The 47,434-nt window shown below is 66.0% G+C and carries 51 protein-coding genes, 2 tRNA genes and 1 pseudogene; 26 read left to right on the top strand and 28 right to left on the bottom strand.

Features of this window, described 5'->3' with window-relative positions; translation table 11 throughout:
- Positions 1 to 832 (bottom strand): annotated as a pseudogene (locus tag U3A55_RS15180) (RNA-guided endonuclease InsQ/TnpB family protein); the annotation flags it as partial.
- Between the two features lie 201 nt (positions 833 to 1,033).
- On the opposite strand from U3A55_RS15180, the gene mre11 reads away from it, so the two are divergent.
- Together mre11 and rad50 are read left to right on the top strand one after the other, a co-directional pair.
- Positions 1,034 to 2,215 (top strand): DNA double-strand break repair protein Mre11, encoded by a 1,182-nt coding sequence (mre11, locus tag U3A55_RS00795; RefSeq protein ID WP_330989610.1) that lies wholly within the window; start codon positions 1,034 to 1,036, stop codon positions 2,213 to 2,215.
- Complete coding sequence (gene rad50 / locus U3A55_RS00790; RefSeq protein ID WP_330989609.1) at positions 2,212 to 4,887, top strand: DNA double-strand break repair ATPase Rad50; 2,676 nt, start codon at positions 2,212 to 2,214, stop codon at positions 4,885 to 4,887. The genes mre11 and rad50 overlap by 4 nt, the downstream gene beginning before the upstream one ends.
- Here rad50 and U3A55_RS00785 read toward each other — a convergent pair.
- From U3A55_RS00785 to U3A55_RS00775, 3 genes are read right to left on the bottom strand one after another with little or no spacing between them, the layout of a single operon-like run.
- On the bottom strand, positions 4,874 to 5,299 hold the full coding sequence (locus U3A55_RS00785) for a DUF7346 family protein (RefSeq protein ID WP_330989608.1): 426 nt from the start codon (positions 5,297 to 5,299) through the stop codon (positions 4,874 to 4,876). The genes rad50 and U3A55_RS00785 overlap by 14 nt on opposite strands.
- Positions 5,296 to 5,592, bottom strand: a complete 297-nt coding sequence (locus U3A55_RS00780) for a DUF7322 domain-containing protein (protein WP_330989607.1) — start codon at positions 5,590 to 5,592, stop codon at positions 5,296 to 5,298. The genes U3A55_RS00785 and U3A55_RS00780 overlap by 4 nt, the downstream gene beginning before the upstream one ends.
- Before the next feature lie 31 nt (positions 5,593 to 5,623).
- Positions 5,624 to 5,818, bottom strand: a complete 195-nt coding sequence (locus tag U3A55_RS00775; protein ID WP_330989606.1) for a DUF7331 family protein — start codon at positions 5,816 to 5,818, stop codon at positions 5,624 to 5,626.
- Positions 5,819 to 5,913: 95 nt separating this feature from the next.
- Between U3A55_RS00775 and U3A55_RS00770 the strand changes: the two genes are divergently transcribed.
- Positions 5,914 to 9,846, top strand: a complete 3,933-nt coding sequence (locus U3A55_RS00770) for a DNA polymerase domain-containing protein (RefSeq protein ID WP_330989605.1) — start codon at positions 5,914 to 5,916, stop codon at positions 9,844 to 9,846.
- Here the strand turns inward: U3A55_RS00770 and U3A55_RS00765 are convergent, their stop codons facing one another.
- Complete coding sequence (locus U3A55_RS00765; RefSeq protein ID WP_330989604.1) at positions 9,847 to 10,593, bottom strand: SDR family oxidoreductase; 747 nt, start codon at positions 10,591 to 10,593, stop codon at positions 9,847 to 9,849.
- Between the two features lie 158 nt (positions 10,594 to 10,751).
- Between U3A55_RS00765 and U3A55_RS00760 the strand changes: the two genes are divergently transcribed.
- The 11 genes from U3A55_RS00760 (at position 10,752) to U3A55_RS00710 (ending at position 18,722) form a co-directional block, all read left to right on the top strand.
- Positions 10,752 to 11,657 carry an ABC transporter ATP-binding protein gene (locus U3A55_RS00760; RefSeq protein ID WP_330989614.1) on the top strand — a complete coding sequence of 302 codons (906 nt, stop codon included), beginning with the start codon at positions 10,752 to 10,754 and terminating at the stop codon, positions 11,655 to 11,657.
- A 9-nt stretch (positions 11,658 to 11,666) separates the two neighbouring features.
- Positions 11,667 to 13,094 carry a Fe-S cluster assembly protein SufB gene (sufB, locus tag U3A55_RS00755; protein WP_330989603.1) on the top strand — a complete coding sequence of 476 codons (1,428 nt, stop codon included), beginning with the start codon at positions 11,667 to 11,669 and terminating at the stop codon, positions 13,092 to 13,094.
- Positions 13,091 to 14,353 carry a Fe-S cluster assembly protein SufD gene (sufD, locus tag U3A55_RS00750; RefSeq protein WP_330989601.1) on the top strand — a complete coding sequence of 421 codons (1,263 nt, stop codon included), beginning with the start codon at positions 13,091 to 13,093 and terminating at the stop codon, positions 14,351 to 14,353. The genes sufB and sufD overlap by 4 nt, the downstream gene beginning before the upstream one ends.
- Before the next feature lie 33 nt (positions 14,354 to 14,386).
- Complete coding sequence (locus tag U3A55_RS00745) at positions 14,387 to 14,884, top strand: GNAT family N-acetyltransferase (protein ID WP_330989600.1); 498 nt, start codon at positions 14,387 to 14,389, stop codon at positions 14,882 to 14,884.
- 51 nt (positions 14,885 to 14,935) lie between these two features.
- Positions 14,936 to 15,430 carry a ferritin-like domain-containing protein gene (locus tag U3A55_RS00740; protein ID WP_330989599.1) on the top strand — a complete coding sequence of 165 codons (495 nt, stop codon included), beginning with the start codon at positions 14,936 to 14,938 and terminating at the stop codon, positions 15,428 to 15,430.
- 193 nt (positions 15,431 to 15,623) lie between these two features.
- On the top strand, positions 15,624 to 16,064 hold the full coding sequence (locus tag U3A55_RS00735) for a metal-dependent transcriptional regulator (RefSeq protein ID WP_330989598.1): 441 nt from the start codon (positions 15,624 to 15,626) through the stop codon (positions 16,062 to 16,064).
- 37 nt (positions 16,065 to 16,101) lie between these two features.
- Positions 16,102 to 16,449, top strand: coding sequence for a hypothetical protein (locus U3A55_RS00730; protein ID WP_330989597.1), 348 nt, complete (start codon positions 16,102 to 16,104; stop codon positions 16,447 to 16,449).
- Between the two features lie 47 nt (positions 16,450 to 16,496).
- Positions 16,497 to 17,234: an HNH endonuclease gene (locus U3A55_RS00725; protein ID WP_330989596.1), complete on the top strand. Its 738-nt coding sequence runs from the start codon at positions 16,497 to 16,499 to the stop codon at positions 17,232 to 17,234.
- Between the two features lie 104 nt (positions 17,235 to 17,338).
- Positions 17,339 to 17,442 (top strand) — tRNA-Gln (locus tag U3A55_RS00720).
- Between the two features lie 162 nt (positions 17,443 to 17,604).
- Entirely contained in the window at positions 17,605 to 17,922 is a 318-nt protein-coding gene (locus U3A55_RS00715) for a hypothetical protein (RefSeq protein WP_330989595.1), read from the top strand.
- Positions 17,923 to 18,035: 113 nt separating this feature from the next.
- A complete protein-coding gene (locus U3A55_RS00710; RefSeq protein WP_330989594.1) occupies positions 18,036 to 18,722 on the top strand; it encodes an HD domain-containing protein in 687 nt (228 codons plus the stop codon).
- Here the strand turns inward: U3A55_RS00710 and U3A55_RS00705 are convergent.
- The 3 genes from U3A55_RS00705 to U3A55_RS00695 are packed head-to-tail and all read right to left on the bottom strand — an operon-like array spanning position 18,719 to position 21,362.
- Positions 18,719 to 19,453 carry a TMEM165/GDT1 family protein gene (locus U3A55_RS00705; protein ID WP_330989593.1) on the bottom strand — a complete coding sequence of 245 codons (735 nt, stop codon included), beginning with the start codon at positions 19,451 to 19,453 and terminating at the stop codon, positions 18,719 to 18,721. The genes U3A55_RS00710 and U3A55_RS00705 overlap by 4 nt on opposite strands.
- Positions 19,450 to 20,118 carry a metal-dependent transcriptional regulator gene (locus U3A55_RS00700; protein WP_330989613.1) on the bottom strand — a complete coding sequence of 223 codons (669 nt, stop codon included), beginning with the start codon at positions 20,116 to 20,118 and terminating at the stop codon, positions 19,450 to 19,452. The genes U3A55_RS00705 and U3A55_RS00700 overlap by 4 nt, the downstream gene beginning before the upstream one ends.
- 50 nt (positions 20,119 to 20,168) lie before the next feature.
- Positions 20,169 to 21,362: a threonine synthase gene (locus U3A55_RS00695; protein WP_330989592.1), complete on the bottom strand. Its 1,194-nt coding sequence runs from the start codon at positions 21,360 to 21,362 to the stop codon at positions 20,169 to 20,171.
- 120 nt (positions 21,363 to 21,482) lie between these two features.
- Between U3A55_RS00695 and U3A55_RS00690 the strand changes: the two genes are divergently transcribed.
- A complete protein-coding gene (locus tag U3A55_RS00690) occupies positions 21,483 to 22,262 on the top strand; it encodes a DUF7839 domain-containing protein (protein WP_330989591.1) in 780 nt (259 codons plus the stop codon).
- Positions 22,263 to 22,269: 7 nt separating this feature from the next.
- Here the strand turns inward: U3A55_RS00690 and U3A55_RS00685 are convergent, their stop codons facing one another.
- Genes U3A55_RS00685 through U3A55_RS00665 form a run of 5 tightly spaced genes read right to left on the bottom strand, consistent with a single transcriptional unit; the run spans position 22,270 to position 24,454 of the window.
- Positions 22,270 to 23,025, bottom strand: a complete 756-nt coding sequence (locus U3A55_RS00685; protein ID WP_330989590.1) for a proteasome assembly chaperone family protein — start codon at positions 23,023 to 23,025, stop codon at positions 22,270 to 22,272.
- Between the two features lie 4 nt (positions 23,026 to 23,029).
- A complete protein-coding gene (locus tag U3A55_RS00680) occupies positions 23,030 to 23,200 on the bottom strand; it encodes an RNA-protein complex protein Nop10 (protein WP_330989589.1) in 171 nt (56 codons plus the stop codon).
- Positions 23,197 to 24,000, bottom strand: a complete 804-nt coding sequence (locus tag U3A55_RS00675) for a translation initiation factor IF-2 subunit alpha (RefSeq protein WP_330989588.1) — start codon at positions 23,998 to 24,000, stop codon at positions 23,197 to 23,199. Before U3A55_RS00675 ends, U3A55_RS00680 begins: the two co-directional genes overlap by 4 nt.
- On the bottom strand, positions 23,997 to 24,170 hold the full coding sequence (locus U3A55_RS00670; protein ID WP_145848054.1) for a 30S ribosomal protein S27e: 174 nt from the start codon (positions 24,168 to 24,170) through the stop codon (positions 23,997 to 23,999). Before U3A55_RS00670 ends, U3A55_RS00675 begins: the two co-directional genes overlap by 4 nt.
- Positions 24,170 to 24,454, bottom strand: a complete 285-nt coding sequence (locus U3A55_RS00665) for a 50S ribosomal protein L44e (protein WP_145848056.1) — start codon at positions 24,452 to 24,454, stop codon at positions 24,170 to 24,172. Before U3A55_RS00665 ends, U3A55_RS00670 begins: the two co-directional genes overlap by 1 nt.
- A 117-nt stretch (positions 24,455 to 24,571) precedes the next feature.
- Between U3A55_RS00665 and U3A55_RS00660 the strand changes: the two genes are divergently transcribed.
- Both U3A55_RS00660 and U3A55_RS00655 read left to right on the top strand, forming a co-directional pair.
- Positions 24,572 to 25,564, top strand: coding sequence for a hypothetical protein (locus tag U3A55_RS00660; RefSeq protein ID WP_330989587.1), 993 nt, complete (start codon positions 24,572 to 24,574; stop codon positions 25,562 to 25,564).
- Between the two features lie 25 nt (positions 25,565 to 25,589).
- Positions 25,590 to 25,853, top strand: coding sequence for an HAH_0734 family protein (locus U3A55_RS00655; RefSeq protein WP_330989586.1), 264 nt, complete (start codon positions 25,590 to 25,592; stop codon positions 25,851 to 25,853).
- On the opposite strand, the gene U3A55_RS00650 is transcribed toward U3A55_RS00655, so the two are convergent.
- The 9 genes from U3A55_RS00650 to hpt all read right to left on the bottom strand — a co-directional run bounded on the left by U3A55_RS00650 (position 25,850) and on the right by hpt (position 36,629).
- Positions 25,850 to 28,084 carry a DUF2298 domain-containing protein gene (locus U3A55_RS00650; protein WP_330989585.1) on the bottom strand — a complete coding sequence of 745 codons (2,235 nt, stop codon included), beginning with the start codon at positions 28,082 to 28,084 and terminating at the stop codon, positions 25,850 to 25,852. The two genes, U3A55_RS00655 and U3A55_RS00650, sit on opposite strands and share 4 nt — an antisense overlap.
- 379 nt (positions 28,085 to 28,463) lie before the next feature.
- Positions 28,464 to 28,538: transfer RNA gene (locus tag U3A55_RS00645), tRNA-Met, on the bottom strand.
- Positions 28,539 to 28,603: 65 nt separating this feature from the next.
- Complete coding sequence (locus U3A55_RS00640; protein WP_330989584.1) at positions 28,604 to 29,338, bottom strand: type 1 glutamine amidotransferase domain-containing protein; 735 nt, start codon at positions 29,336 to 29,338, stop codon at positions 28,604 to 28,606.
- Positions 29,339 to 29,395: 57 nt separating this feature from the next.
- Positions 29,396 to 30,724 carry an ABC transporter ATP-binding protein gene (locus U3A55_RS00635; protein ID WP_330989583.1) on the bottom strand — a complete coding sequence of 443 codons (1,329 nt, stop codon included), beginning with the start codon at positions 30,722 to 30,724 and terminating at the stop codon, positions 29,396 to 29,398.
- A complete protein-coding gene (locus U3A55_RS00630) occupies positions 30,721 to 31,770 on the bottom strand; it encodes an ABC transporter ATP-binding protein (protein WP_330989582.1) in 1,050 nt (349 codons plus the stop codon). The genes U3A55_RS00635 and U3A55_RS00630 overlap by 4 nt, the downstream gene beginning before the upstream one ends.
- Positions 31,767 to 32,930 carry an ABC transporter permease gene (locus tag U3A55_RS00625; protein ID WP_330989581.1) on the bottom strand — a complete coding sequence of 388 codons (1,164 nt, stop codon included), beginning with the start codon at positions 32,928 to 32,930 and terminating at the stop codon, positions 31,767 to 31,769. The genes U3A55_RS00630 and U3A55_RS00625 overlap by 4 nt, the downstream gene beginning before the upstream one ends.
- 2 nt (positions 32,931 to 32,932) lie before the next feature.
- Positions 32,933 to 33,913, bottom strand: a complete 981-nt coding sequence (locus U3A55_RS00620; RefSeq protein WP_330989580.1) for an ABC transporter permease — start codon at positions 33,911 to 33,913, stop codon at positions 32,933 to 32,935.
- Between the two features lie 35 nt (positions 33,914 to 33,948).
- Positions 33,949 to 35,823: an ABC transporter substrate-binding protein gene (locus U3A55_RS00615; RefSeq protein WP_330989579.1), complete on the bottom strand. Its 1,875-nt coding sequence runs from the start codon at positions 35,821 to 35,823 to the stop codon at positions 33,949 to 33,951.
- A gap of 239 nt (positions 35,824 to 36,062) precedes the next feature.
- Positions 36,063 to 36,629 (bottom strand): hypoxanthine/guanine phosphoribosyltransferase, encoded by a 567-nt coding sequence (gene hpt / locus U3A55_RS00610; protein WP_330989578.1) that lies wholly within the window; start codon positions 36,627 to 36,629, stop codon positions 36,063 to 36,065.
- Between the two features lie 83 nt (positions 36,630 to 36,712).
- Here hpt and mbhE point away from each other — a divergent pair, with 83 nt between their 5' ends.
- Genes mbhE through mnhG form a run of 7 tightly spaced genes read left to right on the top strand, consistent with a single transcriptional unit; the run spans position 36,713 to position 42,630 of the window.
- Complete coding sequence (mbhE, locus tag U3A55_RS00605) at positions 36,713 to 39,103, top strand: hydrogen gas-evolving membrane-bound hydrogenase subunit E (protein ID WP_330989577.1); 2,391 nt, start codon at positions 36,713 to 36,715, stop codon at positions 39,101 to 39,103.
- Complete coding sequence (locus U3A55_RS00600) at positions 39,100 to 39,561, top strand: MnhB domain-containing protein (RefSeq protein WP_330989576.1); 462 nt, start codon at positions 39,100 to 39,102, stop codon at positions 39,559 to 39,561. Before mbhE ends, U3A55_RS00600 begins: the two co-directional genes overlap by 4 nt.
- Positions 39,558 to 39,887, top strand: a complete 330-nt coding sequence (locus U3A55_RS00595; protein ID WP_330989575.1) for a sodium:proton antiporter — start codon at positions 39,558 to 39,560, stop codon at positions 39,885 to 39,887. Before U3A55_RS00600 ends, U3A55_RS00595 begins: the two co-directional genes overlap by 4 nt.
- Positions 39,884 to 41,443 (top strand): complex I subunit 5 family protein, encoded by a 1,560-nt coding sequence (locus U3A55_RS00590; protein ID WP_330989574.1) that lies wholly within the window; start codon positions 39,884 to 39,886, stop codon positions 41,441 to 41,443. The genes U3A55_RS00595 and U3A55_RS00590 overlap by 4 nt, the downstream gene beginning before the upstream one ends.
- Before the next feature lie 2 nt (positions 41,444 to 41,445).
- Positions 41,446 to 42,021, top strand: coding sequence for a Na+/H+ antiporter subunit E (locus U3A55_RS00585; RefSeq protein WP_442978247.1), 576 nt, complete (start codon positions 41,446 to 41,448; stop codon positions 42,019 to 42,021).
- Entirely contained in the window at positions 42,011 to 42,307 is a 297-nt protein-coding gene (locus U3A55_RS00580; RefSeq protein WP_330989573.1) for a monovalent cation/H+ antiporter complex subunit F, read from the top strand. Before U3A55_RS00585 ends, U3A55_RS00580 begins: the two co-directional genes overlap by 11 nt.
- The gene (gene mnhG, locus U3A55_RS00575) at positions 42,304 to 42,630 is read left to right on the top strand and encodes a monovalent cation/H(+) antiporter subunit G (protein ID WP_330989572.1); all 327 of its coding nucleotides are present in this window, start codon (positions 42,304 to 42,306) and stop codon (positions 42,628 to 42,630) included. The genes U3A55_RS00580 and mnhG overlap by 4 nt, the downstream gene beginning before the upstream one ends.
- Before the next feature lie 11 nt (positions 42,631 to 42,641).
- Here the strand turns inward: mnhG and U3A55_RS00570 are convergent, their stop codons facing one another.
- Together U3A55_RS00570 and coaBC are read right to left on the bottom strand one after the other, a co-directional pair.
- Positions 42,642 to 42,887 (bottom strand): hypothetical protein, encoded by a 246-nt coding sequence (locus tag U3A55_RS00570; protein WP_330989571.1) that lies wholly within the window; start codon positions 42,885 to 42,887, stop codon positions 42,642 to 42,644.
- Positions 42,888 to 42,912: 25 nt separating this feature from the next.
- A complete protein-coding gene (gene coaBC / locus U3A55_RS00565; protein ID WP_330989570.1) occupies positions 42,913 to 44,079 on the bottom strand; it encodes a bifunctional phosphopantothenoylcysteine decarboxylase/phosphopantothenate--cysteine ligase CoaBC in 1,167 nt (388 codons plus the stop codon).
- A 90-nt stretch (positions 44,080 to 44,169) separates the two neighbouring features.
- On the opposite strand from coaBC, the gene U3A55_RS00560 reads away from it, so the two are divergent.
- On the top strand, positions 44,170 to 44,667 hold the full coding sequence (locus U3A55_RS00560; protein WP_330989569.1) for a hypothetical protein: 498 nt from the start codon (positions 44,170 to 44,172) through the stop codon (positions 44,665 to 44,667).
- A 222-nt stretch (positions 44,668 to 44,889) separates the two neighbouring features.
- Here the strand turns inward: U3A55_RS00560 and U3A55_RS00555 are convergent, their stop codons facing one another.
- Both U3A55_RS00555 and U3A55_RS00550 read right to left on the bottom strand, forming a co-directional pair.
- Complete coding sequence (locus tag U3A55_RS00555; protein ID WP_330989568.1) at positions 44,890 to 45,384, bottom strand: hypothetical protein; 495 nt, start codon at positions 45,382 to 45,384, stop codon at positions 44,890 to 44,892.
- The gene (locus U3A55_RS00550) at positions 45,365 to 45,496 is read right to left on the bottom strand and encodes a hypothetical protein (protein WP_330989567.1); all 132 of its coding nucleotides are present in this window, start codon (positions 45,494 to 45,496) and stop codon (positions 45,365 to 45,367) included. Before U3A55_RS00550 ends, U3A55_RS00555 begins: the two co-directional genes overlap by 20 nt.
- A gap of 81 nt (positions 45,497 to 45,577) precedes the next feature.
- On the opposite strand from U3A55_RS00550, the gene U3A55_RS00545 reads away from it, so the two are divergent.
- Positions 45,578 to 46,081: an SRPBCC family protein gene (locus U3A55_RS00545; protein WP_330989566.1), complete on the top strand. Its 504-nt coding sequence runs from the start codon at positions 45,578 to 45,580 to the stop codon at positions 46,079 to 46,081.
- Between the two features lie 13 nt (positions 46,082 to 46,094).
- Here U3A55_RS00545 and U3A55_RS00540 read toward each other — a convergent pair whose 3' ends face one another.
- Together U3A55_RS00540 and U3A55_RS00535 are read right to left on the bottom strand one after the other, a co-directional pair.
- Positions 46,095 to 46,832 (bottom strand): ATP-NAD kinase, encoded by a 738-nt coding sequence (locus U3A55_RS00540; protein ID WP_330989565.1) that lies wholly within the window; start codon positions 46,830 to 46,832, stop codon positions 46,095 to 46,097.
- A gap of 4 nt (positions 46,833 to 46,836) precedes the next feature.
- Positions 46,837 to 47,434 (bottom strand): M28 family peptidase (locus tag U3A55_RS00535; protein ID WP_330989564.1); only part of this gene is annotated, 598 nt, incomplete at its 5' end.

Below are 47,434 nucleotides of genomic sequence, written 5' to 3'. Positions count from 1 at the left end.
CAGTCGTGTTCGACGGATTCTGCAACAATTTCGTTGGCGACGGTGTGGATGTACTGTTTGCGCCACGCTTCTTCGCGCTTACCAAGGCGAAGAAGGGCGTTGTGCGCGGCTTGTGTGCCACACTGTTGCATCTCTCCACGTCGCTTCTCGAACTCGCGACACCAGTGGTCGTAGTCGTCTCCCTGCCAGAAGCGGCCGGTGGAGGCGACGGCCAACGAGTTGACGCCGAGGTCGATACCGAGGACCGTTTGGTCGGGGTGCCCGGTATCTGCCGGAACCTCTGCGCCGTCGCCGTCTATCCGCCGAGTCGAGATGTGGAGGTAGAACTCGTCGGTTGCCGCGTCGTACCGAAGCGTACTCTCACGGAACTCGTACGCTTCGGAGAGTACGTACTGCTCGTAGGGCGTCGGGCTATCCGCCGGGAGAACGAACGAGGGTTCGACTCGGTTCTCGATAGTTGCCAGCGACACTCGTTGCGGTAGAAGGTCGCGCTTCGCGTGTCGTAATCCATCGTCTCGGCGGTGAACGTCGGCCGGGAGACACGCTGTCCCTTTTTCCAGCGTTTGACAACGCTTTTGACGGCTTCGACGGCGCGCCGGATGGCGGCTTGGACGAGTTGGGCCTGTAGGTCTGTCTCTGCTCGGAGGTCGTCGTAGAGTGCGTCTCGAACTTGCCGTTTGTTGGTCTTGCACTCGGTGTATGAGGTGTTTGACCAACAGTAGTCGGCGGTTCGGTTCGCACAGTACAGGTATTGGTCGGCGGTTCGGTGGAGTGCGTCGCGGTGCTCGTCGGAAACGGTGAGTTTCACGACGGCGGTTCGACGCACGTCCATACTTCAGAGAAGAATAATCGGTACTTAATAATTCGGGGGTCGGCCGGTCGCAGTATACCGGTTGCGTCGTACCATGTCGGTTTCCTCTCCGGCCTACTCGCTCCCCTTCGTTACGCCTCGGTCGCTCCTTGAGGTCGGGGGCTCCACCTCGACGTCTGAGCGCCGAACCTTTATCCGCGAACGCCGGAGTAGGGAGTGACAATGACGCGCGTCATCCACACGGGGGACACACACCTCGGGTATCGTCAATATCACTCTCCCGTGCGCCGCCAGGACTTCGCGGACGCGTTCCGGAGCGTCGTCGCGGACGCCGTCGAGGACGGCGTGGACGCGGTCGTGCACGCGGGCGACCTCTACCACGACCGCCAGCCCGGACTTCCCGACCTCCTCGACACCATCGACATCCTCACCCCGCTTCGCGAACACGACATCCCCTTCCTCGCGGTGGTCGGAAACCACGAGAGCACGCGGCAGGGCCAGTGGCTCGACCTCTTCGAGACGCTCGGCCTCGCCACCCGACTCGACGCCGAGGGAACCGCAGTGGGGGACACGACGTTCTACGGCCTGGACTACGTCCCCGAGTCGAAGCGCGACCAGCTCGACTACGAGTTCGCGGTCCCAGACACTGAGCACGCCGCGCTGGTCTCCCACGGCCTGTTCACGCCGTTCCCGCACGCGAACTGGGAGACCGAGACCGTTCTCGGGGAGTCGAACGTGGACTTCGACGCGTTCCTCCTGGGGGACAACCACGCGCCGGACCGCGCCGAAGTGCTGGACACGTGGGTGACGTACTGCGGGTCGACCGAGCGCGCGAGCGCGAGCGAACGCGACCCCCGCGGCTACAACATCGTCACGTTCGACGGCGGCGCGAGCATCACCCGACGAGGCGTCGACACCCGAGATTTCGTGTTCCTCGACCTCGACCTGAAGGGCGACGAGGGGACGGCGTACGTCCGCGACCGCGTCCGCGAAGCCGATGTGGAGAACGCAGTCGTCGTCGTCACCATCGAGGGCGAGGGAGGGCAGGTGACGCCCGCCGACGTGGAGTCGTTTGGCGAGGAGCGCGGCGCGCTCGTCACGCGCGTGAACGACCGCCGCGAGGTTGAGGACGAAGCGGACATCGACGTGAGTTTCGCCGACCCCGACGAGGCCGTCCGGGAGCGCGTGCGCGACCTCGGACTGAGCGAGACCGCACGCGACATCGATGAGGCTGTCCGGGAGAGCAAGCTCGCGGACGCGAACGTCCGCGACGCCGTGAAGGACCGCGTTCAGGAGGCGATTGCGGACGCCCCCGACCCCGCGAGCGACGACGAGGACGGCGAACGGGAGAGAAAAGCGGCCGACGAGACAGACGGGCAGGCGGCGATGGGTGAGTTCCAGTGAAGTTCGAGCGGGTGCGGATTCGGAACTTCAAGTGTTACGACGCGGAGGACGTGCGGCTCGACCGCGGCGTCACCGTCGTCTACGGTCTGAACGGGAGCGGGAAGTCGAGCCTCCTCGAAGCCTGCTTCTTCGCGCTGTACGGGACGGACGCGGTCGCCGGGACGGCCGACGAGGTCGTGACGACCGGCGCGGACGAGATGGCAGTGACGCTGTGGTTCAGTCACGACGGCGCGGAGTACGAACTCTCACGCGAACTCAAACTCCGCGACGGCCGCGTCGGCCGCCACGACTGCGTCCTCACGACGCCCTCCGGGAGCATCGAGGGTGTGACGGACGTGGAATCGCACGTCGCCGACCTCCTGCGGATGGACGCGTCGGCGTTCGTGAACTGCGCGTACGTCAGGCAGGGCGAGGTGAACAAGCTCATCAACGCCAGCCCGAGCGAGCGCCAGGACATGATAGACGACCTCCTCCAGCTCGGGAAACTGGAGGAGTACCGCGAGCGCGCCGGAGACGCCCGGCTCGGCGTCGAGGACGTGCTCACGGAGTATCGGAGCCGGCTCGAACAGCGCGCGGAGGACGTAGCCGACCTCGAAGACGAGAATCTCCACGAGCGACTGAACGCCCTCCAGTCCGACCTCGCGGAGGTCGAGTCCGAGATAGAGCGCTTCGAGGAGAACGAGCGGAACGCCCGGGAGACGAAGGAGGAGGCGGAGCGCGTGCTCTCCGAGTACGAGGAGAAACGCGACGAACTCGACTCGGTGCGGGAGACAATCGCGGACCTCCGCGAGGACATCAGCGAGACCGAAAACGAGCGCGACAGCCTTCAGGAGACGCTACGCGAGCACCGCGAGCGCGCCGACGACCTGGACGACCGCGTGGACGCCCTCCTCACAGAGACGGCGTTGGACGCCGACGCGGCGGACATCGACGCGGACGCCGTGGAGGCGCGGCGCGAGGATCTCGACGCGGAACGCGAGAGCGTGCAGTCGGAGATTCAGGAGGTCGCGAACGAGATGACGAGCGACCGGAAGGACGCCGAGTCCGCTGAGGACCGCGCCGACGACCTCGAATCGCGGGCCGAGGACGCCCGCGAACGCGCGGAGCGCTTGGAGGAAGACGCCGAGTCGGCCGCCGAGGAGGTGGAGGAACTCGACGCGAAACTCGACGAACTCGACGACGAAATCGAGGACGCGCGCGAGGCGTTCGCGGACGCGCCCGTCGAGTTCGGGGACGCCACGGAGTTCCGCGAGGAACTCGACTCGGAGCGCGACGACCTGCGCGCGGAACGAACCGAGATTCGGGAGGCGTTGGCGTCCGCACGGTCGCGCGTCGAGGACGCGGAAGAGCTGCTCGCGGAGGGAAAGTGTCCCGAGTGCGGTCAGCCCGTCGACGGGTCGCCGCACGTCGAGTCCATCGAGGACCACCGCGAGCGCGTCAGTGAACTCGAAGCGGACCTCGAGTCGGTCGAGGACGACCTGGAATCGGTCTCGGCGCGCATCGAGACCGCGGAGGAGCTTGCGTCGGTCGAACGGACGGTGGCGGACCTCGAATCGAAGCGAGAGTCGACCGCCGAGTTGCGGGAGGCGAAGGCGGAGACGGTGGCGGAGAAGCGCGCGGACGCCGAGGACGCCCGCGAGCGGGCGGACGACCTGACGGAGCGGGCCGAAGAAGAGCGCGCGGACGCGGACGCGGCGCGGGAGCGCGTGGAGTCGCGGCGGGAGCGCCTGGGTGACCTCCAGACGGAGAAGCAGTCGCTGTCGGAGCGCGTCGAACACCTGAACGACCTCGCGGACGCGCTGCGAGAGCGTGAGAGCGCGCGGGAGGAAGCCGAGCGCGTCGCGGAGAAACGCGAGAGCCTCGCGGAGCGCAACGAGGAGCGCCGCGAGCGCGTCGCGGAACTCCGGGAGCGCAAGCAGTCGCTCGAAGCCGCGTACGACGAGGAGCGCATCGAGACCGCGGAGGCGAACAGGCAGGAGGCCGAGCAGTACCTCGAACAGGTCGCTGAGAAACTGGAGTCGCTCCGCGAGCAGCGGGACGAAATTCAGGGGAAAATCGGGGGCGTGAAGAAGGACCTCGACACGCTCGAACGGTTGCGCGAGGAGCGCGACGCGCTCGAAGAGACGGTCGAAGAACTCCAGGACGTGCACGGGGAGACGGAGTCCCTCGAATCGCTCTACGGCGACCTGCGCGCGGAGTTACGCCAGCGGAACGTCGACCGGCTGGAGCGCCTGCTGAACGAGACGTTCGACCTCGTCTACCAGAACGACTCGTACGCCCGCATCGAACTGGACGGGACGTACGAGCTGACGGTGTACCAGAAGGACGGCGAGCGCCTCGACCCCGAACAGCTTTCGGGCGGCGAGCGCGCGCTGTTCAACCTCAGTCTTCGGTGCGCCATCTATCGGTTGCTCTCCGAGGGCATCGAGGGGTCGGCGCCGATGCCGCCGCTGATTCTCGACGAACCCACGGTGTTCCTCGATTCGGGACACGTCTCGCAGCTCGTGGAATTGGTGGAGTCGATGCGGGACATCGGCGTGGAGCAGATTCTCGTGGTGAGTCACGACGAGAGCCTGCTCGGCGCCGCGGACGACCTCGTGCGGGTGCAGAAGGACGCGACGACGAACCGCTCGCACGTCGAGCACGATACCCCGGCGCTCAACGCGGATTGAGGAGTTTCGCGACGCCGCGGTCGCCCGTCGAGGTGAGCCCGTATCCGGGTTCGCCGGCGACGGTGGCTTCCTCGACGACGCCGGCGGCGCGGCACTCCGTGAGGAGGCCGAGGAGGTCGCTCTCGCAGAACGAGTAGTCGGTGAGCATGTCGCGGACGGGCCGCGGGCCGTTCTCGTGGAGGTCGAGGAGGAGGCCGAGCGAGCGGTCGTCGTGGGCGACACGCAGGACGGCGCGCACGCTCTCGGGGACGGCGGCGGCGCGGGTTTCGAGCGCGGGGCTGTCGAGCGCTTCGAGTTCGTCGTTCGGGACGTACGTCTCCTCGCCGGTGTCTGGATTGCGAACGAGACTGCTCTCCGCCGATTCCTTCACGAGCACGTACACGTCGCCGTCGTAGCGAACGCTCTGCGTCATTCGTCTCGCTGTGCGACGATTTCGCCGATGCGGGCCTTCGAGCGCTTGTAGTCCCACGCGCAGTACGCGAGGATGGCCGCGCCGGCGAGTGCGGTGCCGCCGCCGACGACGAGGAGGCCGCGGAACGCGAGGAACATGAGACCGAGCGCGAACAGGAGGATACCGACGTTGAGGAAGGCGACGAGCTTCCAGAATCGGAGTTTAATCTCCGTCGGGACCTCCGTGGACTCCCCGTCCTCGTCGTCGTCGTCGTTGTCGGGGACCGCGGTCTGTGGTTTCAGCGGATTGTACACGGACGTGTGAAGCCGTCCGAAGGAAGAAAAGCTATCGCTGCTCGGTGAGCGGCATCGCGTTCGTGGCCTTGAGCCACGCGAGCGGGTTGTCCGCGTCGTAGAGTACGACCCCGTCCTCGGTGTCGTAGGATTCCACGGTCGGACCCTCCTCCCCCTCCGGCAGCTGGGGTACGTGGTTCCGGCGCTCTTCGTCACCCGTCGTCGCGTGGTCGGACACGTGTGTCACCTCACCCCACGATAAGAAGTACCACGGTATAACCCTTTTCCCCGGCGGTCGGCGGACGCAGGGTCTTTTAGGCGAGCACATCCAAGGAATGAGCAATGCCTAACGCCAGCCTGACGGACTTCGACGGCGGCGGGGACGACGCGGCCGCCGAGGGGGACGGCGACCGGCCCGCCGCGGAGGCGCGGTACGTCGCCGGGGACGGCGACCCGGTCGTGAACGAAATCATCGACGCCGAGGAGGGCGCGCTCCCCGAAACCGAGGGAACGGTCGACATCGCGGTCACGCAAGTGGACTACACGGTCGAGGGACAAGGGAGCCGCGAACGTCCGGTCATCCACGTCTTCGGCCGCCGCCCGGACGACACGCCCGAGCACGTCCGCGTCCACGGCTTCCGCCCCTACTTCTACACGCCCACCGACAGCCTCTCCGAGGGCGACCTGCAGGACGACGTCATCACGGGCAGCGAGGACGGCTACGAGAGCATTCGGGGCGAGGAACTGACAAAGGTGTTCGGGCGGACGCCCCGAGACGTCGGGAACATCCGGGACCGCTTCGACCACTACGAGGCGGACATCCTCTTCCCGAACCGCTTCCTCATCGACAAGGACGTGAACAGCGGTCTTCGCGTCCCCGAGCGCCGCGCGGAGGAGGACGACGCGCTCGTCGCGCACCACGGCGAGGTCGACGCCGTCGAGGCCGAAGCGACCCTGCGAGTGAACACGTTCGACATCGAAGTGGACGACCGCTCCGGGTTCCCGGAGGACGGCGAGGAACCCATCGTCTGCCTCACCAGCCACGACAACTACCGCGACGAGTACGTCGCGTGGCTCTACGACGCCCCCGACGCCAACGTCCCCGCGCCCGACGACCTCGCCGACTACGACCTGCTCGACGAGAAGGCGGACGCGAGCGTCGAGGTGCGGTCGTTCGACGAGGAAGAAGAGATGCTGGACGCCTTCCTCGCGTACATCGAGGACACGGACCCCGACGTGCTCACGGGCTGGAACTTCGAGGACTTCGACGCGCCGTACTTCATCGACCGCCTCGACGTGCTCGGGATGTCCTACGACCGCCTCTCCCGCGTGAACGAGGTGTGGACGGGCGGCTGGGGCGGCCCGAACGTCAAGGGGCGAGTGGTGTTCGACCTCCTGTACGCCTACCAGCGCACGCAGTTCAGCGAACTCGACTCCTACCGACTGGACGCCGTCGCGGAGACCGAACTCGGCGTCGGGAAGGAACGCTACACGGGCGACATCGGCGACCTCTGGGAGCAAGACCCCGAACGCCTCCTCGAGTACAACGTCCGGGACGTGGAACTCTGCGTCGAAATCGACCGAAAACAGGACGTGATTCCGTTCTGGGAGGAGGTCGCGTCCTTCGTCGGCTGTAAACTCGAGGACGCGACGACGCCCGGCGACGCGGTCGACATGTACGTCCTGCACAAGGTCCACGGGAGTTTCGCGCTGCCGTCGAAGGGCCAGCAGGAGTCCGAGGACTACGAGGGCGGCGCGGTGTTCGACCCCATCACGGGCGTCCGCGAGAACGTCACTGTACTGGACCTTAAGAGCCTCTATCCGATGTGCATGGTGACCACGAACGCGTCACCGGAGACGAAAGTCGACCCCGACGCCTACGACGGCGAGACGTACGTCGCGCCGAACGGCACGCACTTCCAGAAGAACCCCGACGGCGTCATTCGGGAGATGGTGGACGAACTCCTCGAGGAGCGCGAGCAGAAGAAGTCGCGGCGGAACGACCACGACCCGGACAGCGAGGGCTACGAGCGCTACGACCGCCAGCAGTCAGCTGTCAAGGTTATTATGAACTGCTTCACGTCGGACACCGACGTTCTCACGCCGAACGGCGTGCGGAACATTCGCGATCTCCAGGTGGGTGACGAGGTGTACTCGCTCGACCCGGAGACGATGCGGATGGAGGTGAAGCCCGTCGTCGAGACGCACGCGTACCCGGACTATCGTGGCGACCTCGTGGACATCCAGACGAGCAAGACGGACTTCCGCGTCACCCCGAACCACCGGATGCTCGTTCGGCAGAACGACACGAACGGCGTCGAGTGGGACGACTACCGGTTCGTCGAAGCCGGCGACCTCAACTCCGCGTCGCAGTACGAACTCCCCCACGACTGGACGGTCCCGCATGGCGACCGACTGGAGGAAGTCGACCTCACGGAACTCCTCGACAGCGAGTACGAGGTCTGGGTTCGGCCGTCCGTTCACGGTCGAACGTTCACGACCGAGCTCGGCTGGACGCCGCGCCGGGTTCCGAAAGCCGACATCGGGAAGACTGGGTACGTCTTCTCGGCTGCGGAGTTCGAAGCGCATCGCGACTACATCGAGTCCGTGTGTGAGACGAGTTACATCCACCGTGAGTCCGGCCGGAAGTGGATTCCGCGCACGTACGACGGTGATGACTTTCTCGACTTGCTTGCGTGGTACGTCACGGAGGGGAACGTCTACACCTCGGAGGACAAGCAGTTCGGAGAACAGTTCCGCGGATCGGCGACGGCCATCAAAATCGCACAGAACGCTGTCACGGATGGTGGTACGGCGGACGACCACGCGCGTATCGGCGCGCTCCTCGACCGGATGGGCTTCGACTACTACGTCGACGACCGCTCCTACCAGTTCACGTCCCGACTCCTCGGCGAGCTGCTCGAACGACTCTGCGGTGAGAACAGCTTCGAGAAGCGGATTCCCGAACGGGTCTTCGAGACGAACGAGGAACAGAAACGTCGGTTCCTCGACACACTGGTCGCGGGTGACGGTGACCGGCAGGTGAACGCGTGGAGATATACGACATCGAGTGAGACGCTCCGGGATGATGTCCTCCGTCTCTGCACGCACCTCGGCGAGACGGCGAGCTACAATCACGACAGCGGGTCGTGGCGCGTCTACTGCACGGAGGGAGCGAAGAACTCGTTCCGAATGAACCGCTCGGGCGGTCGAAGCACCGCGGACGACGGCGTGTACTGTGTGACCGTCGAGGACAACCACACGCTGCTCGCGGGCCGGAACGGTAAATTCCAGTTCGTCGGGCAGTCGCTTTACGGCGTTCTTGGATGGGAGCGCTTCCGGCTCTACGACAAGGAGATGGGGGCGGCGGTCACCGCGACCGGCCGGGACGTCATCGAGTTCACTGAAGAAGCGGCGAACGAAATCGGCCACGAAGTCGCGTATGGTGATACTGACAGCGTGATGCTGGAACTCGGTCCCGAATTCTCGAAGGACGAGGCCATCGAGACCTCGTTCGACATTGAGGAGCACATCAATAGCCGGTACGACGACTTCGCGCGCGACGAACTCAACGCGCACCACCACCGGTTCCAGATCGAGTTCGAGAAGCTCTATCGGCGGTTCTTCCAGGCGGGGAAGAAGAAGCGGTACGCGGGCCACATCGTCTGGAAGGAGGGAAAGGACGTGGACGACATCGACATCACGGGGTTCGAGTACAAGCGCTCGGACATCGCGCCGATTACGAAGGAGGTGCAGAAGGAGGTTATCGACCGCATCGTCCACGGGGAAGATATTGACAGCGTGAAGGACTACGTGCACGGCATCATCGAGGACTTTCAGGCCGGTAACGTCGACCTCGACGATGTCGGGATTCCGGGCGGTATCGGGAAGCGCCTCGACAACTACGACACGGACACGGCGCAGGTGCGGGGGGCGAAGTACGCGAACCTCCTCCTCGGCACGAACTTCCAGCGCGGGTCGAAGCCGAAGCGGCTGTACTTGCGGAAGGTCCAGCCGGAGTTCTGGCGGCGCGTCGAATCCGAGCAGGGACTCGACCCACAGACCGACCCGCTCTACGGGGAGTTCAAGCGCGACCCCGATGTCATCTGTTACGAGTACGCCGATCAGATTCCCGAGGCGTTCGAGGTGGACTGGGACACGATGCTCGATAAGACCCTCAAGGGACCCATCGAGCGCATCTTGGAGGCGCTCGAAGTGTCGTGGGAGGAAGTGAAGAGCGGGCAGACCCAGACCGGCCTCGGGAGTTACATGTGACTACCAGTCGCTGAACTTGTCGCGGCGGTAGAGGTCGATTTCGCTGGCGGTGGACTGGTCTTGGCGTGCGGCGAACGCGATGGCGTCCGCGATTTCCGCGGGGGCCGTGACTTCGCCCTCCTCGAATCGGTCCTCGAAGCTTTCACCCATCTCGCTGCCGAATTCGGTGCGGACTTCGGTGGGGTTGACGACGGTGACGCCGACGCCCTGGTCGCCGTACTGGCCTTCGACGCTGTGCGCGAACCCGCGCGTCCACCACTTCGTCGCGGCGTACACCGGGCTTCCCGGTCGGGGATACTGTCCGGCGAAACTCCCGACGAACACGAGGTTCCCCTGGGCGTCGACCAGGTGGGGGAGCGCGGCGCGGGTGGCGTAGAACATCCCGTGACAGTTCACGGCCATCATCGTCTCGTACGCGTCGGTGTCCATGTCCGCCACGTCCCCGTCGCCGCGGGCGAGGCCGGCGTTGTTCACGAGCACGTCGAGGCCGCCGAAGTACTCCACCGTGTTCTCGACCAGCGCGTCGACGGCGTCCTCGTCGGTGACATCGGTGGGAGCGACGAGCGTGTCGGCGCCGTACTCGGTTTGGAGAGTGTCGGCGATGGTCTCCAGTCGGTCCGTCCGGCGGGCGGCGAGCGCGACGTTCGCGCCGTCCGCGGCGAGCGCGTGCGCGGTGGCGCGCCCGATGCCGGCGCTCGCACCAGTGAGGACCGCGGTGCGTCCGTCGAGGGGGGACTCCTGACCCATACGGGCCGTGCGTCGGGCAGTGGTTTCGGTCTTTTCCCGCCCCGCAAGACCAGGGGGTTTTCCGTTTTAAGAAATTAATTTCTGTTTGGGAAAACGTGATACCCGTGGATGCGTAAGCATTATGCGTCGCAAACCCCTCCTTCGAGATGACTGAAGGCATGGCTACGCTTACACTACAGAACGTACACGCGGAAGTCGCAGAGGAGGGCGAGAAGATTCTCAACGGTGTCGACCTCGAGGTCGACTCCGGCGAGATTCACGCCCTGATGGGTCCGAACGGCAGCGGGAAGTCCACGACCTCCAAGGTCATCGCGGGCCACCCCGCCTACGAAGTCACGGAGGGCTCCATCACACTCACGCTCGACGACGACGACTTCGGTGACGTCGACGAAATACCGGAGGACGCACGCGAGTGGGACCTCCTCTCCATGGAGCCGAACGAACGCGCCGCGCTCGGCGTGTTCCTCGCGTTCCAGTACCCCGCGGAAATCGAGGGTGTCACGATGACGAACTTCCTCCGTACCGCGCTCAACGCGAAACTCGAAGAGCGCGAGGAACTCCTGTTCGGCGAGGACGAGGAAGGAGAAGAGGAGGAAGCCGGCTACGACACCAGCCCGATGGAGGGCCCCGCGGACGAGGGCGACGTCGGCGTCGCCGAGTTCCAGCAGCTCCTCTCGGAGAAGATGGAGCTCCTCGACATGGACGAGAAGTTCGCGCAGCGCTACCTCAACGCCGGGTTCTCCGGCGGCGAGAAGAAACAGAACGAAGTCCTTCAGGCGGCCATTCTGGAGCCCGCAATCGCGGTGCTGGACGAGATCGACAGCGGTCTCGACATCGACCGCCTGCAGGACGTCGCGGACGGCATCAACGCCCTGCGCGACGAACAGAACACCGGCATCCTCCAGATCACGCACTACCAGCGCATCCTCGATTACGTCGAGCCTGACACGGTTCACATCATGCTCGACGGCGAGATTGCGATGGAGGGCGGCCCCGAGATCGCGGAGAAGCTCGAAGACAAGGGGTACGACTGGGTGCGTGACGAGGTCTACGGCGCGGCCTAAGATACAATCATGAGTTCAGACGAACACCTCAAAGACACCGACACGGAAGCGCGCTTCGAGTTCAAGAAAGAAGAGAGCTCGGCGTTCGAGTCGGGGAAAGGACTGACCGAGGAGACCATCCGTCTCATCTCGGAGGACAAGGACGAGCCCGAGTGGATGCTGCAGCGGCGTCTTCGCGCGCTCGAACACTACCAGGAAATGCCGCTGCCGACGGACTGGCCGGGCCAGCCCGACCTCACCGAGCTCGACATCGAGGAGATCGTTCCCTACATCCGTCCCGACATCGAGACGCGGGGCGGCGCGGAGAACTGGGAGGACCTCCCGGACGAGATTCAGGACACGTTCGAGAAGCTCGGCATCCCGGAAGCCGAGCGGGAGGCGCTCTCGGGCGTCGGCGCGCAGTACGAATCCGAGATCGTCTACCAGAACATGCAGGAGCAGTGGGAGGAAAAAGGGGTCGTCTTCATGGACATGGACAAGGCCGTCCAGGAGCACCCCGAGAAAGTGAAGGAGCACTTCATGACGAAAAACGTGCCCCCGAGCGACAACAAGTTCGCCGCGCTCCACGGCGCCGTCTGGTCCGGCGGCTCCTTCGTCTACGTCCCCGAGGACGTGACGGTTCAGATGCCGATTCAGGCGTACTTCCGCATGAACAGCGAGGGCATGGGCCAGTTCGAGCACACGCTCATCATCGCGGAGAAGGGAAGCGAAGTCCACTACATCGAGGGCTGTAGCGCGCCGAAGTACGGCACGCACAACCTCCACAGTGGTGGCGTCGAAGTCTTCGTCGGCGAGGACGCGCACGTGCAGTACTCGACCGTGCAGAACTGGTCGAAGAACACGTACAACCTCAACACGAAGCGCGCTATCGTCGAGGAGAACGGCACGATGGAGTGGGTGTCCGGCAGCATGGGGTCGAAGGCGACGATGCTCTACCCCTGCACCATTCTCAAGGGTCGCGGTGCGACGGACAACCACATCACCATCGCGTTCGCGGGCGAGGACCAGGACATCGACACCGGCGCGAAAGTCTACCATAACGCGCCCGAGACGAAGTCCACTATCGAGTCCAAGAGCATCTCGAAGGACGGCGGCCGCACGAACTACCGCGGCCTCGTCCACATCGCGGACGGCGCGGAGAACTCCAGCACCTCGGTGGAGTGTGACGCGCTGATGTTCGACAACGAATCCACGTCGGACACGATGCCGTACATGGAGATCAACGAGTCGAAGGTCGATGTCGCCCACGAGGCGACTGTGGGTAAAATCGGCGACGAGGACGTGTTCTACCTCCAGTCGCGCGGACTGGACGACGACGACGCGAAGCAGATGATCGTCGCCGGCTTCATCGAGCCCATTACGGAGGAACTGCCCATCGAGTACGCGGTCGAACTCAACCGCCTCATCGAACTGGAGATGGAGGGGAGTCTCGGATGAGCACGCAACTCCACGACGGCATCACCGAGGAGACGGTTCGAGAGCTCGCAGCAGAGCGTAACGAGCCGGAGTGGCTCCTCGAAACACGCCTCGACGCGCTCGACGAACTGGACAGTCTCGACTACCCGAGCGTCATTCAGACGCCGGGGCGGAAGTGGACGAACCTCGAGGACCTCGACTTCGAGGCGCTCGTGGAGCCGCACGAGCAGACCGAGGAGAAGGACCTCGAAGTCGACGAGGACGCGACCGTGGTGCCGTTCCACCGCGCGCTCGACGACGCGGACCTCGAAGCGCTCGTAAAGGAGCACTTCGGGAGCGTCGTTTCCACCACCGAGAACCGACTGACTGCGCTCTCCACGGCGCTGTTCACCACCGGCACCGTCATCTACGTCCCGAGCGGCGTGGACGCGGAGGACGTGAAGGTGCGGACGACGATGAACGGCCGGTCGCTGTTCAACTACACGCTCGTCGTCACCGAGAAGAACGCCTCCGTGACGATCCTGGAGCGACAGGACACCGGTGAGGAGCTGGAGTCGCGTAGCGACTCCGAGCGAGCGAGCAGTGACGAACCGCGAGCCGACGGCGAGCGGTACTACTCCGGTATCGTCGAGGTCGCGGCGGGCGAGAACTCGTACGTCCAGTACGGGAGCCTGCAGGACTTCGACCAGCAGACGTACAACTACACCGTGAAGCGCGGTGACGCCGACACCTACAGTACGATACACTGGATCGAGGGCAACCTCGGGAGTCGGCTGACGAAGACCGCGGTCAGCACGGAACTCAACGGGGACAGTTCGGAGACGCAGATCGTCGGCGCGTTCTTCGGGCACGACGACCAGCACTTCGACCTCGAAAGCGCTGTCTGGCATCGCGCCGAGCACACGACTGCGGACCTCGTCACCCGTGGCGTTATCGACGACCACGCGCGCTCCGTCTACGAGGGCACGCAGGACGTCGGCCGCGACGCCTGGGACACCTCGAGCTATCAGCGCGAGAACACGCTGATGTTGTCCGACGAGTCCGAGGCGGACGCGTCGCCGAAGCTCATCATCAACAACCACGACACGGAAGCCAGTCACTCCGCGACGGTCGGTCAGATCGACGAGGAGGACCTCTTCTACATGAAGAACCGCGCGGTCCCGCCGCAGACGGCGAAGAACATGCTCGTCGAGGGGTTCTACGTCCCCGTCCTCGAAGAGATCAAAGTGGACGAGCTCCGCGACGACCTCCAGCAGCGCATCCACGAACGCCTCAACTAGCGGTTTTTTCTTTCGCGGCCGCGATTAGCCGGTGTGAGCGACAGCCTCGTCCGCGACGCGGCTCGCGGGGATGCGGCGCGCGTTCGTGAGATAGCGGCCGTGGCGTGGCGTGACGCGCACGCGCCGCTCATCGGCGAGGAGCGTGTGGCGGAGTTCCTCGCGGAGCACTACACGGAGCGCGACCTCCGGAACGCCATCGCGAGCGAGAAGTCCGCGTTCCTCGTCGCGGAACGCGAGGCTGTGGTCGGGTTCGTGGAGGTCGGGCCGGTGGACGACCCCGACACGTGGAGCGTCTACCGCATCTACGTTCACCCCGAACACTACGGCGCTGGCGTCGGCACCGCACTGCTCGACGCGGCGGAGTCTCGACTCCCGGATTCCGTGTCACGGCTTCGGTTGGTCGTGCTCTCCGGGAACGACCGTGCACGCCGATTCTACGAGGCGCGCGGGTTCGAGTTCGTGCGGGAGACGCCGAACGAGTTCGACACTCGGGACGCGGTGTACGCGAAGCGACTGGACGGCACCGTTTAAGTTCGCGCGGAACGACCCATCGAGTATGACGGACGGACGCCGAGGTGAACCGTGAGTTCAGTCGCCGCCCGCGTGGATTCCGACGACCAGCTCGCGCGCCTCCTCCAGATCGGAATCGTGCTCGAAGAAGTCGTGGAAGCCCGCGCGTACCAACACTACCAGCGGCTCCCCGTGGACGAACGCGACGAACGCATCGAGGAACTCCTGGCGGACGCCCGCGAGGAGTCCCACAGTCACCGCGAACGCCTCGAAGCCCTCGTCGACGAATTGGACGCGGAAAGCATTCCGTTCGACGACATCCAAACACTCGTGAACGCCCAGTACGCACAGACGCGCCCCGACGACTTCGACGGCGTGCTCTACGACCAACTGAACGGCGAAGAAACGGCCTACAAGTTCTACGACGACCTCATCGACGCCATCGAGTCGAGCGACGCGGAGTTCAGCATCCCCCGCGACAGCCTGCTCGGCGTGCTTCGCGACATCCGGCAGGCCGAGGCCGAGGGCGTCGAAGAAGTCGCGAACCTCATGGAGGACCGCGTATGACGGAGGTGAGCGGGAAATGAGGCGAGCGATACCATCGGCCTCGCGTGCTCACGGCGCCCTACAGGGGTGGTCGCCGTGAACTCTGTCGCACGCGATGCGCGCGACGTGCTCACGCGAACCACGAGGTGGTTCGCGTGAACCGTACGAGACAGGAAGTCTCGCGTGCTCACGGCGCCCTACAGGGGTGGTCGCCGTGAACACAGCCGACCAGTACCTCAAAACTGTCTTCGTCGTCCAGCAGCTGGAGGACGGCCCGGCGTCGACGGGCGCGCTCGCGGACCGCCTGGACGTGAGTCCCGCGAGCGTGAACGAGATGATCGGAAAACTCGAAGACCGCGGTCTCGTCACGCACGAGAAGTACAAGGGCGCCGCGCTCACCGATGACGGCGAGGCGCGCGCGGTCGAGGCGCTCGGGACGTACTGCATCCTCGAACGCTTCCTCGCGAACGTCCTCGACGTCGAGGAATACAGGGAGGAAGCGCGACAGCTCGAACCCGTTATCGACGAGACGGTCGCGGACCGCCTCGACATGATTATCGACCGCGAACCCGACTGTCCCGCCTGCTTCGACCCCGAAGCCGACGCGTGCGGGAAGCTCGTCGAGGAACTCGAAGGCGTTCAGGCGGACGACTAGCCGCCACACATACACCACTCGCCCGCAAAGTGGGCGTATGGAAGACGACCTCGGCACGGCGAAAATCGTCTACGACGACCCCGACGAGGGAACCGTCGAACGCGAAATCGAGAACGAGAACATCGCGTACTTCCAGGACCACTGGATTCTCAAGGTCGACGAGGACGACGGGAAGGACGTTGTCCGCCGCATTCCGGTCGAACGCGTTCACTACGTCGAACGTTCCGTCGAAACGTTCGAGGACGAAGTCTCCACTCTCAAATCCCAAGTGGAGTCGTTCGCGGGCGACGTCCGCGACACCATCTTCGGCGGCCGCACCCAAACCAGCGAGTCGAGCGACGTCACCCGAATTGACGTGGAGAGCGGCGACGAAACCGACCGGTAACCCCGAATCGGCGAAAGTGACTATATCGCTGCGTTCGTGTTCGGCGTATGGAGTGCCCGGCGTGCGGGAAACAGCTTCCTACTGAACAGGGTGTCCGCCAGCACCACACGAAAGTCCACGGCGACCCACTCCCGAACCGAACCTGCGCAGACTGCAACCGCGATTTCTACGACCCGAAATCCCGCCGAACCTACTGCGACGACTGTTACAGCGAGGCCGGCGAGAAAAACGGCAACTACCAGAACGCAAAAGAGACTGCTGCGTGTGAGCGCTGCGGCGACACGTTCGACTACTATCCGTCCGAAAAGAAGGGAGTGTACTGCTCGGACTGCGTCGAGAACGCGGACGGCTTGCTTCCCGAGAACCCGGCGGAGCGAGAGCGCGTCGTGACGGAGTGTCCAGCCTGCGGTAGTGGGAACACTGTCGTTCCCTCCCGGGCAGCGAACTCGCGCGGTGTCTTCTGTGACAGTTCGTGTTACGGTGCGTGGCTGTCGGAGCACGTGGTCGGGGAGACGCATCACCAGTGGGCGGGCGGGCCGATTCAATACGGACGGACGTGGTGGAGGGTTCGACGACGAGCACTCAGGCGAGACCAGTATCGGTGTCAACGATGTCTGCGGAGCGAGGGGCAACTACCACGACGCCCCGACGTACACCACATCCGCCCCGTTCGAGAATTCGAGAACCCGAGTGACGCCCATCGACTCGACAACGTCGTCGCGCTCTGTCGGCCGTGCCATCGCCGCGTCGAAGAAGGACTCGTCGAACTTCCGCGCGATCAGTGAAGAGAAATTCTCTTGTACGGCCGCGCGTCTACATTCGAAACAGAGTCCCGTAGTGGTGAGCAGTTCCCACGGAACTGCGAGGTACGCGGGGCCGGGTGACGGGAAGTCCCGTGGTGTAGTGGCCAATCATATGGGCCTTTGGACCGGTGCGGTACGAGGCGTACCGGGAAGACAGCCCATGACGGCGGTTCGAATCCGCCCGGGACTATTCTGCGAGGAACGACGAGCGAATAGTTCAGCGGATTCGACACCCAGAGGACGAGCGGATTCGAGTTCTCGCGGTTCGAATCCGCCCGGGACTATTGTCAAATTTTTAACCTTTTTGCGTGGGGAGCGTAGTGGTTTTCCTCGTCGGGAGTGAGATACGGGTATGAGTGTCTTGGAGTCGTTGCCGGGGCGGGCGTTGAGTATGGAGGAGGTGGCGGCGTTGAACGAGTCGGAGGCGTTCGAGTTGGTGGTGCCGGTGGAGCAGGAGGAGGCGGTACGGGCGGAGTCGATGGAGGAGGTGTCGGTGAGCGAGGCGGTGGTGTTGGTGACGGCGTCGTGGGCGAAGGCGGTGGTGTTCGACGACGGGTGGTCTGTGGTGGAGTCGGTTGACCTCGACGGCGTGGAGGACCGAACGGAGGCGTTGCTGGAGTGCGAGCACGCGATTGAGGACGCGCGGTTGCCGGGCGAGCGCGCGAACTAGCGCGTCGGGGTTTCTTCTGGGGGATGTGGGCGGCCTGCAAAAGGCTAAAGAGCGAAACAAGCGTTTATCTACGTAATGAGTTGTACGTATCGGATTCGAACGGAGGTGGTGAGATGGGCGTCGAGATAAGGGATTCGCCGGTCTCGTCGGAGGAACTGGCGGAGATGAAGACGTTCGTCTCGGACTACCTCGCGGCGAGCGTGGAGAACGAGGACGGCGGGGGGCGGATGCGGTGGTATCCGTGGCATTCCGCGGAGTACCGGTTTAATCACATCCTGAACGTGACGGATCTCGCGGTCGAGATCGCACAAAAGGGGGGTGCCGACGTTGACGTGGTGCGGGTGGCGTCGCTCTTTCACGACGTGGCGAAGCTGGAGGCGGACCAGGACGTGCACGCGGAGGAGGGTGCGCGAGTGGCCCGGGAGTTCTTGGAGACGCACGGCGACTACCCGGCGTCGTTCGTCGACCGCGTGTGCGACGCTATCGCGAAGCACTCCTATCAGGGACCGCTCGCGGACCTCTCGCTGGAAGCGCGGTGTCTGGTGGAGGCCGACCTCCTCGATAAGGTCGGCGCGAACGGCGCCGTGTTGATGTTGCTGCGGATGGGGTACGAGGCGCGCACGCACATGGATTCGGCGGAGATGATCGAGCGCGTGTACGAGCGCGGCGAGGAAGCCGTGAGTCGCGTTGAGAGCGACGCCGCGGAGTCCATCGCGCACGAGCGACTCAAGCGTGTACGGTGGTTCCGGGAGTGGTTGGAGGGCGAGGTCGCGCGGATGGAGACCGAAGACCGGCGTTAAACCGTGTGGGAGCGTTCGACGGCGGCGCCCACGCAGAAGAAGAGCGCGGCGACGACCGCGATGATGAGCACGATGTCGCTGATGAGACCAAAGACGAACACGCCGAACGCGGCGAACACGACGGCGGACGCGGCCTCGATGTAGAGGGAGGGGAGGACGCGCTCCGCTTGTTCGCCGATGAGCGCGTCGACGCCGGTGCGGAGCGCGAGCGCGGCGACGACGCCGAGGAAGACGGAGACGAGTGAGTTCGGGAACGTCGCGGCGAGCGCGATGGTGAGGAGTTGGGTTTTATCCCCGAACTCGGCGAGGCCGATGAACGTGAAGCCGGTGAGTGTCGGGCCGTGGCCCTCGGTGAGTCCACGGAGCGACGCGGGGACGAGGCTCGCGGGGTCGTAGGGAGTGAGTGGGTCGGCGCGAACGGCGTTGAGGACGTTCAGGAGCGTCCACGCGGCGAACACGAGGAAGAGGCCGCCGGTGGCGACGGTCATCGTGGACGCGGGGACGACGCGCGTGATTGTGCTGCCGAAGACGACTTCGAGCGCGCTCCACGCCGCGAACGCGGCCATCGCGCCGACGAAGATGCGTTTCGCGTCGTACTTCGTAGCGAGTGTGACGACGGCGAGTTGGCCTTTGTCGCCGAACGTCGCGAGGAGGTTTGCGAGGAACGCGGCGAGGAACGGCCCGTAGTGCGCGTACTGCTCGATGATTCCCTGCAGGCCGCTCGCGGTCATGGCTGTGCCTCGGCTGCGGGGTGGACGCGGATGGTCGCGGCGACCGATTCGGGGAGCGTCACCGTCTCGCCATTGATGTCGAGGACGAGCGTGCCGATGGGCGTGGTGTCGGAGACGGTGAGTCGCGTGTTGGGTTCGACGCCGACCTCGGAAAGGTAGCGGAGTTCCTCGTCGTCGCGGTCGCTCACGCGTGCGACGACCACCTCGTCGCCGGGTTCAGCGCTCGCGAGCGAGACGGTGTCGTCCTCGGCGAGCGTGAGGTCTTCGCTCGGGATGGGGTCGCCGTGCGGGTCGACGCGGGGGTCGCCGAGCGCGTCGGCGACGCGTCGTTCGAACTCCTCGCTGATGTGGTGTTCGAGCGCGTCCGCCTCGTCGTGGACTTCGGACCACTCGTAGTCGAGGTGTTCGGCGAGGTAGGCTTCGAGGAGGCGGTGGTGGCGAAGCACTTCGAGCGCGACGGTCTCGCCGTCATCGGTGAGTTCGACGCCCTTGTACTTCTCTCGGACGACGAACCCGCGGTCCTCCAGTTTCTCCAGCATCGAGGTCACGGTCGGCGACGTCACGTCGAGCGCGTCCGCGAGTGCGGACGTGCGGACGGGCGGGCCGTGCTCGCGCTGGAGCATATAGACCGTCTTCAGGTAGTCTTCCATCACATCGGAGAGCATCACGATACGACAGGGTTAGCCCCGTCTAACTATGAAGTTTGTGCCCTCGACTAGATGCCCTTGCTCATCAGGTGGCTCCGCAGCACGTCATCGTCCTTGCTGCCGTGGCCCGTGTTCAGGAGCACGATAGTGTCGTCCTCGTCGAACTCGCCACGCTGGGCGAGTTCCCACGCGCCGGACGCCGCCGCGGCGCACGTCGCGCCCATCTCAACACCCTCGTTCTGCGCGACCGTGATAGCGGAGTCGAGGATGTCCTGGTCGCTCGTCGCCACCGCGCCGCCGCCGGACTCCCGGAGCGCGTCCAGAATCAACGGGCTCGCGCCAGGGTCGGGAATCTCGATACCGCCGCAGATGGTGTCCGGGTTCTGCCACGGCTCGTGCACGTCTCGGCCCTCCTCGAACGCCCGCACGACCGGCGCACAGCCCTCCGCCTGCGCCGCGTACATCGCCGGCAGGTCGTCTGTGAGCCCAAGGTCGCGGAGTTCCGTCGCGGCCTTGTGCATCCCCACCAATCCGACGCCGCCGCCCGTCGGGTAGACGACCGCGTCCGGGACCTCCCAGTCGAGCTGCTCGACCGTCTCGTACAGCATCGTCTTCTTCCCCTCGTGGCGGTACGGCGTGACGAACGTCTTCACCGAGTACCACTCGGGGTTCTCCGCCATCGCGCCCTCGTACGCCGCGCCGGCGTCCCCGATGCGGCCCTCGACGACGTTCATGTCGCCGCCGTGCACGTTCACCATCGCCTTCTGCGTGAACCCCGACCGGGACGGCAGGAACACGTGCGCGTCGAGGCCCGCGCGGGCCGCGTACGCCGCGGCCGCCTGCCCCGCGTTCCCCGCCGACGCCAGCGCCACATCGCTCGCACCGTGCTGGCGAGCGGCCGTCACCGCCACCGTCTGCCCGCGGTCCTTGAACGTCCCCGTCGGATTCCGACCCTCGTCCTTGATGAGGACGCGCCCGACGCCGAGTTCGCCCGCGAGCTTCGGCGCCTCCACGAGCGCCGTCGCCCCCTCGTCCATCGACACCGCCGACTCACGCGTGAACGGCAGGAGTTCCTCGTACCGCCACATCGAATCGAAGCGCCGCGACTCGAACGTCTCCCGCGACACCTCAAGCGCGTCGAAGTCGTACTCGGGGTCGAGAATCCCCTCACACTCCGAACACCGATGCGTCGCCTCCTCGGCGTCGAACAACTCCCCACAGTCCACACACCGCAGTCCGATGAACGCCTCAGTCGTCTCCATACACCACCTCCACGGCCCGCGTCGAAAGGAGTTACCCTTGCGGGACGACCCACCGCTTGCTGCGTCGCACTCGCTCGCGCGACCGATGCTATTTTCTTCTCACCACCCGCCCACTCGGGTATGGCCGACGTGCTCTCCGATAAGCGCTCCTCGACGCGCTTCCGGATTCTGGTGGAAATCGCGGACCGGCAACCCGCGGTGAGTCAGGGCGAGATAGCGGACGCCGTCGGCGTCACGACGCAGGCGGTCTCCGAGTACATCCGGGAACTCACGGAGGAGGGCCTGGTGGAGAAGGAGGGACGGTCGCGCTACCGAATCACGAAGGAGGGCGTGGACTGGCTCCTCCGGACCGCGGACGACGTGCGGCGGTACGCCGACCGCGTGACCGAGGACGTGCTCGGGAGCGTGCAGGAGGACGCCGCCATCGCCACCGGCGACATCAGCCAGGGCGACACCGTCACGCTCGACATGCGCGAAGGACTGCTGCACGCCACGCCCGGCGAACACGGGCCGGCGACCGGCGTCGCGACCACGGACGCCGCCGCAGGCGAGGACGTGGGCGTCACGGGCTTCGAGGGCATCATCGACCTCGCGCCCGGCACAGTCACCGTCTACCAGGTGCCGCCCGTCCGCTCCGGCGGCAGCAGCGAGGTCGCGCTCGACGAACTCGACGCGGAAGTCGCGGCCGCGGACCTCGTGCTCGCCGCCGGCGTCGAAGCCGTCGTCGCGCTCCGGAAGACCGACACCGAACCCGCGACCACGTTCGCCGCCGGCGACGTGGCCGCCGACGCCGCGAGCCGCGGCCTCGACGTCGTCGTCGTCGCCACCGCGGACGCCGTCGGCCGCGTCACCGACCCCCTCCGGGACGCCGGCGCGACCTACGAAGTCGTCGACCTCTAGAAGAACGTTATCCGATGTACCGAAGGTCGTCCTCGCTTCCCGGACTGGGGCCCTGTTCCATCTGCTGCATCTGCTCGACCACGTCCTCCATCTCGTCCGCGCGTTCGTCCAGCGCGTCGAAATCCACGTCGAACCCGAGAAGGGCTTCGAGGACTTCGAGCACGGCTTTCGCGCTCTTCGGGTCGACGAGGTATCCCGAGGTCTCACCCATCAGGCAGGCGGCGTCGAACCCGCGGCGGCCACCGAGACCGAGGAGGAGCCCGCTCGTGCCGACGATGCCGCCCGCGGGTTCCTCCGAGCGGAACTCGACACCAGCGTCCTCGAGGTCAGCCTTGAGCGATTCGTCGCTGACGGCGCCGACGACGCCGTACTCCTCGATGAGTTCGCCGGTGGGAACGCCGCCGAGCGCGAACAGTTCGGTGGCGTCGAACTCCTCCGCGATGTCGAGAAAGGCGTCCGTAACTCGGTAGTGTCCGGCGTTCTCCTGCGCCTGATGGTCGCCCGTGAGCACGAGGAGGTCGCGGCCGTCCGTCTCGACGGCGTGCACCTCGACGTGCGCGAGCTCCGCGACGCCCTCGTCCCCGACCGTCACCTGCGGCGGGAAGTGCTCCGAGTACACGCGTCGAACGAGCGTGCTCTCCCCCTCCTCCACGATGTGCTCGGCCACGAGCTTCCCGACGTGCCCGACGCCCGGCAGCCCCTCGACGAACACGGGGTCGGAGAGGTCAGCGTCCGCGACCGTCTCGACTTCGAGTTCTTCCATGTCCTTAGTCCCGGACGCGTCTCTTAAGAGCGCGTCGGTACTCCCCGTACGGGTCCTCGGGGTTGAACGGCGCTGGCGCGCTGTTCTCAGTCTCGCGCCCGCACTCGGGACAGGTAGAAGAGAGTGTGTACACCGGGCGGTCGTGGTCGCGGCACACCCGGATGTCGGACTTCACTGGTCTTCGTCGAGCTGCCGGTCGCGGTGGAACTCACCGGTCCCGCCGGCCGCGGCGATAGCGTCGGTTGCGCGGGCGGCGCTCGCTTCGAGTTCGTCCTCCGCGGTCTTGTAGTTCGGCGCCTGCACCTTGATGCGGTACTCCGGCGACCCGACGTACGTCACGTCCAGGTCGATTTCGTCCGGAATCTCGCCGTTTCCTTCCGCGGCCTGCAGCGCCTCCTTGATGTCGTCCACGCCGTCCCCGTCCGAGGATTCGAGGTGAACGTACCCGGTCACAGTGACGTAGGGAACGGAGACGTTGTCGCGGGCGGTGGAGACGATAGCGTCGATGTCGTCGTCGTCCAGGTCGGTGGGTTCGAGCGCCTCCGGTCCGTGGATGGCGGCCTGTTCGAAGCCCTGGTAGAGGCTGCCGAACTCGGCGATGAGTTCGTTCGCGATGTCGCGGAACTGGTCGTCCGCCATGTCCTCGCCGAACGCGATGCTCATCCACTTATCGGCCTTCTGCTCGTTCTTCCAGTCCTGGATGGCGTCCGAGCGCTGGTGGTCGTTGACGTCCTTGATGGAGAGGTCGATCTGCTGGGCGTCCCGGTCCACGTCGAGGACTTTCGCGACGACGGTCTGTCCCTCGCGGACGTGGTCGCGGACGTTCTTGATCCAGCCGGACGCGACCTCGCTGATGTGGACCAGCCCGCGCTTGTCCTTGTACTCCTCGAGGTCGACGAACACGCCGAAGTCCTCGATCTCGTCGACCTTTCCGACGACGAGTTCACCGGGCTCGGGCCAGCCTTCGTACTTCATCGAGTCTCGACGGTTTCGAGGACGTCGCCCTCGATGTCGGCCTCCCCGCCGGTCGGTCGTGCGAGCGTCGTCCCGCAGACGGCGCACGCGACCTCGCTGGAGGCTTTCCCGAAGACGATCTGTTCGTTCTCACAGTCCGGACATTCGACGCTGTAGAAGTTCCCGGGCATTATTCCTGAAGCTCCAGTCGGCCTGCGCGCCATCCCTCGCGGAGGTGGGCCTTCCCACACTCGTTGCAGCGGTACTTGAGGTCCGTCTTCTTGGTGGGCTTGTCGCCACCGGGGACCTTCGAGAACTTCCCGGAGTTCCCGATGCGGGAGGTTTTGCGGTCGCGCTGGCGGCCGTTGACCTTCGTCATGCCGGAGGTGCGGCCGGAGCGGACTTTCTCGACCTCGTGTTCATTGTGTTCGTTGCAGTGCGGGCAGTACGTGTTGAAGCGGCGTGGCATCTGCATAGTGAATCGACTCTTGTCGTCTGCTTCGACTGGGGGCCTTAAAATCCGCACGGTTCGACCCCGGTCCATCATCACCCCCACCGAAAACCCAATGCCGTGCGAGTCGTACGCACACGCGTGTCCCGACGCGCCCTCCTCGCGTGCGTCCTCCTGCTCGTCGTCGCCGGCGTCGCCGCGCCGGTCGCGGCCCGTCCGCCGCCCGAAGACGTGGACGGATTCCCGGCGTTCGCGGGCGACCGCGCCGACTACCCCGCATCGGACGTGACGAACGTCTCCGTCACCGTCTCCGTCGCCGCGAACGGCACGAGCGCGTGGACGGAGCGCGCGACCCACACCAACCCCGAGACCGCGGACGCGTTCCGCGAGAACGCCACGCTCAGACGGCTCGTCGTCGACCGAGCGTTCGACCACCGGTTCGGCCGCGCGACCACAGGGCTCCACTCTCACGTCGACGGAGACACGCTCGTCGTCACGTACCGCCTCGACAGCGTCGTCCACACCGGACCGGGCGGCGGCGTCCTGTTCGCGCCGTTCGCGGGCTACGGGAACGACTACCGGCCCGACGGCGCGGACGTGACGATACACGCGCCCGATGGGTATCGCGTCACCGCCGCGCCGACCGCGATGGCCGTCCGTGATAGCGCCGTCCGGTGGAACGACTCGACGGGCGCCGGTCCCGCCGGCGTCGCGTCCGGCCTCGTCACGTTCGCGCCCGAGGACGCTACACTCTCGGGCGTTCGCGGCGAACTCGCGGTAGCCGCGACGTACGGCGCGTCGACGCTCCAGACCGCCGCGGGCGGCACCCTGCTCTACGGCCCCGGGTTCGGCCTCTTGCTCGCCGGCCTCCTCAGCCTCTCCGCCGCACTCCTCGGTACGCCCCGCATCGCGTCCAGCCGAGAGCAACTCGAACGCACCGGGTTCGTCGGCGTCCTCGTCGCGCTCTTCGCGTGGCTGCTCGTCACGGCCTACCCAGACACGGGCGTCACACCCGGCGTCGTCGTCCCGTGGTGGCTGGTCGCGCTGACCGTCACGCTCCCGGCCGCGCTCGCCGGTCTCGGACTGCTCGCGCTCGCCCGCCGGTACGACCGCGGGGGAGTGCGAAGCGTTTAATCGGCCGCCCGCGGAACCTCCACGCATGAAGCGGCTCATCATCGACGGGGACCCGGGCGTCGGGAAGGACGCCGTCATCGAGCACGACGGCGAGGAACAGGTCCTCTTCGGCATCTCGCGGAACGGCGACTGGCACGGCCCGAAGCGCGTCCAGCTCTGGTGCACGATGGGGACCGAGGACGAGCGCGAGGACTTCGAGAAGCGGAACTTCGTCCCGCAGTGGCTGGACGTGGAGCGCGTGGACGCGGCGGACGTGACGGTCGTCGACCCGGCGAGCGCGCGCACCTAAGCCGCGAGCGCGGACTGGTTCACGGCGTACACGGTCACTTCCTCGTTCTCGTAGGCGACCCTGATTCCGGGTTCCGAATCGAAGGAGGCGGAGCCGTAGGCGTCGCGTTCGAGCGGCCCGTAGTAGATGTACTGTACGTCGTAGTAGTCGAGGAGGACCGCCCGGGATTCCGCGCTGTCGAGCGTGTAGAGGAACTCCACATCGCGAACGCGGCGGTCGTAGGTCTCGGCGTCGTGGTAGTTCCGCGCGTGCACCCATCCGGCGACAGTCGGGATGCCGGTGAGGCTCGACGCGGGGTTCGCCCACTGGTAGATGTCGGTACTCGGCCGGGAGACGATGGTCGGCTGGCCGTCGATGTTCTCGTCCATCCACTCGATAGCGGCGGCCTCATAGGGGTGGTAGTCCTCCGCGGTCTCGAACGCGTCGAGCGACGGGTCGCCCATGTCGGCGAAGTGTCCGGAGAGCGAGAGCGACGCGTACGGCACGCAGAGCGAGCAGACGAGCAGGGCGACGAGCGCGACGCGGAGCGCGCTCGCACGGTCGAGGTTCCGAACGTCCGTGAGTCGGTCGCGGGCGTGCGGGAGGAATCCGGCGAGCGCGACACCGCCGGCGATGGCCCAGAGCGCCCACACCTGCGCGTACGTCTTGAACACGGTGTTGAACCGGCCCGCGCCCGCGGCGTCGTTCAGGTACGCGAACTCCACGAGCACGACGAGACCCGCCCCCGCGACGACGAGCATCGTTTCGTACCCCGCGTCCCGCCGGCGGAGAACGTACCAGCCCGCGACGACGAGCGGGCCGACGAGTGCGAGGCCGACGAGGTCGAACAGCCAGCCGAACGCCGCGAGCGCGAGGCAGACCGCGACGGCCGCGACGGTGAGCACGCGAGCATCGGTGTCACGTGCGGTCTTCCGGGCGAGATATGCGGCGAAGACGGCGAGGAACGCGCCGTGCACGAGCACGAACGGGCCGAGCGGGCTGCGTTCCGGGAGGACGGCGAGCGTCTGTTTGCTCGCGCCCGTGAGGAGGACCGTGGAGACGAACGGCCACGTCCACGCGAGCGCGAGCGGAACCACCGGAAGCACGAGGAACAACGCGACGACCGGACGAGCGACTTCCGCGCGAACGCCGTCGAGCGCAGGGCGGATGCGCGCGGGGAGGAGCGTCCACGGTGCGCGCGGGGCGAGCGCGAGTGCGAGCCACGCGAGACCGACCCCAGTGGGGAAGCTCCACGTGTTCGTCGCGAGCAGAAGACCGAGAGCGGGCGGGAACGCACCGTACAGGAGGAGGCGCCGCCGCCACACGCCGTCGGTGTGCCAGTACGCATAGAGCACTGCGAGCGCCGCGACCAGCACGGTGACGCTCATCATGTGCGCGTGCAGGTCGCCGTTCAGGTACGCGAACAGCGGGAACTCGTTGACAGTGCCGGGGATGACGCGGCTCGCCGGCCAGTACGAGAACGCCCCCGGGTCGATAGCAGCCGTTTCGTAGGGAACGTCGACGAGGCCGGCGAGCCAGTGACCGAGACCGTCCGGGAGGAGCGTGACGACCACGCGAACGGGCGTTCGGAGGTTGCTCGCGAGACCGAACAAAAGCGCCGCGAGCACGCCACCGGCGAGCGGCCGATAGCCGCGGTGGCGAGCGAGTTCGCGGCCGAACCCGAAGACGGCGGTGACGGCCATCGCGTAGAACGACGCGAGCGCGGGGCCGTACGCGAACCGCGGGTCGGTGCCCGCGAGCGTCGTGAAAAGTGCGGCGACGAGGTGGCCGCCGTAGTAGTAGACGACGTGCTCGCCCGCGAACCAGAAGTCCTCGGGCGGCAGGCTGTCCCCGCGGAGGAGCGACCGCAGGAGGCCGTAGTCCAGGAACTTCTCACCGCCGCCCGCGTACACACCGGGGTCGGCGGCACGCACCGCTATCAGGAACAGGAACGCGACCGAGAACACGCCCACCGTCGCCGCGAGCGCGCGACCGTCCACGTCCAGCCCGTTCCGCGCAAGCCACAGCGACACGCCCACGAACACCGCGAGCACGCCGAGAATCACCGGTAGGCCGAACGAAACGCGGCCGAGCCAGAGAACGGGCACCGTCACGCAGACCACCACAACGGGGAGCGCGACGAACGCTCCGCCGTCGCGCGCGTCCGGCAGCAGCCGCGACGCCGCCGGCACCCCGAGTCCGAGGACCGCCACCAACAACACCCACCAGACCGCGACGACCCCGTACTCCATCACCACCAACACCCCGGGCCGACGGCATACGCTTTGGGATATCCGAGAAGGACGGACAGAAACTCGAACAGCTACGACTGCGCAAAGGAAGTCACGTCAGAAGTAGCGGGAGGTAGATTTGAACCTCGGTCGTTCCGCGTACGCTCCACTCCCTGATTCAAATCTACTCATCTCACTCATTCGCTCATGGGAGTCGCGGAGACGAACTCTGCGACGGAAAATATTCGCTCGAAGAATAGCGGGAGGTAGCTTTGAACCAACGTCAGACGATCGCTCGCCGCGCTCGCGCTGCGACTGACTGGGCGCACAAATCTACTCGCGTACGGCTTCATTCACGACCGAACGCACCCACGAGTGCGCTCGGTGTTTACGTCAGAAGTAGCGGGAGGTAGATTTGAACTACCGATCTCCGGGTTATGAGCCCGGCGGAATCTCCTGGCTATCCCATCCCGCTACCAGTTCGTAGTCGAGTGCGACGAATAAGGGTTGTGATTCGGTCGCCGTGTGGGAGTTCGCACCTCACTCGAGTTCGCCCAGAAGGGCGTCCGCGGCGGCCGCGGACGACTCGGGACCGCGGGCGGTGACGAGGTCGCCGTCCACGGTGACGGAGGTGTCCGCGTCGAGTTCCGCGTCCCAGTCGCCGCCGGCCGCAACCACTTCGTCCTCGACCCAGTACGGGAGTTTGCGGCCGTCCGGCATCCGGCCGTAGTCGTCCACGATACCCTCCTCCCACGCGTTCGGGAACCCGGTGACGTCGCGGCCCGCGACGAGGAACTCGCCGTCGGCGTTCTCGCGTCGCGCTCGCGGCCCACCACCGCTCGCGTCTTCCGAAGCGCGTGGCGCTTCGTAGGTGAACGCGAGGATGCCGACCGCGTGACAGACGACAAGGGCCTTTCCGTCGTCGCCCGCGACCGCGTTTCGGAGAAGGCGGCGGGCGTCTCTGTCCTGATTCACGTCCCACGCGGTGCCGTGTCCGCCCGGGAACACGACCGCGTCGTACCCCTCGGCCTCGACGGCGGCGAGCGGTTCAGGGTCGTTCAGTCGGTCGTCGTTCTCGTGCACGTCACGCACGAACTCCGCCGTCTCCTCACCGACCTCGTCCGGGTCGGCCGAGCGCTCGTCCAACACCGGCGGCGACCCGGACGGCGTCGCCACCGTACTCTCGAACCCCGCGCTGTCGAGCGTCGTCAGTGGTTCCGCGCACTCTTCGCCCCAGTAGCCTTCCTCGCTCACGACGAACAACGCACGCGACATACCCGAGAGAACGGCCGTCGCGAGGAAAAATGGTGCGCCGGCGGTGGCGCGTGCCGGTTAGTCGTCCGCGGGTTCGATGGTTTGTGCGACGCCGTCCGCGTGGAGGTGGCAGGCGGCCGGGTGGCCGGTGCCGGTGTCCATCAGGTCGGGTTCGGACTGCTCGCACACGGTCTCGAACTCGTCGGCGAGCAGCGACTGCGCGGCGTCGAGGTTGCGGCGGACGATGTCGTCGAGCGCCTCGTCGAGCACGGATTCCGCCGCGCTACTCGTGAGTTGCTGGGGAATATCGTGCTCGCGGCGCAGTTCGTCCTTCATGCGCTCGCGTTCCGCCGCGGTCGCGGACTCGTCGTCCTCAACCCCAACGAACTCGCGAAGACTGTCGACGTCCACGCCGTGTTCGTTCATCGCGACGCGGAGGTTCATCACGCCCCGCCAGTTCTCCTGTTCGAACTCGTAGCCCTCGGGCTGGATGACTTCCGGGCACCGAGAGTGGAAGTTACACCCGGACGGGGGGTTCGAGGGGTTCGGCACCTCACCGTGCAGGCCGGCGTCAATGCCGCGCGAATCGAGGTCGACGGTCGGGATGGAGCGGAGGAGAGCCCGCGTGTACGGATGCTGGGGGTTTTCGAAGAGCGACTCGGTATCACCGATCTCCACGATCTTCCCGAGGTACATCACGGCGACGCGGTCGCAGACCTCCCGCACGACGCTCATGTCGTGGCTGATGAAGAGGATGGAGAGGTCGAACTCGTCCTGGATGTCCTTCAGGAGGGAGAGGACTTCTGCCTGCACGGACACGTCGAGCGCGCTCACCGGTTCGTCGGCAACGATGAGACGTGGGTTGACGACGAGCGCGCGTGCGAGCGCGACCCGCTGCTTCTGGCCGCCGGAGAGTTCGTGCGGGTACCGATCGGCGTCGTCGGCGTTCAGGCCGACGCGCTCCAGAAGGTTCCGCGCGATTTCGAGGCGGCGCTCGCGCGGCCCGACGTTGTGAATCCGGAGCGGCTCCGAGATGGACTCCCCCATCGTCATCCGGGGGTCGAAGCTCGAATCCGGATTCTGGAAGATCATCTGCGCCTCGCGGCGGAACCGCTTCAGCTCGGTGTCGTCGTACGTCGTGATGTCCTCGCCGTCGAAGTTCACACTCCCCTCTGTCGGGTCCTCCAGGCGGAGGATGCTCTCCGCCGCCGTGGACTTCCCGCAGCCGGACTCGCCAACGAGCCCAACGGTTTCGCCGGGCGCGATGTCGAACGAGATGCCGTCGACCGCGCGCACGCGGCCGACCTCCTTGTTCAACAGGCCCTGCGTTATCGGGTAGTGCTTCTTGAGGTTCCGGACTTCGAGAAGCGGTTCGCGTGCCGTGGATGTGGATAGCTGCTGGCTCATCGTTCGCCTCCGTCGGTGGTTACGTCCTGCTGGTTCGCGTTCTGCGCGGTGTCGAACGAGAGGTCGGACGCGTCGTATTCCGGTCCGTAGTAGACACAGGACGCGTCGTGCGACCCCTCGATAGTGTGACGGGGCGGCTGCTCGCCCGTCCGACAGTCCTCGGTCGCGAACTCACATCGCGGGTGGAACCGACAGCCGTCCGGCGGGTTCGTGACGCTGGGAAGCGCGCCCGGAATGCGGTTCATCGACTGGCCACGACCCGGGAGGCACTCGATAAGCGCGTTCGTGTACGGATGCGAGGGGTTCTGGAACACCTCCTCGACCGTCCCGGTCTCCATGACCTTCCCGGAGTACATCACCACGACGCGGTCCGCTATCTCTGAGACGACGCCGAGGTCGTGCGTGACGAAGATGATGCTCATCCCCATGTCCTCCTGGATGTCCTCCAGGAGGCGGAGGATTTGCGCCTGAATCGTCACGTCGAGCGCAGTCGTCGGCTCGTCCGCGATGAGGAGGTCTGGATCGCAGGCGAGCGCCATTCCGATGAGCACGCGCTGTTTCATCCCGCCCGAGAACTCGTGCGGGTAGTCGTCGACGCGCGCGCTCGCCTCCGGAATCCCGGTCTCGTCGAGCAGTTCGATGACGCGCCGCCGCACCTCCTTCTTCGACATATCGTCGCGGTGGATGCGGAGCGTCTCCCCGATCTGACGGCCGACCTTGTACACGGGGTTCAGGCCGTTCTGCGGGTTCTGGAAGATGTGGCTGATGCGGTTCCCACGGATGTTCTGGAGTTCCTTGTCGGTCATCGACGTGAGGTCCATCCCGTCGAACGTGACGGACCCCTCGACGATTTCCCCGGGCGGCATGTCCAGGATTTTCGTGATGGACTCGCTCGTCACCGTCTTCCCGCTCCCGGACTCGCCGACGATGGCGACGGTTTCGCCCTGTTCGACGTCGAACGAGACGCCGTCCACGGCGTACGCGGTGCCGTCCTCCGTGTGGAAGTGCGTCTTCAGGTCTTCGACGGAGAGGAGGGGGCCGCTCACAGGCCACCACCCCCACCGACTTCCTGCCGGGGGTCCATCGCGTCACGCATCGCCTCGCCGACGTAGTAGAACGCGAGCACGGTGAGGAACAGGAAGACACCCGGAATCGTGGATATCCACCAGGCCTGCTCGATGTTCGCCTGACCGGCGGCGATGGTGCGACCCCACGAGAACGTGTTCGGGTCGCTGAACCCGAGGAACGCGAGCGACGCCTCCCCGAGGATGAATCCGGGGACGGAGACGGTCGCGCTGATGATGATGCTGTTCGCGGAGTTCGGAATCAGGTGCTGGCGGACGACGTACAGCATGTTCGCGCCGGACGCCTGCGCCGCCATGATGTACTCCTCTGCGGAGCGCTGGAGCGCCTCGCCGCGCACCGTCCGGGCGACGCCCTCCCAGCTGAAGAACCCGAACAGGAGGATGATCATCCAGAGTTTGCTACCGAAGAGGTACGTCAGCAGGAGCAGGAGCATGAACGTCGGGAAGACGGACTGGATGTCCGTGTACCGCATCAGGACTTCGTCCATCCAACCGATGTCCATCGCGGTCGCGAGCGCGGCGACCGCGCCGACGAGTGAGCCGATGAGCACCGTGAACACGGTCGCGATGAAGCCGACTTCCATGCTGACGCGCATCCCGTACACGACGAGCGCGAGGATGCCGCGTCCCTCGGCGGACGTCCCGAACGGGTACTGCATCGTCCCCGTCTTCTCGACGCCATTGATGGTCGCGGTGACGCCGGCGGGCGGGAGGATGCGGTTGTCGAACCGGATCTGTGGCGGGTCGACGAGGACCGGTCCGACGATGCCGACGATGAAGATGAAGGCGAGCCAGCCCAACGCGAGGACGGCCATCTTGTTCTTCTTGAACCGCTTCCAGTAGAACTGCCGCATCCGTTCGTTCTTGTAGAGCGGGTAGACGCCGTGGAAGAACATTGCGACGAGCGTCACGAGGAACAACCACTCGACGCTGAGCACGTCCCACCCGAGGATGAGCGGGTGTTCGTTCTCGATGACGTAGTGGTCGTACACGAACAGCACGCCGATAACGAGGTACGAGAGTAGCTCCAGGAGGCCGGCGCGGGTGAGAGCGAACGTCGAGACGTCCTGCGAGTCCCACTCGATGTCTTCGAACGAGATATCGTTATAATCTGATGACATAGTTATCTGTTACCGTAGTCAATTCGCGGGTCGAGAACGACGTACGCGATGTCCTCGAGTAGGTTCCCGATAATCGCGAGGAACACCGTGAGCAGGGTGGTTGCCAGGATGAGTGGCGTGTCCTGCTCGACAATCGCGGTGTACGTCATGTACCCGAGCCCGGGAATCGCGAATATCTGTTCGATGATCACGGACCCCGACCAGAAGATGGCGAGGAGACTCCCGACGAAACTCGTCGAGAGCGGGACCGCCGCCATCCGGAGGACGTGGTGAATCATGAGACGGTACTGGCTCGCGCCCTTCGCCTTCGCGACCTTGACGAACTCCTGATTCATCTGCTCGAGCGCCTGTGCGCGCGAGTACCGCATCTGCCACGCGAGCGACGCCGTGAGCAGCACCGTGATGGGGAGTACGAGTTGGAGGAAGTTCTTCACCGATAACCACCCGTACTCCAGTGGTATGCCGCTCTGATAGTACACCGGGAGCGCGTCTATGTTCACGGCAAATAACATTATCAGGACGATGGCGAACCAGAAGTTCGGGATGCTAATCCCGAAGAACGCCACGAACGACCCGGCGTAGTCAGTGACCGTGTACGGTTTGTACGCCGAGTACAGTCCGAGGCCGTACCCTATCAGTGTCGACAGTATCAGGACGGGTATCGCGTACTGCGCGGTGAACTTCCACGCTGACAGTATCGCTGGAATCACCATCTGCGACCGGGAGTCGGACCACCCCCAGTTCAGGGTCGCCATGTTCACCATGTAGTTCACGTACCGTTCCGTAACGGGCTGGTCGAGTCCTTCCCGTTCGCGGAACTGCTCCCGACATTCTGCGGGGTCGTCTCCCGTCGTCGCACAACTCATCATCGCCTGCATCTGTCCCTGGTTCGGGGACGCAGTGACGAGCGCGAACGTGAACGTGAGCGCGATCCACACCGCTACGAACGTCCACAGAATGCGCTTCACTATATACCATTTCATAAATATATGACGTGGTGAGGGCGTATAGGCGGCAGTTAGCGGCCGCTACTTCCGTCTGAGAAGTACATCCGCGTGGAAGACCGATCCTGGAGCATGTTCCAGTAGCTTTCCGGCGGACTCTCGCCGATGTTCTGCACCTGATTGCGGTACGCGTAGAAGTTGTACGGGTTGTACTCGAAGATGACCGGGCGCTCCTCGGAGAGGTAGAGCAGCATCTCCTGAATCGTGCTCTGGGCGGCTTCGCGGCTCTCCGCGGTCTGCGCCTCGTCACGCATCGCACCGAGGTCTCGGTCGGGCGTGTAACCGTACGCGTTGAAGTTGCCCTGCTCGCCGAACAGGCTCGCGATGGTGCCGCTGGGCGTGAGCGGACCGTACTCGAACCCGAGCGTCATCATGAGGTCCCACGAGCTTCCGGAGACAACTTCGTCCCACGGACCGGGGTTGTAGGGGCCGCCACTGGTGTTGTCCTCGCCGTACCCGATGGTGCCGTCGAAGCCCTCGGCCTTCTGTCCCGGCTGGAAGAAGTTGCTGAGGAGGCTCGTCCAGGAGGTCGTCTCCTGATTGAGCGCAATACCGACCTGATTCAGCCGCTGCTTGAGGTAGGCGGCGCGCAGGTCGTCGGTCTCACCCGACTGGTAGACGACCGTGAGTTCGACCTGGTTTCCGTCCGGGTCGACGAACGTGTCGCCGTCGTAGCCGTAGCCGCTGTCAGTCCCGGATTCGAGGAGTTCGCGCGCTTTCTCGAGCGATCCGTCGAACGTCACGGGGTCGTCGGGTGCGTACGGACCCCAGGACGGGTGGAGCGTGTTCTGGGTCGCGGCGCGGCCGTTGAGGATGTTCTCGACGATGAAGTTGTTGTTGTAGATGTGCGCCAGCGCGTGACGGACGTCCTTGTTCCGGAGCTGATCCCAGCCGTTCGCGCGGTGGTTGATGCCGAGGTAGCCCGACCAGGCGCGGTAGGGGTTCTCGTAAATCTGGAGGTTGTCGGACTCGTTGTTCTCGTACGAGCCGACCTGCGTCGACGGAATGAACGTTCCGTCGATTTCGCCGGCCTGTAGCGCCTGCCGCGCCGTCTGGGCCTTGTCGAAGTACTGGAAGTGGTACTCGTCGAAGTACGGCGCTTCGGTGAAGATTTCGGGGACGCGGTCGTCGTTCGCGGCCGCCTCGCGGAGGTAGTAGTCCTCTCCACGTTCGAACTCCATGATGGACTGCTGCGACCACCGCTTGAGGTCCCACGGTCCGAGGTTCCCGTTGAAGGTCGCGCGCATAATCGCATTGTCCTGCGCGAGGCCCTCCGCGTTTTGGTCTTCGACGTAGGGCTTCGCGATCTCCTTCGGAATCGGGAACATGTAGGAGAGCGGCTCGTTGTACGGGAAGAACGGCCGCGAGCTCGGGATGGTTTCCCGAATCGTGTACTTGTCTACCTTCTCGAACTGAATCGGTTCTTCGGCACTCCCGACAGTGAACTCGGAAGCGTACGTGAAGTTCGCCCAGTCAGCCGTCCAGATGTTGTCGATACACCAGAGGTAGTCGTCCGCGGTCAGTTCGCCGTACCCTTCGCCGAACTGGAGGTTCTCGCGGAGTTTGATGTCGACCTGGTTGACCGGCTGCTCGACGGTCATGTCCTCGAACCAGAGCGGGAGGAAGTCCGCGTACTCGGGGCTCTCGCGGACGTACCCCAAGTCCATGACCATCTCCGCTCGCGCGGAAGTCTCTCCGTCACCGACGCGGAAGACGTTCAGGCCGTTCGTGTTTCCGGTGGTTCCGTAGATGAACGTGCCGCCGGAGGGGATTTCGTCCTGAGAAATCGTGGTACCGGACGTTGTCGTGTCCGAGGTCGTCGTGTCGCCACCGCCGCTGTTACATCCTGCGAGGCTCGCAGCCACGCCGGTCGCGGCCATGTACTGCATGACACGTCGCCGGTCAAGACTGCTATCACTGTCATCTCCATCGTCTGCCAGTTGGTTCCGTCTCGTGTTGCCGGATGGCATGGTATGGAAAAACAAACATGTGCATAAATATCCTTCGATGACAGCGGGTATGTTCGCGAAACGGAGGCTCTCTAACGATTTCCAAACGCCTAGAAGTAGTTAGCTAAAATTCTAAACCATCACGAAAATACGTTACTGAGTGGCGATCGGCCGTCCTGTCAGTAATCACCGTCTTCGTCCGTAATAACGACTTCGCCGTCGATCACGTCCACGTTGATGAGTGTCTTTACGTCGATGTCGTGCTCGTCGAGTTCGTTCGGTCCCTCCTTCTTGATGACGGCAACTACGTCGCTGACGTCCGCGCCGATGTGGTCGAGCGCGTCCGTGATGGCGCGAAGCGTCCCGCCGGTCGAGAGCACGTCATCGAGCACGAGCACACGGTCGCCCGCGTGCACGTCATTGATGTACATCTCGGATTCCGAGTAGCCCGTCTGCTGCGTCAGCGAGACTTCGTCTTCGAGACCGTAGGAGCGCTTGCGGATGACGACCAGCGGAATGTCCGTCATCAGCGAAACCGCGGTGGAGATGTGGATACCCATCGCCGCCGGGGTGACGATCTTGTCGACACCCTCGATTTCGGCCTTCCGAATGATCTTGATGACTATCTCCCGGAGGAGTTCGGGTTCGAGAACGGGGACGCCGTCGCTGATTGGGTGAACGAAGTACTGGTAGTCGTCTTTCTCGATGATCGGCGCGTCGAGGAGGGACCGCTTGAGCCTATCCATGTTGACGCTACGTGCCCCGAGAGTAAAAACTGACGAATCGATAAGAGCGAACGATTAAGTTATGACTACCCCATCGTACTGGCGTGCAACCAACCCCCGACCTACCGGTAGTGTTCGCGCTCCTCGCACTGCCGTTCGTCGCCGCCGCGGTCACGCCGCTCGTCCATCGGGCACTGGGCGAACGCACGGCGTACTTCGCGGCGGTCGTGGCGCTCGCCTGTTTCGGGCTCGCCGCGTCCCAGTACGGAACGGAGGGTGTCGTCTCCGTGCAGTGGATTCCCGCGCTCGACGTCTCGCTCAGCCTCTACGTGGACGGCCTCTCCCTGCTCGTCGCGTTCCTCGCGTCCGGCGTGGGCGTGCTCGTGTTCACGTACTCCGCGGGCTACATGCACGGCGAACCCGGCCTCGCGAAGTACTACGCGACACTGCTCGCGTTCATGGGGTCGATGCTCGGCGTCGCGCTCGCCGCGGACCTCGTCGCGCTCTTCGTGTTCTGGGAGCTCACCAGCATCGCCTCGTTCGTCCTCATCGGCCACTACTCCAGTCAGGACTCGGCGCTGTACGCCGCCCGAAAATCCATGTTCGTCACCGTCGGCGGCGGATTGTTCATGCTCGTGGGATTCGTCCTGCTCGCGAACGCCACCGGGACGTTCAGCATCGCGACGATGCTCACTCAGCCCGAACTCGTGCGCGAAGCGCTGCGCTCGCAGGGCGTCCTCCTCCCCGTCGTCGTTCTGGTGGGTATCGGCGCGGCGGCGAAGTCCGCGCAGGTCCCGCTCCACATCTGGCTGCCGGACGCGATGGAAGCCCCCACTCCAGTATCGGCGTTCCTCCACTCCGCGACGATGGTGAAGGCCGGCGTCTACCTCGTCGGCCGCCTCCGCCCGGTCCTCGTCACCGACGAGTGGACGCTCCTCTTCGCGACGCTCGGCCTCATCACGATGACCGTCGCCGCCGTGTTGGCCATCGCAGCGACCGACATCAAGCAACTGCTCGCGTACTCCACCGCGAGCCACCTCGGATTGATCGTCGCCGGGTTCGGATTCGCGTCCGTCCTCGGCGCGGAGACGGGCGCGTTCCACATCCTGAACCACGCGATGTTCAAAGCGCCCCTCTTCCTCGTCGCCGGCATCGTCGCGCACGAGGCCGGCACCAGAACCATCAGCGAACTCGGCGGCCTCCGCCATGACCTCCCGATTACGGCCGCGGTCACGGTCGTCGCGGCGCTCGGGATGGCGGGCCTGCCGCCGTTCAACGGCTTCTACTCGAAGGAGTTCCTCTTCGAGACGACGTACGAGTTCGCCGCGCACGCGGGCGGCCTCGCGTGGGTCGTCCCCGCCGTCGCCGTGCTCGGGAGCGTGTTCACGTTCCTCTACTCGGTGCGCTTCCTCATGCTGTTCTTCGGCGAGAAACCGAGCGGCCTCGGGCACGTCCACCGTCCACCGCTCACGATGCTCGCGCCGCCCGTGCTGCTCGCGGCCGTCGCGGGCACTATCGGACTTAACGGCTTGCTCGCGTCCTTTCACGCCGGATTCGCGCCTATCACGGAGTTCGTCGCCGGCGTCGTGAACAGCACGACCGCCGCCGGACACGGCGGCCACGAGTTCTCCTACTACGTTCCGACCTACGTCAGCCCTGCGCTCGTCATGAGCGCGACGACCATCGCGCTTGGCCTCGTCGCGTACCCGGCGTACGGCCGCCTCCACGACGCGCTCCACGCGCTCTTCCGCGCCGTCCCGCAGATTCAGGCGGACTGGTGGTACGACACGGCCGTCGGCGGCCTCGGCGGCGTCTCCCGCGGCGTCGCTCGAACCGTCCAGAACGGCAACCTCCGGACGTACGCCGCGTGGACGCTCGCCGCGACAGCGGGCCTCACGCTCGCCGGGTACGCGGCCGTCGGCGCGTCCCTTCCCCCGGTCACGTACTCGCTCTCGATTCCGCTCCTGCTCGTCCTCCTCACCGCCGTTGTCGCCGCAGCCGCGGTGACCGTCGCGCCATCCCACACGACGGGCGTTCTCACGCTCTCCATCCTCGGATTCATGCTCGCCATCTTCTACATCCTCGCGAGCGCGCCCGACCTCGCGCTCACCCAGCTCGTCGTCGAGACGCTCGTGCTCGTCATCTTCCTGCTCGTGCTCGACCGACTGCCCTCGTACTACGGCGAGACCCGGCTCTCCCGGAAACTCCGGGACGCCGGTCTCTCCCTGCTCGTCGGGGCGACGGTCACCGTGACCGTGCTGCTCGCCACCGCGGGCAGCGACCCGACGTCGAGCATGACGCCCGTCTCCGGCATCGACACCGAACACATCGTCGAGCTCGCGGTCGAGAAGGGCGGCGGGACGAACATCGTGAACGTCATCCTCGTCGACCTCCGCGCGTTCGACACGCTCGGCGAAATCGGCGTCGTCGCCATCGCCGCGCTCTCAGTGGTGACCCTCATCGCGATGCGGGAACGCGGAGGTGAAGCGGAATGAGCACGATAATCCTCCGCACGGTCACCCGCCTCGCCGTCCCCATCGTGTTCATCACGTCGTTCGCGCTGTTCCTCCAGGGCCACAACCTCCCCGGCGGCGGGTTCATCGCGGGCGTCCTCACCGCCACCGGGCTCGCTCTCGTCTACATCGCGTACGGCCTCGACTTCCTCGAAGAAACCGTCTTCCGGCGCTCCATCGGCGGGAGCGTCGAACATCTCCAGCACGGACTGGTCTCCGATTACCGCCGGCTGTTCGCCGTCGGCCTCGCCATCGCCGCCGGCAGCGGCCTCGTCTTCATCGCGCTCGGGATGCCGTTCATGTCGTACGGCTACACGTACGGCTCGTTCCCGCTCTACGACCACATCGAACTCGCGTCGGCGGTGGTGTTCGACTTCGGCGTCTACTGCGTCGTCGTCGGCAGCCTCCTCACGGTTCTCTCGGTGGTGGGTGAAGAATGACGGAGACCACGCTCGCCGTCGTGCTCGGCGCGCTGTTCGCGTTCGGCACCTACCTCGTCCTCCGCCGGGACGTGGTACGGGTCGTCTGGGGCGTCACCATCATCAGTCAGGCCGCGAACGCCTACCTCATCACGATGGGTGACATCGCGGGCTCCGTCCCCGTGTTGGGCCATCACGGCCCGCCGTTCACCGGGACCACGGACCCGCTCGTGCAGGCGCTCGTGCTCACGGCCATCGTCATCGGGTTCGGGACGACGGCGTTCGCGCTCGTCTTGACGTACCGCGTCTACGAAGAACACGGCACTATCGACCTGGAGGAACTATGAATCAGTTCGTCATCGCGCCGTTGCTCGTCGCACTCTGCACAGCCATCCTCACGCTCCTCACCCGCCGGTTCGGCCGCACTCAGCGCGCGCTCAGCCTACTCGGCAGTCTCGGGTACGTCGCCGCCGTCGCGTGGCTCGTCACCTCAGTATATCCGGGTGGAACCGCGGTCTACCACCTCGGGGATTGGGTCGCGCCGTACGGCATCGTGCTCGTCGCCGACTCGCTGTCCGCGTTCATGCTCGCCATCTCGGCCGTCGTCACCCTCCCAGCGCTCGTGTACGCGACCCGCCACATCTCGGCGTTCGGCCAGAAAGTGTCATTCCACCCGCTCTTCCACCTGATGGTGGTCGGCGTCACCGGCTCCTTCCTCACGGGCGACATCTTCAACCTCTTCGTCTGGTTCGAAGTGATGTTGCTCTCCAGTTACGTCCTCGTCGTCTTCTACTCGGGGCCGGAGCAGACGACCGCGACGCTGCGGTACGTCGTCCTCAACCTCGCCGGGAGCGCCGTCATGCTGCTCGCCATCGGCGGCCTGTACGCCACGACGGGCACGCTCAACATGGCGGACATGGCGCACCGCCTCGCGAACGCCCAGCAGTACGGCGTGCACGTCGCACCCGTGCTCGGCCTCACCGCGCTCCTGTTCGCGGTGTTCATGGTGAAAGCCGGCGCCGTCCCCTTCCACTGGTGGGTGCCGGACGCGTACGCCGCCGCGCCCGCACCCGTCTCCGCCGTCCTCGCGGGCGTCGTGAAGAAGGTCGGCGTCTACGCCGTCATCCGTCTCTACTTCACCGTGTTCGCCGCCGCGCCACTCACCGAGCTCGCGCTACCGGGTGACACCGTACTCGGGTTCTTCGGCGTCGTCCTGCTCGCCATCGCCGTCCTGAGTATACTGTTCGGCGGCCTCTCCGCCGTCGGCCAGCGCGAACTCGACCGCCTGCTCGCCTACTCGAGCATCAGCCAGGTCGGCTTCATCCTCGTCGCGCTCGCCGCGGCCGCGCTCCGACCCGAATTCGCCGCCGTCGGCATCGCCGCCGCGCTCGTCTACTCGCTCACCCACGCGCTCGCGAAGAGCCTCCTCTTCCTCCTCTCGGGCCTCATCGAGGACGCCACCGGAACGGCGCGGCTCGACGAGCTCGGCGGCCTCGCCCGACAGTCGCCCGTCGTCGCGGGCGCGTTCCTCGTCGGCGGTCTCGGCCTCGTCGGCATCCCGCCGCTGGTCGGGTTCTTCGGGAAATTCCTCGTGTTCGACGCGCTCGTCCAAACCGACGTGGTCGTCGGGCTCGCCGCGGCGCTCGTCGGCGCGATACTCACCGTCGCCTACGTCTCCAGCGCGTGGAACCGCGGGTTCTGGGGCGAATCGTCAGCCGCCGTCGAAGGCTGGAACGCCGACCCCGTGCAGGTCGCGTGCGTCGTCGTCCTCGCGCTCTCCGTCGTCGCCGCCGGCGTCGGCTTCAATCCGATTCTGGAGTTCGCGCGCGCCGGCGCCGACGCCGCGCTCGACCGCGCCGCGTACGTTAGCGCCGTCCTCGAACACGGGGGTGGTGCGGCGTGAAACTGCCCGTGAAGCGCTGGCAGGCGACCGGCGTCGCGCTCGCCGTCCTCTGGCTGTTCGTCAGAGGCGTCCAGTTCACGGCCCGAAACCTCGCCCAAGAGTTCCTCATCGGGCTCGCGCTCGGCCTCCCTACGGCGTACGTGTTCCGCGAGTTCTTCGCCGGCCACGTCGACGTGGCACGGGTCGCGCGCACCGTCCCGTACAGCGCCCTCTACATCGCGGTGTTCCTCTGGGAGCTCCTCACCGCGAACCTCGACGTCGCGCGCCGCGTCGTCGACCCCCGGCTCCCCATCGAACCGCGCGTCGTGACGGTGCCGCTGCGGGTCGAACGCGACATCGCCATCACGACCATCGCGAACAGCATCACGCTCACACCCGGCACGCTCACCATGGACTACGACGACGACCAGAACGCGCTCTACGTGCACGCAATGGCCGCCACGACGGACGAAGACGTCATCGACCCCATCCGGACGTGGGAGGACTACGCGCTCGTCATCTTCGACGAGGAACTCAAGCCCGGCGACCCCGTCCCGAAACGGGACGCGGAGAACGGGGGTGAGTCGGATGGCGAGTGAAGCCGCCGTCCCCGCGTTCCTCGACTACGCGGTCCACGCCGCGCTCGTCGTCGCCGCGCTCCTCACGCTCGCCTGCAGCTATCGCGTGATTCAGGGGCCGACGGTTCCGGACCGCGTGGTCGCGCTGGACACCATCGGCACGAACGTCGTCGCCATCGGCGTCCTGTTCGCGCTCGCGACCGGGCGCGGCCTGTTCGTCCTCATCGGATTGGTCCTCGCCATCGTCGGGTTCGTCAGCACCGTCACCGTCGCGAAGTACGTCATCGAGGGGGACATCATCCAATGAACACGCTCACCGCCGCCGTCGTCACCGCGCTGCTCGTCGTCGGAAGCGCCTTCCTCACCATCGGCACGCTCGGCCTGCTCCGCCTGCCCGACGTGTACAACCGGATGCACGCGACCTCGAAGGCGACCACGCTCGGCGCGGCGTCCATCTTCCTCGCCGGCTTCGTCTACTTCGGCCCCTCGGGCGAGGGACTCACGTCACTCGTCGGCATCGCCTTCCTCTTCCTCACCACACCGACCGGCGCGCACATGATTTCGCGCTCCGCGCAGAAGATGGGCGTCGAGTTCTTCGGGAACACGGAGTGGCCCGAAGACGAAGAGTAGCGCCCCGCACCCTATCGTTCGAGGACTCGGGTTGCACCGTAGCAGACAACCGTGTAACAGCACACGAACGACAAAACGGTCGTCGCGACGCCGAGGAGCGACGAGTAGGGGACGACTCGTTCGAGGACGGAGAGCGCGCCGAGCGAGACAAGGAACGTGAGCGCGCCGGTCAGAGCGGCCACGACAATCGCGACGCCCATCGAGTCGAACGAAGTCAGTTCGCTCCAGCGCGACCGCACACTGTCGAGGGAGGGCATATCCAGAACTAGCGAATCCGGGTTGTTAGTGGTTCGGCCGACCGAGGACGCGCGCGAGTTCGTCCGCGATTCGCAGACCGAGTCCCGTCTTCGTGCCCGTGAACTCGGTGTGTTCGTCCGCGTCCACGAGGAGCGCGCGCGTCTCCTCGCCGCCCATGACGCTCGCGTCGTTCGCCACGACGAAGGAGAGGCGGGCGCGCTCCAGCGTCTTGCGGGCCTGTTCGAGCATTTCGTCGTCGTCGCCGGAAGTCTCGGCCTTGAACCCGACGATGGCGAGGTCGGGGTAGGTCTCCCGGAGTTCGTCGATGAGTTTCGGCGTGGGGTCGAGCGAGAGCGTGAGTTCCTGGCCGCTCCGTATCTTCTCGGGACTGGGTTCGACGGTGTAGTCGCTGATGGCGGCCGCGGAGACGAGCGCGTCGGCGTCCCGGCAGGCGTCGAGCGCGGCGTCCAGCATCTCGGCCGCGCTCTCCACGCGCTCGACGGTCGCGTACGGCGCGTCGTCGCCGTCGTGCACGAGGGTCACGTCGGCCCCGCGGACGTAGCAGGCGCGGGCGACGGCGCGCCCCGTCTTCCCGGACGCGCGGTTCGTGAGCACGCGCACGGGGTCGATGCGTTCGCTCGTCGCGCCCGACGTGACGACGACGCGTTTGCCGTCGAGCGGTCGGTCGCCCGCGGCGCGCGCGACATCGAGGCAGATGGCGTCCTCGGTCGCGATTTTGGCCTTCCCCTCCTCGACGCGGGGGTCGACGAAGGAGACGCCCCAGGACTGTACGCGGTCGATGGCGTCGAGGACGCCGGGGTGGTCGTACATCGGTTCGTGCATCGCGGGCGCGACGACGACGGGCACGTCCGCGCCGAGCGCGGTGGTCGCGCAGGTCGTGACGGGCGTGTCGTCCACGGCGCTCGCGATTTTGCCGACGGTGTTCGCGGTGGCGGGCGCGAGCAGGAGCACGTCCGCCCAGCCGTCGCGGCCGCAGAGGTCGACGTGTTCGACGCCGCCCGTGAGTTCGGTGACGACGTCGCTGTCGGTCGCGAACTCGACGGCCCACGGGTGGACGATGGACTGGGCGCTCTCCGTCATCACCGCGCGGACGGACGCGCCGCGGCGGCGGAGCTCGTGCGCCAGCTCGACCACTTTCACCGCCGCGATACTCCCGGAGATGCCGAGCGCGACGTTCACTCCCTCCAACATTCGTCCGGAGGGAGGGCGAGCACCGTCAAAGTAGTTTGGAGAAGCTGCCACCACCCCAACATATAATTGGTGTCGTGACAGGTCTGAGGTATGAGGCGACGGGCGTTCGTGTCCGCGGTCGCGCTCTCCGCGCTCGCTGGGTGTAGCGCGCGCTCCGCGACGCCGACGCTCCGCTCCCGAACGAGTCAGTCGTTCCCGGAAGCCTGCGCGAACGCATCAGTTGGCGGCGACGTGCGGGAGGTGACGTTCGAGAACGCGAGCGCGGTCGTCGCCGACGGGGCGTCACGTGGCATGGACGTGTACCGGTCGCTCCCCGACTGGCACGAGGACCTTCCGGACTACGCCGCGTCGTTCGTCGAGCGAACCGACTACGCGGAGCGCGCGCTCGTGGTGGTGTTCGTGCGGAACAGTGCGCGTCCGCGCGCCGCCTGCCTCGCCGGTCTCGACCGCTACGACGGCACGCTCTGGGCGCGCGTCGCGGTGGACCCGAGTATCAGCGGCGCGGAGACGATGAAAGTGTGGTTCGTCCGGCGCGGGACGGCGGCGCTGGACGCGACGTACGCGGTGCGTGTGGTGGAACACGCGTAGCTCGCAAATATACCAGCCGGGCCACACTTTTATGTAGCGCTATTTCAATGAGTCGGATGGTGGTCGGCCGCTGACCGCGTCTGTCATCCAACCACTTCCAACGCCGTCGCGCCGACCACCGCTCCACTGAGGAGCACGCGGGAATATCGGTTCCGGCCTCTTGAGTTTTGTTATTCAGAACGACGTGTACAAAATAGTGGGGCGTGGTAGCGTTCGACGATGTTAGTCCTGGACGGACGGGTGCATCGTCGGCAAGTCGGGATGGCGCTCGCTGAACGCGTCCGTCATGCGCTCCATCGACGCGCGCTCGCGGCGCTCGCGCTCCGCCTCGTCGATCTCCTCACAGCCCGGCGGGACCTCGCGACCGCGACCCGTGAAGTAGCCCTCGGGCACGACCCAGTCGTGGTAGAACGGCACGTCCGAGTCCTCGAGGAGGCTGAGCGCGGCCTCCGCCCCGCTGCCCGCGGAGACGACCGCCTGATGGTAACGGCCCGCGACCCGGCCCGCGGCGTACAGTCCGGGAACGCCGGTGCGGCCCTGGCCGTTCGTGTCGAGGTACGTCTTCGTCCCCTGTTCGATGAAGTCGAGACCGAGGTCGTCGAGGAAGGACGCGTCCGACCACGAGGAAACGACGACGAAGTCGAACTCGTAGGTCTCGTCCGCGGTAACCGCGAAGCCATCGGCGGCCGCGTCCACGTCAACGACTTCTGCGTCCACGACGCTCGCACCCGATTCGGTCGCCTTCGAGGTCGGCGCGCGCGGTGAACGTCGCCGCGGTGAGGCCGGCGACGCCGCCACCGACGATGCCAACGGAAGGTGTCTCGGACATACCCGGGGGAACGCGACCGGGAGTGAGAAGCGTCCCGGTTCCGGCGAGCGAACTAAGCCCCGGGCGCACCCAGGGCAGGACGTGAACCGGCTCTCGGTCAGCACCGTCGTCCGCATTCCGCCGAGCGAAGCGTACGAGTTCCTGCTCGACTTCCCCGGGTACGCGGCGTACTCGAACCACCTCACGGGCGTCGACCAGTCCGGCGACGGCGGCCCCGGCACCCGCTATCGCCTCCACTTCTCGTGGTGGAAACTCACCTACACCGTGCAGTCGGAGGTGACCGAGGTGGAGCCGCCACACCGCATCGAGTGGGAGGTGACGAAGGACCTCGACGCGAGCGGCCGCTGGCGCGTCGAACCGGTGGAAACCGAGGACGGCGCCGGGTCGCGCGTGACGCTCGAAGTCGAGTACGACCCCACGTCGGCGGACAACGCGGTGTCGCTCCCGGCGTTCGTTAGCCTCGACTGGGTCGTGGAGAAAGCGGCGGCGCGCGTCGTCGAGGAGGGCGAGCGCGTCGTCGAACGAATCGTCGCCGACCTCGAAGGCGAGCGCCGCGACGTGGACCTCAACGTGGCCACGGAGTGAGGACACGGCGTCGTCAGTCGAAGAAGCCGGACGTCTCGGGCGTGGTGACGACGGGAAGCGTGCCGCCGTGGTCGACGCGGACGTGGGCGTCGTGGTCGAGCGTCGTGACCTCGCGGTCGTCGACGAGCAACACCACGTCCGCGGTTTCGCGTTCGACAGTGAGGTCCGTGGGGAGCGGGAGCACCCAGTTCGACTGGTCGACGCGGAACGGCGCGACCGGGACGACGGAAACCGCGTCGACGCCGGGCGCGACGACGGGACCGTTCGCGGCGCTCCCGTAGCCCGTGCTGCCGGCGGACGTGGCGACCGCGATACCGTCCGCGCGAACGGTGTCGACCGTCTCGCCGGCGGCGTGCACGCCGTACTCGGAGATGCGCGCAGGTTCGTCGGTGACGAGCATCGCGTCCGCGAGCGCGCGGTACGACTCTCCGCCCGTGCGAACGGACAGGAGCGGCGTCGGATGGACGCCCGCGTTCCCGACGAACGCGTGCGTCATCGCGTTCGCGTGCCGGTCCCAGGACGCCGACGGCACGCCCGGCGCGTCTCCCAACACGAGCACAGGAACGTCCGCGCCAGCGCGCACGAGGTCGTACACCGCGGACTCGCCGTCCGCGACCACGAGGTCCGCGTCCGTCACCGCACTCGCGCCGCCCGTCACGGCGTCGCGGTCGTGCTCGGCGACGAACGCCGCGAGAGCGTCGGCGCGCTCGCCGAGCACGCCCACCGTCTCCACGTCCGAGAGTCCCGTCATCGACTCACTCGTCGTACGGCCAGTCGCCCGTTATCTTCATTCCCGTCGCCTTGTCCTCTGCCTCCAGCTGGCTCGCGAGGTCGGCGGGACTGGCGTGCGCGACCGCGAACTCGTCGCTCGCCAGGTCGACCGCGAGGTCCGTGAGGAGGATGGCTTGCTCGCGGAAGTCCCGGAGTTCGAGTTTGTCGAGCGTGTCCGCGAACGTGTGGCCCCAGCCGCGGCCCTCGTCGCCCGTCTCACTCATCACGTGGTAGCCGGGGACGCCCCACTGCGTGTACGGCCAGTGGTCGGAGTGCGGGCCGAGTTCGGGCGTCGTCGTCACCGGATGCCCGAAGCGCTCGCCTACCTGCTCGGCGGCGTCCGCGAGCGCGTCGAACCCGTGCGTCGTGAAGGAGAGCGTGCGGCCGCGAACGACGCCGTCGAAGTTCAGCACGGCCTCGATGGCGTCGTGGTCGCGCTTCTCCGCGTCGTACCCGCGGTAGGTAGCGACCGCGACCGCGCCGCCGACCGCACCCCAGACGCCGTGTGGATGATAGCCGTCCGCGAGCGGGTAGCAGGCGCGGCCGGCACGCGCCGCGGTTTCGTACCCCGCAACGAACGCC

Source organism: Salarchaeum sp. III (genome assembly GCF_036418315.1).
Taxonomy (GTDB): domain Archaea; phylum Halobacteriota; class Halobacteria; order Halobacteriales; family Halobacteriaceae; genus Salarchaeum.
This window is presented reverse-complemented; position numbering and strand designations above follow the sequence as displayed.

Coding starts and splice junctions, on each gene's coding strand:
- U3A55_RS00770 (WP_330989605.1), top strand. CDS start 5,914: ATGCCTAACGCCAGCCTGACGGACTTCGACGGCGGCGGGGACGACGCG.
- U3A55_RS00710 (WP_330989594.1), top strand. CDS start 18,036: ATGGGCGTCGAGATAAGGGATTCGCCGGTCTCGTCGGAGGAACTGGCG.
- U3A55_RS00765 (WP_330989604.1), bottom strand. CDS start 10,593: ATGGGTCAGGAGTCCCCCCTCGACGGACGCACCGCGGTCCTCACTGGT.
- coaBC (WP_330989570.1), bottom strand. CDS start 44,079: ATGTTGGAGGGAGTGAACGTCGCGCTCGGCATCTCCGGGAGTATCGCG.
- U3A55_RS00580 (WP_330989573.1), top strand. CDS start 42,011: ATGGCGAGTGAAGCCGCCGTCCCCGCGTTCCTCGACTACGCGGTCCAC.
- U3A55_RS00665 (WP_145848056.1), bottom strand. CDS start 24,454: ATGCAGATGCCACGCCGCTTCAACACGTACTGCCCGCACTGCAACGAA.
- U3A55_RS00655 (WP_330989586.1), top strand. CDS start 25,590: ATGAAGCGGCTCATCATCGACGGGGACCCGGGCGTCGGGAAGGACGCC.
- U3A55_RS00625 (WP_330989581.1), bottom strand. CDS start 32,930: ATGTCATCAGATTATAACGATATCTCGTTCGAAGACATCGAGTGGGAC.
- U3A55_RS00590 (WP_330989574.1), top strand. CDS start 39,884: ATGAATCAGTTCGTCATCGCGCCGTTGCTCGTCGCACTCTGCACAGCC.
- U3A55_RS00540 (WP_330989565.1), bottom strand. CDS start 46,832: ATGACGGGACTCTCGGACGTGGAGACGGTGGGCGTGCTCGGCGAGCGC.
- U3A55_RS00560 (WP_330989569.1), top strand. CDS start 44,170: ATGAGGCGACGGGCGTTCGTGTCCGCGGTCGCGCTCTCCGCGCTCGCT.
- U3A55_RS00620 (WP_330989580.1), bottom strand. CDS start 33,913: ATGAAATGGTATATAGTGAAGCGCATTCTGTGGACGTTCGTAGCGGTG.
- U3A55_RS00640 (WP_330989584.1), bottom strand. CDS start 29,338: ATGTCGCGTGCGTTGTTCGTCGTGAGCGAGGAAGGCTACTGGGGCGAA.
- U3A55_RS00700 (WP_330989613.1), bottom strand. CDS start 20,118: ATGCTCTCCGATGTGATGGAAGACTACCTGAAGACGGTCTATATGCTC.
- hpt (WP_330989578.1), bottom strand. CDS start 36,629: ATGGATAGGCTCAAGCGGTCCCTCCTCGACGCGCCGATCATCGAGAAA.
- U3A55_RS00685 (WP_330989590.1), bottom strand. CDS start 23,025: ATGGAAGAACTCGAAGTCGAGACGGTCGCGGACGCTGACCTCTCCGAC.
- U3A55_RS00715 (WP_330989595.1), top strand. CDS start 17,605: ATGAGTGTCTTGGAGTCGTTGCCGGGGCGGGCGTTGAGTATGGAGGAG.
- U3A55_RS00725 (WP_330989596.1), top strand. CDS start 16,497: ATGGAGTGCCCGGCGTGCGGGAAACAGCTTCCTACTGAACAGGGTGTC.
- U3A55_RS00635 (WP_330989583.1), bottom strand. CDS start 30,724: ATGAGCCAGCAGCTATCCACATCCACGGCACGCGAACCGCTTCTCGAA.
- U3A55_RS00675 (WP_330989588.1), bottom strand. CDS start 24,000: ATGAAGTACGAAGGCTGGCCCGAGCCCGGTGAACTCGTCGTCGGAAAG.
- U3A55_RS00705 (WP_330989593.1), bottom strand. CDS start 19,453: ATGACCGCGAGCGGCCTGCAGGGAATCATCGAGCAGTACGCGCACTAC.
- U3A55_RS00650 (WP_330989585.1), bottom strand. CDS start 28,084: ATGGAGTACGGGGTCGTCGCGGTCTGGTGGGTGTTGTTGGTGGCGGTC.
- U3A55_RS00600 (WP_330989576.1), top strand. CDS start 39,100: ATGAGCACGATAATCCTCCGCACGGTCACCCGCCTCGCCGTCCCCATC.
- U3A55_RS00615 (WP_330989579.1), bottom strand. CDS start 35,823: ATGCAGTACATGGCCGCGACCGGCGTGGCTGCGAGCCTCGCAGGATGT.
- U3A55_RS00760 (WP_330989614.1), top strand. CDS start 10,752: ATGGCTACGCTTACACTACAGAACGTACACGCGGAAGTCGCAGAGGAG.
- sufB (WP_330989603.1), top strand. CDS start 11,667: ATGAGTTCAGACGAACACCTCAAAGACACCGACACGGAAGCGCGCTTC.
- mre11 (WP_330989610.1), top strand. CDS start 1,034: ATGACGCGCGTCATCCACACGGGGGACACACACCTCGGGTATCGTCAA.
- U3A55_RS00730 (WP_330989597.1), top strand. CDS start 16,102: ATGGAAGACGACCTCGGCACGGCGAAAATCGTCTACGACGACCCCGAC.
- U3A55_RS00550 (WP_330989567.1), bottom strand. CDS start 45,496: ATGTCCGAGACACCTTCCGTTGGCATCGTCGGTGGCGGCGTCGCCGGC.
- U3A55_RS00570 (WP_330989571.1), bottom strand. CDS start 42,887: ATGCCCTCCCTCGACAGTGTGCGGTCGCGCTGGAGCGAACTGACTTCG.
- U3A55_RS00595 (WP_330989575.1), top strand. CDS start 39,558: ATGACGGAGACCACGCTCGCCGTCGTGCTCGGCGCGCTGTTCGCGTTC.
- U3A55_RS00785 (WP_330989608.1), bottom strand. CDS start 5,299: ATGACGCAGAGCGTTCGCTACGACGGCGACGTGTACGTGCTCGTGAAG.
- mnhG (WP_330989572.1), top strand. CDS start 42,304: ATGAACACGCTCACCGCCGCCGTCGTCACCGCGCTGCTCGTCGTCGGA.
- U3A55_RS00690 (WP_330989591.1), top strand. CDS start 21,483: ATGGCCGACGTGCTCTCCGATAAGCGCTCCTCGACGCGCTTCCGGATT.
- U3A55_RS00670 (WP_145848054.1), bottom strand. CDS start 24,170: ATGCCCGGGAACTTCTACAGCGTCGAATGTCCGGACTGTGAGAACGAA.
- U3A55_RS00695 (WP_330989592.1), bottom strand. CDS start 21,362: ATGGAGACGACTGAGGCGTTCATCGGACTGCGGTGTGTGGACTGTGGG.
- sufD (WP_330989601.1), top strand. CDS start 13,091: ATGAGCACGCAACTCCACGACGGCATCACCGAGGAGACGGTTCGAGAG.